General features: G+C 47.7%; 44 protein-coding genes (1 of these 44 running past the window's edge). 19 read left to right on the top strand and 25 right to left on the bottom strand.

From position 1 onward, the window contains the following. Positions 1-178 carry the 5' end (the start) of an alpha-amylase family glycosyl hydrolase gene (locus tag NG792_RS02635; RefSeq protein WP_261234416.1) on the bottom strand. The gene continues 1,484 nt to the left of window position 1, outside the view, so the window shows 178 of its 1,662 coding nt (coding positions 1-178); it begins with the start codon at positions 176-178; its stop codon lies off the left edge, out of view. Positions 179-685: 507 nt separating this feature from the next. Between NG792_RS02635 and NG792_RS02630 the strand changes: the two genes are divergently transcribed. Beyond that, positions 686-1,144 carry a YbhB/YbcL family Raf kinase inhibitor-like protein gene (locus tag NG792_RS02630; protein WP_261234415.1) on the top strand — a complete coding sequence of 153 codons (459 nt, stop codon included), beginning with the start codon at positions 686-688 and terminating at the stop codon, positions 1,142-1,144. 139 nt (positions 1,145-1,283) lie between these two features. Further along, a complete protein-coding gene (locus tag NG792_RS02625) occupies positions 1,284-1,895 on the top strand; it encodes a hypothetical protein (protein WP_261234414.1) in 612 nt (203 codons plus the stop codon). A 114-nt stretch (positions 1,896-2,009) separates the two neighbouring features. Here NG792_RS02625 and NG792_RS02620 read toward each other — a convergent pair whose 3' ends face one another. The 14 genes from NG792_RS02620 to NG792_RS02555 all read right to left on the bottom strand — a co-directional run bounded on the left by NG792_RS02620 (position 2,010) and on the right by NG792_RS02555 (position 23,489). After that, positions 2,010-3,209: an MORN repeat-containing protein gene (locus NG792_RS02620; RefSeq protein WP_261200067.1), complete on the bottom strand. Its 1,200-nt coding sequence runs from the start codon at positions 3,207-3,209 to the stop codon at positions 2,010-2,012. Between the two features lie 95 nt (positions 3,210-3,304). Next, positions 3,305-5,029 (bottom strand): energy transducer TonB, encoded by a 1,725-nt coding sequence (locus NG792_RS02615; protein ID WP_261234413.1) that lies wholly within the window; start codon positions 5,027-5,029, stop codon positions 3,305-3,307. Between the two features lie 498 nt (positions 5,030-5,527). Beyond that, entirely contained in the window at positions 5,528-6,571 is a 1,044-nt protein-coding gene (locus tag NG792_RS02610; RefSeq protein ID WP_261234412.1) for a ferredoxin family protein, read from the bottom strand. A 61-nt stretch (positions 6,572-6,632) separates the two neighbouring features. Continuing rightward, positions 6,633-8,702 carry an iron ABC transporter permease gene (locus NG792_RS02605; protein WP_261234411.1) on the bottom strand — a complete coding sequence of 690 codons (2,070 nt, stop codon included), beginning with the start codon at positions 8,700-8,702 and terminating at the stop codon, positions 6,633-6,635. A gap of 112 nt (positions 8,703-8,814) precedes the next feature. Then, complete coding sequence (locus NG792_RS02600) at positions 8,815-9,780, bottom strand: ABC transporter substrate-binding protein (protein WP_261234410.1); 966 nt, start codon at positions 9,778-9,780, stop codon at positions 8,815-8,817. A 74-nt stretch (positions 9,781-9,854) separates the two neighbouring features. Beyond that, on the bottom strand, positions 9,855-10,664 hold the full coding sequence (locus tag NG792_RS02595; protein ID WP_261234409.1) for an ABC transporter ATP-binding protein: 810 nt from the start codon (positions 10,662-10,664) through the stop codon (positions 9,855-9,857). A gap of 158 nt (positions 10,665-10,822) precedes the next feature. Next, positions 10,823-12,646: an IucA/IucC family protein gene (locus NG792_RS02590; protein WP_261234408.1), complete on the bottom strand. Its 1,824-nt coding sequence runs from the start codon at positions 12,644-12,646 to the stop codon at positions 10,823-10,825. A 22-nt stretch (positions 12,647-12,668) separates the two neighbouring features. Continuing rightward, positions 12,669-13,868 (bottom strand): MFS transporter, encoded by a 1,200-nt coding sequence (locus NG792_RS02585; RefSeq protein ID WP_261234407.1) that lies wholly within the window; start codon positions 13,866-13,868, stop codon positions 12,669-12,671. Then, on the bottom strand, positions 13,868-15,169 hold the full coding sequence (locus NG792_RS02580) for a lysine N(6)-hydroxylase/L-ornithine N(5)-oxygenase family protein (RefSeq protein ID WP_261234406.1): 1,302 nt from the start codon (positions 15,167-15,169) through the stop codon (positions 13,868-13,870). Before NG792_RS02580 ends, NG792_RS02585 begins: the two co-directional genes overlap by 1 nt. Then, positions 15,166-15,789 (bottom strand): GNAT family N-acetyltransferase, encoded by a 624-nt coding sequence (locus tag NG792_RS02575; protein ID WP_261200076.1) that lies wholly within the window; start codon positions 15,787-15,789, stop codon positions 15,166-15,168. The genes NG792_RS02580 and NG792_RS02575 overlap by 4 nt, the downstream gene beginning before the upstream one ends. Positions 15,790-15,863: 74 nt before the next feature. Next, on the bottom strand, positions 15,864-17,693 hold the full coding sequence (locus NG792_RS02570) for an IucA/IucC family protein (protein ID WP_261200077.1): 1,830 nt from the start codon (positions 17,691-17,693) through the stop codon (positions 15,864-15,866). 24 nt (positions 17,694-17,717) lie between these two features. Then, positions 17,718-19,238, bottom strand: coding sequence for a pyridoxal phosphate-dependent decarboxylase family protein (locus NG792_RS02565; RefSeq protein WP_261234405.1), 1,521 nt, complete (start codon positions 19,236-19,238; stop codon positions 17,718-17,720). After that, a complete protein-coding gene (locus tag NG792_RS02560) occupies positions 19,238-20,686 on the bottom strand; it encodes an aspartate aminotransferase family protein (RefSeq protein ID WP_261234404.1) in 1,449 nt (482 codons plus the stop codon). The genes NG792_RS02565 and NG792_RS02560 overlap by 1 nt, the downstream gene beginning before the upstream one ends. A 244-nt stretch (positions 20,687-20,930) precedes the next feature. After that, entirely contained in the window at positions 20,931-23,489 is a 2,559-nt protein-coding gene (locus NG792_RS02555; RefSeq protein ID WP_261234403.1) for a TonB-dependent receptor domain-containing protein, read from the bottom strand. A gap of 804 nt (positions 23,490-24,293) precedes the next feature. Here NG792_RS02555 and NG792_RS02550 point away from each other — a divergent pair. From NG792_RS02550 to NG792_RS02535, 4 genes are all read left to right on the top strand, one after another. Continuing rightward, positions 24,294-26,069, top strand: coding sequence for a DUF3352 domain-containing protein (locus tag NG792_RS02550; protein ID WP_261234402.1), 1,776 nt, complete (start codon positions 24,294-24,296; stop codon positions 26,067-26,069). A 787-nt stretch (positions 26,070-26,856) separates the two neighbouring features. Continuing rightward, positions 26,857-28,491, top strand: a complete 1,635-nt coding sequence (gene guaA, locus NG792_RS02545) for a glutamine-hydrolyzing GMP synthase (RefSeq protein WP_435387555.1) — start codon at positions 26,857-26,859, stop codon at positions 28,489-28,491. A gap of 345 nt (positions 28,492-28,836) precedes the next feature. Continuing rightward, complete coding sequence (locus NG792_RS02540) at positions 28,837-29,064, top strand: DUF2949 domain-containing protein (protein ID WP_015151158.1); 228 nt, start codon at positions 28,837-28,839, stop codon at positions 29,062-29,064. A 342-nt stretch (positions 29,065-29,406) separates the two neighbouring features. Beyond that, positions 29,407-29,958, top strand: a complete 552-nt coding sequence (locus tag NG792_RS02535) for a DUF8738 domain-containing protein (protein WP_261234401.1) — start codon at positions 29,407-29,409, stop codon at positions 29,956-29,958. Between the two features lie 183 nt (positions 29,959-30,141). Here NG792_RS02535 and NG792_RS02530 read toward each other — a convergent pair whose 3' ends face one another. Further along, positions 30,142-30,429 carry a DNA-binding protein gene (locus tag NG792_RS02530; RefSeq protein ID WP_261234400.1) on the bottom strand — a complete coding sequence of 96 codons (288 nt, stop codon included), beginning with the start codon at positions 30,427-30,429 and terminating at the stop codon, positions 30,142-30,144. 70 nt (positions 30,430-30,499) lie between these two features. Here NG792_RS02530 and NG792_RS02525 point away from each other — a divergent pair, with 70 nt between their 5' ends. Together NG792_RS02525 and NG792_RS29070 are read left to right on the top strand one after the other, a co-directional pair. Continuing rightward, positions 30,500-30,730, top strand: a complete 231-nt coding sequence (locus tag NG792_RS02525; protein ID WP_261207022.1) for a RelB antitoxin-like protein — start codon at positions 30,500-30,502, stop codon at positions 30,728-30,730. Between the two features lie 77 nt (positions 30,731-30,807). Then, positions 30,808-30,996 (top strand): type II toxin-antitoxin system RelE family toxin, encoded by a 189-nt coding sequence (locus tag NG792_RS29070; protein ID WP_353961701.1) that lies wholly within the window; start codon positions 30,808-30,810, stop codon positions 30,994-30,996. Between the two features lie 87 nt (positions 30,997-31,083). Here NG792_RS29070 and NG792_RS02520 read toward each other — a convergent pair whose 3' ends face one another. Continuing rightward, the gene (locus NG792_RS02520; RefSeq protein WP_261234399.1) at positions 31,084-31,296 is read right to left on the bottom strand and encodes a hypothetical protein; all 213 of its coding nucleotides are present in this window, start codon (positions 31,294-31,296) and stop codon (positions 31,084-31,086) included. A gap of 216 nt (positions 31,297-31,512) precedes the next feature. On the opposite strand from NG792_RS02520, the gene NG792_RS02515 reads away from it, so the two are divergent. The 3 genes from NG792_RS02515 to NG792_RS02505 are packed head-to-tail and all read left to right on the top strand — an operon-like array spanning position 31,513 to position 36,079. Beyond that, positions 31,513-31,890: a hypothetical protein gene (locus tag NG792_RS02515; RefSeq protein ID WP_261207016.1), complete on the top strand. Its 378-nt coding sequence runs from the start codon at positions 31,513-31,515 to the stop codon at positions 31,888-31,890. 42 nt (positions 31,891-31,932) lie between these two features. Beyond that, positions 31,933-35,736 (top strand): CHAT domain-containing protein, encoded by a 3,804-nt coding sequence (locus NG792_RS02510; RefSeq protein ID WP_261234398.1) that lies wholly within the window; start codon positions 31,933-31,935, stop codon positions 35,734-35,736. 10 nt (positions 35,737-35,746) lie between these two features. Continuing rightward, positions 35,747-36,079, top strand: coding sequence for a hypothetical protein (locus tag NG792_RS02505; RefSeq protein ID WP_261234397.1), 333 nt, complete (start codon positions 35,747-35,749; stop codon positions 36,077-36,079). A gap of 59 nt (positions 36,080-36,138) precedes the next feature. Here the strand turns inward: NG792_RS02505 and NG792_RS02500 are convergent, their stop codons facing one another. Continuing rightward, positions 36,139-36,981, bottom strand: a complete 843-nt coding sequence (locus tag NG792_RS02500; RefSeq protein WP_261234396.1) for a DUF4351 domain-containing protein — start codon at positions 36,979-36,981, stop codon at positions 36,139-36,141. Positions 36,982-37,127: 146 nt separating this feature from the next. Between NG792_RS02500 and NG792_RS02495 the strand changes: the two genes are divergently transcribed. Next, complete coding sequence (locus tag NG792_RS02495; protein WP_261234395.1) at positions 37,128-38,624, top strand: hypothetical protein; 1,497 nt, start codon at positions 37,128-37,130, stop codon at positions 38,622-38,624. 230 nt (positions 38,625-38,854) lie between these two features. Here NG792_RS02495 and NG792_RS02490 read toward each other — a convergent pair whose 3' ends face one another. Both NG792_RS02490 and NG792_RS02485 read right to left on the bottom strand, forming a co-directional pair. After that, a complete protein-coding gene (locus NG792_RS02490; protein WP_261234394.1) occupies positions 38,855-40,360 on the bottom strand; it encodes a coiled-coil domain-containing protein in 1,506 nt (501 codons plus the stop codon). Between the two features lie 115 nt (positions 40,361-40,475). Beyond that, positions 40,476-43,160 (bottom strand): AAA family ATPase, encoded by a 2,685-nt coding sequence (locus NG792_RS02485; protein ID WP_261234393.1) that lies wholly within the window; start codon positions 43,158-43,160, stop codon positions 40,476-40,478. A 339-nt stretch (positions 43,161-43,499) separates the two neighbouring features. Between NG792_RS02485 and NG792_RS02480 the strand changes: the two genes are divergently transcribed. Both NG792_RS02480 and NG792_RS02475 read left to right on the top strand, forming a co-directional pair. After that, positions 43,500-44,462 (top strand): metal ABC transporter solute-binding protein, Zn/Mn family, encoded by a 963-nt coding sequence (locus NG792_RS02480; protein WP_261234392.1) that lies wholly within the window; start codon positions 43,500-43,502, stop codon positions 44,460-44,462. Positions 44,463-44,467: 5 nt separating this feature from the next. Continuing rightward, complete coding sequence (locus NG792_RS02475) at positions 44,468-45,298, top strand: metal ABC transporter ATP-binding protein (RefSeq protein ID WP_261234391.1); 831 nt, start codon at positions 44,468-44,470, stop codon at positions 45,296-45,298. A 181-nt stretch (positions 45,299-45,479) separates the two neighbouring features. Here the strand turns inward: NG792_RS02475 and NG792_RS02470 are convergent, their stop codons facing one another. Then, entirely contained in the window at positions 45,480-45,887 is a 408-nt protein-coding gene (locus NG792_RS02470) for an ArsR/SmtB family transcription factor (RefSeq protein ID WP_261201724.1), read from the bottom strand. 63 nt (positions 45,888-45,950) lie between these two features. On the opposite strand from NG792_RS02470, the gene NG792_RS02465 reads away from it, so the two are divergent. Further along, the gene (locus NG792_RS02465) at positions 45,951-46,853 is read left to right on the top strand and encodes a metal ABC transporter permease (protein ID WP_261201725.1); all 903 of its coding nucleotides are present in this window, start codon (positions 45,951-45,953) and stop codon (positions 46,851-46,853) included. Here the strand turns inward: NG792_RS02465 and aguB are convergent. Together aguB and NG792_RS02455 are read right to left on the bottom strand one after the other, a co-directional pair. Continuing rightward, on the bottom strand, positions 46,831-47,691 hold the full coding sequence (gene aguB, locus NG792_RS02460) for an N-carbamoylputrescine amidase (protein ID WP_261234390.1): 861 nt from the start codon (positions 47,689-47,691) through the stop codon (positions 46,831-46,833). The two genes, NG792_RS02465 and aguB, sit on opposite strands and share 23 nt — an antisense overlap. A gap of 213 nt (positions 47,692-47,904) precedes the next feature. After that, positions 47,905-48,960, bottom strand: coding sequence for an agmatine deiminase family protein (locus NG792_RS02455; protein WP_261234389.1), 1,056 nt, complete (start codon positions 48,958-48,960; stop codon positions 47,905-47,907). A gap of 80 nt (positions 48,961-49,040) precedes the next feature. Here NG792_RS02455 and NG792_RS02450 point away from each other — a divergent pair, with 80 nt between their 5' ends. Beyond that, complete coding sequence (locus tag NG792_RS02450; RefSeq protein ID WP_261234388.1) at positions 49,041-49,202, top strand: hypothetical protein; 162 nt, start codon at positions 49,041-49,043, stop codon at positions 49,200-49,202. 194 nt (positions 49,203-49,396) lie between these two features. On the opposite strand, the gene NG792_RS02445 is transcribed toward NG792_RS02450, so the two are convergent. Continuing rightward, positions 49,397-49,603 carry a hypothetical protein gene (locus tag NG792_RS02445; protein ID WP_254567947.1) on the bottom strand — a complete coding sequence of 69 codons (207 nt, stop codon included), beginning with the start codon at positions 49,601-49,603 and terminating at the stop codon, positions 49,397-49,399. Positions 49,604-49,765: 162 nt separating this feature from the next. Between NG792_RS02445 and NG792_RS02440 the strand changes: the two genes are divergently transcribed. Further along, positions 49,766-51,058, top strand: coding sequence for an aminopeptidase P N-terminal domain-containing protein (locus tag NG792_RS02440; protein WP_261234559.1), 1,293 nt, complete (start codon positions 49,766-49,768; stop codon positions 51,056-51,058). Between the two features lie 661 nt (positions 51,059-51,719). Here the strand turns inward: NG792_RS02440 and NG792_RS02435 are convergent. Next, on the bottom strand, positions 51,720-51,911 hold the full coding sequence (locus tag NG792_RS02435) for a hypothetical protein (RefSeq protein WP_261234387.1): 192 nt from the start codon (positions 51,909-51,911) through the stop codon (positions 51,720-51,722). Between the two features lie 422 nt (positions 51,912-52,333). On the opposite strand from NG792_RS02435, the gene NG792_RS02430 reads away from it, so the two are divergent. Both NG792_RS02430 and NG792_RS02425 read left to right on the top strand, forming a co-directional pair. Next, complete coding sequence (locus NG792_RS02430) at positions 52,334-55,318, top strand: hybrid sensor histidine kinase/response regulator (protein ID WP_261234386.1); 2,985 nt, start codon at positions 52,334-52,336, stop codon at positions 55,316-55,318. A 1,252-nt stretch (positions 55,319-56,570) separates the two neighbouring features. Next, on the top strand, positions 56,571-57,671 hold a 1,101-nt coding region (locus tag NG792_RS02425; RefSeq protein ID WP_261234385.1), incomplete at its 3' end, for a CmpA/NrtA family ABC transporter substrate-binding protein.

The raw sequence follows: 57,671 nt of genomic DNA, 5'->3' as shown, positions 1-57,671 counted from the left end.
TTTTAGTTCGCACTCGGAATTTATATTCATAAACCCCATCTTCGAGGTTGACTGATGTGCGAAAATAACCCTGGTCGTCTTTTTCCATCGGAATGTTTTCCCATTTGGAAAATGAGCCGATTAGTGCGACCTCTTTATTATAGGGTGCAAACAACTTAAATTCAATCGCCTTAGCCATTAAAGTTCTCTCTTGTTGTAAAAAAATAAATGCGCAGCAAAACCAACGGGTTGTCTATTGAGACTCCTGATGAGTTGGCTTAAAGGTGGTATGGGTCCAAAGAAAGGAGGGCTTTATACGAGACTCCTTATTCCATCCAGGGGGAAATTGTCTGCTCGATTTAGCTGACCTTTTCGGGGAGGGGATGAAGGCGCTCTATGGAGTACCTTTTTGGGTCATGATAGGAATGATAACTCAGCTCAATTCTCAGGACTCTCTAACTGAAGAAAGTATCATCTATCTATCGGAAGTTAGATCTTTGGGGAAGGGGGGCAGATGGGGAACAAAAACCCAGGGGTCAAGATTCGGGTCAGACGATCGCCCTGGGGCGGTCCAAGGATGAGTAAAAGGGAAAAGTTTTACCGGGGAGTCGATGCAATGGCAGCCAGATATCTCCTGAGCCGTTAAAATGGAACGATTGATAAAAACCCCAGTCGCAGTGCGCTAACCGTCAACTGTATTAATCTCATGGAATTTAAAAGTCCGGCTTTTTTTATTGGTAATACCCTTCCGTTTGAACATACCTGCGATGGTGAAAACAGTTCTCCACCCCTGAGTTGGGACTCCCCGCCGCCAGGGACAATTAGTTTTGTGTTAATCATGGAGGATCCCGATGTGGCTACGCGTAGCTTAACTCACTGGCTGGCTTATGATATTCCGGCGAATATTCGTCACCTGCCTCACGGAGTGCCAAACGAACCGAGACTGGAACGAGGAGGAGTCCAGGGAAAAAATGATTTTGGCACGTTAGGATATAGTGCGCCTTGTCCCGATTCGGGAACCCACCGCTATTTTTTCAAACTGTATGCTTTAGATACACTGCTGAGTCTGGAACCGGGAGCAACCAAAGCGGAGGTAAAATCGGCAATGGAAGGTCATATTTTAGGGGCTGTAGAACTGATGGGACGGTATGGTAGAACGGGTTAATTGAGACTGGATGGGCGAGGGGTCGAAGCTATAGGGCGATCGCCTCGCCTGATTTACTCCGAATTTGGGTAACCGATCCCACTCCTGGAGTACCTGACCCAGGTTACACTATCGAAAAGTCCAACCCGATGGTGTTCTGATGGCGAAGGTCTACAGTACGCAGGAGTTAATCGAAATTTTAGAACAGGAGCGCCGCGCTTGCCTCAGAGGGGAGCGTTTGAACTTGTCGGCGACTCCGGCGATCGGGCTTTCGGTGGTTGACCAGTTCCTCAAGCCCGAAGGTCTGCAAAAGTTTACGGCCTATCAAGATTTTAAAGCGGCAGTGCATGAATATCAGCGATCGCATCAGGTGTCGGGTCTGATTTGCCATGAAATCACCCTGAAAGGCAAAACCCTCTCCTATCCTCAACTCCACGATCAGCTTATTGCGCTACCCCAGGACCTAGAGACCCTGAAGGCGGCAAAACCTGCTCTGTTGTCGTTTTGGTCGGAAGTTACTGAGGGAATGGACTTGTATCTGCGGATCAATAATGGCTTGAACGATCGCCAGATTTCTAAAGCCGATGTGGAGGCGATCGCCCTCAAAACTGAATGGGCGACCCTGTTTAAATGGGAAAAATCCGATTTTCTGGAAATCCTGCTACAACTGGGATGGGGCAAACCGGAAGAGGCATCCTATCGGCGAGCGTGGCCCGAATCGGGCACCGAAGACATTCATGCGGTGAATCCGGGCAATCAACCCATTTGTTAGCAAAAACCCGGTTTTTAACCCCGCAGAAGAAACCGGGTTTTTAACCTCATTTGTTACTGATTTCCCAAAATTTGTGTAAAAACCCGGTTTCTCATCCCATCAGATATCCCACCTCTAGTTTTTCAGTTCGCCATTTTGCCAACTGCCCTCGATGCGGGTGCCGTCGGCATAAATATAAATGCCGGTTCCGTGTTTTTCACCCTCAGAAAATTCACCCTCGTAGCGATCGCCGTTGGCGTAGGTGCAGCTTCCGGTGCCGTGAAATTTCCCCTCCAAAAATTCGCCTTCACAGCGATCGCCATTGGCAAAACTGTAAGTGCCTTGTCCGCTAAATTGACCATTTTGAAAGGTGCCGGAATAGCTGTTGCCGTTGGCAAAGGTAAACACGCCTTCCCCATTAAATTTTCCCTCTACAAATTCCCCTTCATATCGATTGTTATTCTCAAAGGTTAGAGTTCCGCGTCCTTGGGGTTTACCATTGACAAACGGTCCTTGATAACGGTTGCCATTGGTAAATTCCCGCACTCCTTCCCCGTTAAATTGGCCCTCCCTAAATTCCCCCTCATAGCGACTGCCATCGGCAAAGGCGAAAATTCCCCGGCCCTCGGGTTTACCATTGACAAACGGACCTTCGTAGCGATCGCCATTGCTATATTCCCGCACGCCTTGACCGTTTAATTGCCCTTCGGTAAATTCTCCCTCATAGCGTCCGCCCTCGGAGAAAGTATAAATGCCGCGACCCTGGGGTTGACCATTAACTAATTCCCCTTGATAACGATTGCCATTAGTATATTCACAGGAGCCTTGGCCATTCAGTTTACCCTCGACAATTGGGCCAGTGCAGCGGTTGCCATTGGGAAATACAAAGGTGCCGCTACCGGCGGGAGACCCTTCTACAAATTCTCCCTCGAAGCGGATGCCATTACCGGAGGTATAAGACCCGGTCCCGTGAAACTTGCCATCTTTGAAGGCGCCTTCGTAGCGGTTGCCATTGGCAAATTCGCGCACTCCCGTTCCATTAAATTGACCGTTGCTAAATTCGCCTTCATACCGACTATTATCGGCAAAGGTATAAACGCCTCTGCCGTGAGGTTGGCCCTCTTTAAATGCTCCCTCATAGCGATCGCCATTGGCATAGGTACAGACTGCCGGACCGCTGAGTTTGCCCTCTTGTAGTTCTCCCTCACACCGACCGCCATCGGGTAAGGTGACCACTCCGGCGATCGCAGGCCGGGGAAGACTCAGGACAAGTGCGATTTCTACGGTAAAGGCGATCGATAAAGTAATTCCGAATTGTTGGATAAAACGAAGCATGGATATATTATCTTCAGGGTAAACAACATCTATTTGGGGATATTGATTTCTGGTTGCGGTGAAAGTACAAGGAACTCCCACCGAACCCCATCGATTTAGGAATCCTCTAGGCGAAACGGAATTCGGACGAGTTGATTCTGCCGACCATTGTCCGACTCCTTAAATTTCCAACTCCAAATTTTGTCCATTGCTGATTCATCAAGTGCCGAGTGACCACTGGACTCTTCGAGTCGGACGTCAGTCACGTTACCCGAGGGGTCGATATCCACACTCAGTAATACAACCCCTTCCCATCCTTCCTCTTGGGCAATTTGAGGATATCGAGGTTTACCACAACTATCACATTCTACCGATCCCGACCCGTTGGGGGAACCGTTGGGAGAACCCACAGGGGCTCCGGAATTACGGCCCGGATCCATCGGCCCAATATTCCCGCCAAAGGGTTGAGAAGCGGTATTATAATCACCGTTTCCAGTCCAGGTGGAGGGGGAATTGGAGGTGGAATCCGTCCCGCTAGAATTGGCGTTTCCCGTTGCTTCCAAATCATTCAAAAAGTCAGAACCCGTGTCCCCACCCGCCTCTCCACCGCCCGGGTTAGGGTTGACAAAAGGAGATTCCTGGGTTCGCGGTGGCGTACTATTGGCATTCAGGTTGAGGGGTTCATTCAGACCCGAGTCGTTGCTGTTATTCCAAGTTGAGGGTGCAGTTTCCTGGGTTTCCCCGATGCTAGGTGCGGGATTGTTAGTTTCCAGTTCTGACAAAAAGTCGGAATTGCCTGTATTTTCGGGTCTAGGATTGATGACAGGGTTGGCAGCAATGTCCTCCCTGAGTTGTAGATCTGGATCAACGGGTTCCTCGGGAGTGTCGTTGATGCTGTCATTCTCAGGCGATGGCGTTGTGGGGTTACTGTCTTCTAAGCTGGAGAGGGGGTCGGAACTGGGAAATTCGGCGAGTACCTCTTCCCGAGGGGTTTCGGGTAAACTGCCGGTAACTGGGGGTTCTATAGGCTGTAGTTCATCCAAGGGTTCGTTCAGGGAACGAGTATTCTCTGCAAACGGATTCGATGAGACGACTTCCTGATCTTCCAAGGCGATCGCCTCATTCGTTGCGGGAAATTCGTTCATCCAGTCGGATTCTGCAACCCCCGTTTCTGGTAAGGTACTCACCACAGGCGGATCGGGCAGTCTCTCTGGGGGAGTTAACTGGGGCATGGGTTCTAAGTTTTCGGTCTCCGGTGCCGCAGCGATCGGTGAACTTTCCACCGGATCCAGAGGCGGTGCTTGCGGTGGCGTTAAGGGTGCTGGACTGGGTATCGGTGTAGGCGTGGGTTGTGCCACGAACGGTTCGGGCGCTGGCGCTTCCTGCTGTCCCAGTAGGGGTTCGGGAGTTTCCCCAGTTTCTGGTTCCGGCATCGGTTCCGGTTCCGGCATCGGTTCCGGTTCCGGCATAATGGGTTCCGGTTCCGGCATCGGTTCCGGTTCCGGCATAATGGGTTCCGGTTCTGGCATCGGTTCCGGTTCCGGCATGATGGGTTCCGGTTCTGGGGTAGGTTCCGGTTCTGGGGTGGGTTCCGGTTCTGGGGTGGGTTCCGGTTTCAGTTCGGGCGGTGGCGCTTCCTCCTCCGGTTCGGGTTCATCGAGAACAACAAATTCAATCGGTTCCTCGGTGAATTCCTGGGAGTGGTTCCCCATCCAGTTCAAAGTCACGGGCAACACCACCAGATGCACCACTGCGGAACCCATTAGGCCCCATGCAATCAGCTTTTTGATTTGCTCCTCTTGTTGTTCTCGGTGCGCCGCAGAAACGGTAGAAAAAGTCATGCCTTCAGAATCTCCAGAATCTCCTCAGAACAAAGGTGTGGACAACATGGGCGCGATCGCTCTGTCCTGTTTCTCCAACACCCAAAAAATGCCGGAGTAATACCCTTTAAAGTTTTTAGCACTATTGAAAGTTATTTGCAATAGGTTTAAAAAAATATTAGCGCTATTAAAGCCAATTAAGAGAAAAGTACCCGAACTCAAGGGGGGTGAGGGTCCATAAAATAAGGGGGATAATTTGTCAACTCAAGGGGGTGACCCTCGGTTTTAGGGCTTGAAATTATTTACCTGCAAGGGATTCCAGGCTTTTGCCCTTCCCTGTCCCACAGAGGAACGTCCCCAAATTCCGATAAAATCTTCCCTAGACCCTTGAAAATTAGTTGCAATTGTGTATAGGTTTTTTAAGAAACTTTAGTAACAAGAGAGAGGGGCCTGTTAGCTAACATCGGCACCGTTATCCTTTCCTGACGGAACGCTACGCCGGGTGTGGGTTTTTGCTATTCAGTGAATTTTTGCCCAGGTTTTGAGGAAAAAGGGAGAAACGTGAGAAACTGCGTCACTTTGGCAGGATAAATGGAGTGAGACTGCCCGATTCGGGTCTTTTATCACTTCAAGGCGATCGCAATGGATCATCCCTTCCAGTGATTGATATTCAATTTTAAGGCAATAATAGCTGTTCTCTTCATCTTGTTCTAAAATCTGACAGTTGACGCTATAATTAAACCAATCCCAGCCTAAACGGTGAAGCAATTCTCGTTCCCAAATTTGAGCCGGATGGGGTAAAAGTGACCAACCGCGATACACGGGATCTAATACATCAATATCTCCCTGGCGGGTGAGAATTGCTGTCAAGGATTCGGGGGTGAGTCTCCCATAAAACCGACCCTCGGGAAAGGCGATCGCAGTGGGCGCAAACCGATGCCCTCCAAAGTGGGTACATTGCCAAATTCTGACTTGATTTAAAGATAAATTTTCCACGGTTTCTAAGGCTTGCCGATAAAAAATATTTCCATATCTGGCACAGCATTTATCGTAACTGCCATGAGTACAAATTAAAATATCTTTCGGGTCCGGGACTGCTGGATTAATGTCAACTCCGGGTATCAAAAATGGGTTTTCTATTTGAGCCTGCGTAGGCAGGCTTTGTCCATATAGACCCACCCTTGAGGGTGCGGGTTTTTGCAAACCTCCCAACAAATTGGTTTGTAAAATCGGCAGGGTTGCCTCAAGATTGCTTACATTAAATTCTTGCTTTTGATAGCCCGAAGCGAATCCAAGAGGTTTGCGGAAAATTAGGATTTTAGTAGTGTTACCGGGGCGATTCCCATAAATAAAGCCGAAGCGCACATTTAATTTATTGTCATGAACTGCTTGCCTGAATTGCAGATAATCTCGTTTTAATTCTTCAGAAAGTGCGGGAGAATTCCAGATTTCCATCGTCCAAGGGGGCGGGCATTCCAGAAATACATAAATAGGGGCAGTATCCGCCGTTCCGATTAAGTCCTCTCCCTCGGTTTGTTGCGAGCAAAAAAATTGATTCATCATCCTCTTATTTTCTTAGGTAGACTGATAATTCCCCTCCCATTGCCCGGATTAATGCCTATTTTTAAGCCATTTTCCCCCGGGTTTGCCACAGCAACCAGAGGAAATAAGGAGTGCCGATCGCCGCAACGACTAACCCAGCAGGAATTTCTTTTGGGGCTAATACCACTCGGCCAAGGGTATCAGAAATTGCGACTAAAAGCGCACCTAAAATTGCTGCAAATGGCACTAATTTTCGATGATTTGTGCCAACCAGAATTCGGGCGGCATGGGGGGCAATTAATCCCACAAAACTAATAGTTCCCACGGTGGAAACGGCTGCGGCAGCTAAGGCAACGGCGATCGCCAGTAAAATGCCTCGGGCTTTTTGCAGGGGAATTCCTACCAACCGGGGTACATCATCCCCCAGGGCCATTAAATCCAGCCAACGTGAGAAAATCCAAGCAATGGGCAGCAGAACTAAGGGCCATGCAATTAAGCGCCACAAATCCACCCATTCCCGGGCGTAAGTGCTACCAGACAGCCAGACTAGGGCTTGGGCGACGCGCAATTTAGCCATGACAACTAACAGGTTGATTCCGGAACTACAGAAGGCAGAAACGGCAATTCCCACGAGGGCTAAACTGGCGGGGGAAAGTCCATCGCGCCATGCCAGGAGACAGACGGCAGCAAAGGCAACAAAAGCACCCACAAACGCCGCGATCGCCACCGCTTCTACGGGGGGATTCGGCAGTAAGATAAGGACGCACATCGCCCCTAATCCTGCGCCAGAGGTAATTCCAACGATTTCCGGACCGGCGATCGCATTTCTCACAACCCCTTGCAACAGCAACCCACTCACCGACAGGGACGCCCCGGCAAAGATTGCCACCAGCAGACGGGGTAAGCGGAGGTTGAAGATAACTTTTTGTGAGAGTGCAGTTCCGCCTCCGAGGAAGGTTGCTAGGATTTCAGAGAGGTTCAAGGTAATTCCACCCCAGACTAATCCAGCAATTAAGGCGACTGTCAGGGCGACAATTGCAGTTCCCAGTAACAACGGATAAGAGAAGCGACGGGAAGGACTATGGCTGGAAGTGAGGGCGGTTCTCCCTTTGCCTCCATCCAAATTGGCAGTTTTCCGGACTAATCCAATTAAAAACGGTGCACCCACAAGGGGAATGACAGTGCCTACGGGAATTTCGCTTAGGTTGGTTTTCACACTTTGGGCGAAAATATCCGCAGCAACGAGGACCACCGCGCCCCAAATAGCTGAACCGGGCAGCAAGAGGGCGTGAGGGCGACATCCCATTAATCGCACTAAGTGGGGGGCGACTAATCCGATAAATCCAATGGGTCCGACGACACTCACTGCAACTGCCGCCAGGAAGACAGCGATCGCCGTCCCAGATAAGCGGGTGAGTTGCACCCGTTGTCCCAGCGATCGCGCCATGTCATCGCCGAGGAGTAGCACATCGAGAGAGTGGGACATCAAGAGGGCTAACCCAGCGGCGATCGCCACCCGAGGAAAGGCGTAAGCACTATTACCCCAGTCTGTTTGTAGTAACGAACCGGCCCCCCAAAAGAATAATCCCGTGGTTTGATTTTCATAAAAGACTTGCAAGAGTGCCGTAAATGAAGCCAGGGCAAGGGAAACGGCAACCCCGGAGAGGGTGAGACGAATGGGAGAAACCTCGACTCCGGCAGCAATTGCGTAGGTTAATCCCGCCGCCAGCAATCCCCCGGTGAGTGCCACTAAAACAGGCGATCGTGCGAACAAGTCTGGGGCAAAAATTCCTGTTGCTGCCACCGCAAAATAAGCGCCAGCATTAATCCCCAGAGTAGAGGAAGAAGCGAGGGGATTGCGTGTAACGGTTTGTAGCAATGCTCCAGCAATTCCCCAAGCGGCCCCGGTAATGACTGCGATCGCCGCCCGAGGCAAGCGCATCAATCGCACAATATTATGGGTGGCAAGTTCAGCATTGGGGGCAACAAGAGCGTTGAATGTTGTCCCTATATTAATATCAGTTTGTCCCTGAATTATATGGATAAACAGCAACATCACCAGCAGCAACAATCCCCCCAGCAAAATCATCGCCGCCGAAATCAATTGTCGAGAAGCAATTGGAGATAATTTAGATCCAAAAATCTTAAACACTATTCTATAATTAATCCCAAATCCGATTATCAAAAGTAAGTTTTCTCTACCAGCCCGCGCAGGCGGGCTTCGTCCGTAGAGCCAGACCCTTGAGGGTGCGGGTTCTTGCGCGTTAAAGCATATTTGCCTGCACCACCTTGTCTACAAATACCTCCGCCGAAAGCGGACCGCCAAATATCCAAGTATCGCTACCAATGGAGTACAAGCGACTCTCTTTCACAAATGCCAAATTCTTCCAGATTGGATTTTGTTCTAACTGCTTGAAATAGGGATTATTCTCTTCTTTACTATAGAAAAAATTGGCATTTTCTACAGGAGGCAGAGATTCAATCCAGACGGTGTTAAACCCAAATGGATCTACCGCGCCTTGCCAAGCATTGGTTAAACCCAATTGTTGCAAAATTTGCACCGCCATTGCATTATCATTAAACAAACGAATTTGCGGCGCACCCCCGACAAATTGACCGAGAATAAAGGGATTTTGGGCAAGTTGTTTCCCCTGTAGCTGTTGGGCGGCAGCCTCAAATTTTGCTTGCATTTCTTGCAAGACTGCCTCGCCTTTTGGTTTAGCATTCACCACGTCGGCAATTTTGAGAAAAGTTTGTTCCATTTCATCCAATTGACGAATCCCGCTTTCTGGGGCGGGATAGGGGTCAAATAATAAAGTAGGCGCGATCGCAGAGAGAGTATCCACAATTGCCTCATGGCGCAACTTCACCCCAATAATCAGATCCGGTTCCAATTGGGCGATCGCTTCCAAACTCGGTTCCTGCCGGGTTCCCACATCTACCACCGTATCCGCCAGTTGGGGTTCAATTTGCACAAATTGGTTATAACCAGCAATATCCGCCACCCCCACCGGCTGAATTCCCAAAGCTAACAAATCTTCCACATAAACCCATTCTAATGCCACAATTCGCGTGGGTGTTTCTGCAAATTCTAGGGAAGAATTTACCTCGGTTTGAGAGGGGATACCATTGGTACAGGCAACCACTGCCAAACCCAGAAAAAAATAAACAATAAATCTAAATAATTGCCCCAGATAATCCCCAATCCAACAATGAAAATCAATGTTCATCAAGTAGCCCGCGCAGGCGGGCTTTGTTCCTATAGCCCCACCCTTCAGGGTGCGGTTTTTTTCACTTTTACCCTTCATCCGACCCCCTTAATTTCTTCTAAAATTCCCAATTCCGACGGAAAGCAAGTCGGAGTTCCCGTTACCGGATGGGGAATCACCGTCATTTCTACACCAAATCCGGCGAAAATATTCTCCGGCGTCATCACTTCTGCCGGAGGACCACTGGCAATCAATTCACCGGAACGCACCATCAAAATATGATCGCTATAGGCAGCAGCTTGATTCAAATCATGTAACACCCAACCGACGGTTATTTTCCGTTCCCGGTTGAGGGTTCTAACTAATGCGAGAATATCAATTTGATGGCGAATATCTAAAAATGTTGTCGGTTCATCTAATAGTAAAACCTGGGTTTCTTGGGCTAATGCCATCGCAATCCAAGCCCGTTGACGTTCGCCTCCAGAAAGGGTATCCATCAGGCGATCGCGTAATGAAGTGAGCCCAGTTACCTCTAATGCCCAATCCATCGCCCCCTGATCGTTGTGAGACAGTCCCCTAAACAGCGATCGATGGGGATATCGCCCATAGGCGATCGCCTCCCACACCGTAATTCCAGCCGGGATATCCGGGGACTGCGGCAGCATCGCCAACTGACGGGCAATTACCCGAGTCGGCATTGTAGCAATATCTCGCCCATGCAGATAAATTGCACCCTGCTGCGGCTTTAAAAGTCGCGCCAGGGTGCGTAATACGGTGCTTTTTCCCGATCCATTGGGTCCAATTAAAGCCGTCACCTTTCCTGTTTCCAGGGAGAGGGAAAGATTAGGAACAATCGGGCGATCGCCGTAACTAATGTTCAGGTTGCAGGCATTAATGGCAACCAAAATGAGTCCTCCTTACGTTGTCAACAATTGGGCTAATTGTACTCTAGGTTTGCATCATTTTTTCCCTAATTTCCACTTAAACTCCCGACTTTGGATTTAGCCCGCGCAGACGGGCTTTGTCCGCAAACGCCGCACCCTTGAGGGTGTCGGCGGCTTTTTTAAAAACCTATTTTTACCGGGTCCTCTGCCACTTCATATAAGGCATTAGTGACAGTTCCGAAAGCAGAAGCATGAGGGCGATCGCCATCGTCGGCATATCCATAAGTAATTAACCGATTGCGATTTAAGCACAGTTTGGTAAACTTTGGCGCAAGCAGATTGAACAATTCAAATCGTTCTTGCAATTCCGGGAAGCGATTTTGATAGTTTAAAATGGCTTGACGCACTTGTTTCCAAAAAGCACGTTCCGGATAGTTGTGATACGTTTCCACAATATCGGATAAATAGCGATGGTGGCAAATGAACAATCCGGCAAAAATAAACTGGCAAAGTCCTTCCGGAGGTTCGGTGAGTAACACTGCCCGTAATTCTGGAGAAATAATATTTAATTCCGGCAGAGGATGACGACTGATATTGACATCATCTACAAAATCTTTCATTGCCAAACGATGCGGTATATGATTTTTGAGGACTAAAATTGTGTTTTCCCCATGAGGAGAAAACACCACCCCATAACGATAGAGGTAATGCAACAGTGGGGGTAAGATGATATTAAATAGTTGTTCCAGCCATGCTTCCACTGTCAATCCTGATTTTTCAATTAGTTGGGAAATAAAGGGTTTGCCATTACCATCGATATGAACCAATGCGGCTAAAGTGATTGGTTTTTCCTCCGGTTCGCAATAGGAAAGCACACTTTCCCGCCAGAGACAACCCAGCATTTCTTTATACTGATAAGGTGCGCCTTGAAGTTCAGTATAGTAACAGCGATCGTAGTTGATGCTGGCAACTTCTCCCGGGAGAATCATGCGGCATTCTTCCGATAGAAAAGGGTCGCGATCGCAGATAGATTTGACCAATTCCGTGACTTTGGGGGCGATAGCCGTTCGTTCTCCTGGCAATCCCCGATAGACTAAGGTATTGAAAATACTCAGGGGTAATTTAACGTGACGCTTTTGGGTATTGCTGATATTGACAAAGGTGCGGATTGACTGTTGAGGTAAATAGCTGTCAGGACTTTTTCCTAAAAAGATAATCCCCCCAGTGGCAATTTCTTCTGCATACAGGGATACCACGATATTATTCCACTGCCAATCATGAACCGGCATGAAGAAATAATCATCGGGATTGACGAAATGAGCATTCAGAATGTCCTGAAATTCTGCAATCGTGGCTTGTCCTAATTCTTCCTGAATTAGAGTTTGATAAGTCAGGGTTTCTACGGCATTAAATTGCGCGCGTTCTTTCAATACCGCAATCCAAGTTAGATGAATTGGTTGCTTACTTTCGGGGGCATGGGCAAGATAATCATCATATCCAAACCCAATCCGTCCCTTGTTAAATGTAATCCAAGGATGTCCTTCCATTTCCCCTTCTAACTGGGCATAATCCAACCCCAGTAAGTCGATTTGTTGAGATTCTTTCCGGGCATCCAGATGAGCATCTGCGAGTAAAGTATTGCTGAATTCTTTAATCAAATGTCCGGCAGTTTGTGCCGTCATTCCCACAGCGGTATGAGAATCGAGAACAAACTGGAAGGGATTTGTCGTCACTTCCCAGGCTGTCCCATTCCACCGTTGAATTGATTCAACTTTGACCCGGTAGCTATCAAATAACCGTTGTTTGGCTTCAAACTGATAGGCAATCCCTTCCGGCAAAGATAGCTTATAACGCGCTTCAGACTCGCTGATTTGTTCGATGAGTTCCGGTTGAATAATTTCCTCATACATGAACTCTGACAGCATTTTTGCCAGTAGCTTCGCACTAACTTTTTGCCAGCGTTGGGGTTGTAAGGCTTGGTTGAGAGTGGCTAAATTTTCCATTTTTTTAATTCCTTAAAATCAATCACTTACTCGGTATTTCCACGGGAATCGGGCGAGGGACTCCAGCGAAAATTGTCCATTTTGCAAAGGCTAAATTTGCCAAACAAATTGCTGCTGCAACCCACAGGGGGGCGGCTAAATTATAGGTACTCACTACCCACGATGCCAGCAAGGGTGCAGACAAATGACCCAAGTTAGCAAAAGACATGGCAAGACTGTAATTAAAATGCAGGCGATCGCTGCTACTATTGCCAAATAATCTCAGTTCTAAAGTTGCCTGAGTTACGGCTAAACAAAAGCCATAAACGATGCGGGAAAGCACCACAATTCCTAGAGAGTTGGTCCACCCTTGGAGGAAGAGGGTCACAGCTAATACTCCAATTCCTATTAAATAAATCGAACTCAGACGTTCAGATTTACAAAATTTGCGGATGTAAGGTAAAGCCGCGATCGCCATGACGCTGGGAATCATAAACAGATAGCTACTTGTCACCAAATCTATATTAAAATTGTCGGCTTGGGTGACATAAGCGGTAAAAAAGGGACGCACTAAATTATTGGCAAGTTGAAAGGTTAAAATCACTAAGCCAATGGCAAGCATAAACCCCCATTGATTGCCAATTGCGCCTCTTGCTGTTTCTGATTTTTCCGGCTGGCGGGTGGATACCTTTCGCAGGATGAATAAACAGAGAAAAAATTGGAATAAATCCGCTGCGGTGACCCCATAAAATAGCCGCAAAGGTGCTTCTAAATTCACCATCCAAGCCCCAGCGATCGTTCCCGCAACAATGGCCCCATGAAATACGGCTTGATAGGTTCCTGCGATGGCAGATTGTCGTTCTTTCCCTGCCAGTTGAATGATTAAGGGGTAGACTAACAGGTAAGAACTTTTGAACAGTAGCAAACAAATGGTATAGGCAAGAAACTGATTTGCACTGGTACTGGTTGCCATCAATGCTGTCATCACCACTGCCCCCAATTGACCCGCATAGAGGAGATATTTAACCTCTAAAAAACGCGCTAAAAATCCCCATGCAGGCGCACAGATGACCACGGTTAACCGACAGACAAAGATGTAAAAGCCGGTATAGGCTAAATCCTCCACCCCAAATACTTTGCTGAAAAATTGGGGATAGAATGGCGAGAGTAAAACCTCGGAAAAAATCGCGAGGAATACACATAAAAAGAGGGCGCTAAATCCCAGGGATTTCTCAGGTTTCATCAAGCGACACCGAACTGCTGGAAAACATTGCGGCGATCGACTCGATAAACGCTTTCACCCAACAGGGTATTAATAATCACCGAGTTGCGATAACAGCCTAATCCTAAATCCGGTGCACCTACGCCATGACTGTGCAATTCGCCATTTTGCACAAAAATTTGATTGGGGATATCTTGGGTTAATGCCAGTCGGTAATCGAGGTTGACCCCATAGCGATTCTTGTCATCCCAACGAATCAAATTCCGAATTCCTTCAATACAGTTGGGAATTGCATGATCATAGCCTGTCGCGAGAATAATACAGTCGGTTTCATGGGTAAGGCGAGTTTCTTGTTGGCGATGTCGGTATCCCAAAATAAAGCGATCGCCTACGGATTCCACTTCCTTCACTTCCACCAGGGAGAGTAGCCTAACATCCGGTTGATTGCCACAAACAGAACGTTCATACAGCAAATCGTAAATATCGGCAATCGTTTTTGCACTAATGCCTTTATAAAGCAAGTTTTGCTGAGAGAGAATCACATCCCGTTTTTGCGGGGGTAAGGCGTAGAAATAATGGGTATAATCGGGGGAAAAATGCTCTAACCCCAGCTTGGAATATTCCATTGGGAAGAATCCAGGCGATCGCGTGTGCCATTCCAGGTGATAGCCATAACTAGACTGTTCCTGCAACAGTTCATAAAACACTTCCCCTGCACTTTGTCCTGAACCTATCACAGTAATGGAGTGAGACTCCCGACAGCGATCGCGCTTGTGCAGAAACTCGGCAGAATGAAAGATTTTCTCCGAATGAACCGTTATAAAACAGGAGGGAACTTGGGGAATACTTCCCACACCTAAGACTAAATGCCGGGTATTGTAGGTTAAAACTGCCCCAGTTTCAACCTGCCTGACTTGCACCTGATAATAACTTTCACTTCCCGTATTTTCCCAGGTAATTCCTTCCACTCGTTGTCCAAATTGACAACAGTCTAACTGTTGTGCCACCCACTGACAATAGTGGTTATATTCCTGCCGGGGAATGTGAAAATTTTCATAAAAATAGAAATGATACAGACGCGAATGTGCCTGGAGATAGTTGAGAAAACTATAGGGACTGGTGGGGTCTGCCATCGTCACCAAATCCGCCAAAAATGGCACTTGAATCGTACAGCCTTCGATGAGTAATCCCGAATGCCATTGAAACGCTGGTTTTTGTTCCAGAAACAGAGATTTAACACCTGTGGGGGCTAAAAGGGCCGCTAATCCTAAATTAAACGGTCCAATTCCTACGCCGATAATATCATAAAGGGGTTCAATCATGATTCCCACTTCTCCATAAAGCGATCGCGACTGCAAAACATCAAAGCGGCTTGTTTATCGGGTAATGTAATTTCCCGCTGAAATTCAAACCCACACCGTTCAAAAACATGAATCATTTTTTGATTGCGGATATCCGGTTCTGTGACAATTTTTTGAGTCGCCAAATGCTGCAACTGAAACGCCGTCATCGCCTTTAACAACGGTAAAGCATACCCTTTACCCAAATAATCCGGTTCCCCAATTAATAAATGAATCCCTTGGTCCTCTGGATGGGGTTGATAACACTTAGCAATGATATCGTCCTTCGTCCAATAGGACTCCCAATAACTCATGGGAACCCCATCGAAATACCCAATATAGAGCGTTTGATGAGTATCTGCGATCGCCCGTTCCAAATGCGACTGCATTTTATCCAAATCTAACCCCAAATTCCAAAAGGGAATCACATGAGGTTGATTCATCCACTGATGAATTCGCCTTAAATCTTCCCCTAACTGCACCTTGCGAAAAGCAATGGTTTTATTCAGGGTTGAGTCATGCTTCTGGTAAGCAAACCCCGGGTTTTTTTCTAACTCTATTGATGCCATACTATTTTGGTATTCTTCTATTCCTTGAGTCATTCCCCACGTTTGTAGTAACCCCTTCAGGTGTTGCCTTAAGATGACGCCTGAAGGAGTCACTACGAACGTTTGTTTTATAAACCGGCAACCAATGGATTATCCAACCCCACATACACCGACTGGGTTGCCAAAGAACCGATTAACTCATCCATATCATGAAATCTTGTTAGTAAATTGGCTTTACAGCGTAACTTAGGCTGAGATAAATTCTCCAAAATATTCGACCCATTAGTATTCCTGGTTTTTGCCTGTTCTAACACTTGGCGCAATTCAGCCAGCAAGAGGTTTTCATCTATCAATCCCGCTACGCCAAAGCCATTAATTAATCCAAACAAATTGTTTTGAAAGAAATAATATGCCAATCGTTCATCGGCTACTGCATCATCGCAGACGGTTTGACTTTTCTCCCCAATTCCCGGCAGAATTGCGTTGAGATGTTCATAACAAGACTGACGGAAATAATAGCCTTGGTTGTCCCGATAGTAAAACCGTTCAGGATATCCATCGGCTAACTGCAACACGCTATTTTGCTGATGTGCTTCTACCGCGATTCCATGCGTAAAGTACAACCAGAGAATCGGTTGTAAAGAAATTTGTAAGTAGCGACGGAACCAATCTAAACTTACCTCGGATGAGGTCCGCTTTTCTTGTTTGGCTAAAGTTTTAATTAGATGTGCTAGACGAGAACCATCCCCATAAATTGAATCTTGACAGAGGGAACTAATGCAGGTGGCATCGGTTGCCGGATTGGTTTGAAAGGGATTTTGGCGCAGAATTGTGGCAAAAGCAGGTAGGGGTTCGCCGTTGAATTTCACTGCTAGAAATGCGGGGTCCCGAATGATATCAAATTGAGGATAATTTTGCCGCAATTCTTCCCCGATCGCACCGGCTAAAATCTCATAGACTTCCACACTACGTTCCAACTCTTTATAAAGATTCATTCGTACCGAGTTGGTAATCTTCACATTCAGGGAAAGTTTGAACATGAATGCCGCATCAGAGTGATAAACCGTCCGAATGGAAGAGGTGGGCAAAAATGCCCGTCCTTGGGGTCCCAAATCTTCTATTAAACCTTGATTAAATAAAGTTTGTCCCACAGGTTGACGGCGCAAATATTGTGCTTGCCAGGGATGCAACGGCAGGAGGGAATAGTCATCCGGCTGGCAATACATCTGCTTAAATTCTTCAGACAGTTCCGGATCCGCAATCAGTTCACTTTTAATTAACTGGGTAGCAGTTTCTGGAAGTGCAGACCCTTCTAAAACTATCGAAGGATGCAATCGAAAATAATGTAAGGGAAATTTCCCTTTTAATTCGGGGGAATAAATCGGTAAATCTTCATCAGCAAACCCTTGACGACTTTTGGGAGTGGGATGCAACAAATGTCCAAAAATTAAGGCTTGTTCGGTTTCTCCAAAGGTGCTGTGAAACCCCGTAAGGATTTCCGCATCTCGACGCCGATCGCGCACGAATTGTTCGATATTGCGGCAACTTTGCACCACGCGCAACAGCAGTTCATCTTGGGACCCACTGCTATGATTTGCTAGGGATAATTCTTTGCTGAATAGGGCGACTAATGTCACATAATCCAGTTCTAATAGTTCAGGTTTTCCCGCCATTTGATAATACAGAGGGAATTCAAAACAATGCCGTCCCGTTGGGGAAAAATAGCGGACTCCCACCTTGACTTCTATGCCTTGATGCGGTAGAGAACAACAAATAATTTGTGGGGATTCCAGGCGGGTTTGCAGTTCCGGATACTCTTCTTTACGGGCAATTTTACCGCTGCCAGTTTCTTTAAGATAACAATTCAAAAAGCTTTGAATCGTAGCGCGATCGGCAATCTGTTTATCCGTTAGATTGATGTTTTGGTCTCGATTAATTAAGGCCAGTTGTTGTACCATTTTAATGAAATTAGAGAAGGGTGGCTAGTTCGACAAAGAGAAACTGAATTCAGTCCCGACTTGCTTCACTCTGTCGAGAATTCTCCCGATATCAGCGAGGGTAGTCCGAGGATTGAGTAAGGTAAATTTGAGATAAGTATTCCCGGCAATGCAGGTTTGCGCCAGCACAACTTCCCCCCGTTGCAGCAAAGTTAAGCGAATTTGGGAATTAATCCACTTATCCTGTTCTAGCTTCCCGGAACTGTAGCGAAAAACTACCGCATTCAGGGTTGGAATAGTGGCGAGTTCTAATTGGGAATCGGCGCGAATCATCTCGCCTGCTGCTGCTGCCAGTTCAATAGTTGTTTCTATCATTTCACCAAACTTTTTTCGTCCCAATGCCTGTAAAGAAATGCAGAGTTTTAGGGCATCAAATCGCCGAGTAGTTTGAATGGATTTTGTAACTAGATCGGGAATTCCTTCGGCTTCGTTGGTTTCGGGGTTAAGATAATCGGCGTGGAGTTTTATTAAGTCAAAATTAGACTTATTTCTGAGCAAAAATGCCCCACAGCTAATCGGCTGATAAAATAACTTATGAAAGTCTACAGTAATTGAATCTGCCAAATCGATTCCTGCCAGTTGGGGGCGATACCGATCGCTCATTACCAAAGCCCCCCCATAAGCAGCATCAACGTGCAACCACAACCCGGTTTTTTGAGCAATTTCTGCCAAGGGAAGCAACGGATCAATACTGCCAAAATCCGTAGTTCCAACGGTTGCCACAATCGCGATCGCCGTTAATCCTTGTTCCTGCAATTCTGCTAATTTCACCCGAACTGCATCGGGAGATAATCGGTAATTTTCGTCCGTCTCTACAGGAATCACTGCTTTTTCTCCCAATCCTAATAACGCACAAGATTGGCGAATCGTAAAATGTGCCACATCCGAACATAAAATGCGCCATTGATGCGCTTGCGGGGGTAATCCTTGCTGCTGAATTGACCAATTTAATGCTTGTTTTGCATAGCGATCGCGCGCCAGTAACATCCCCATAAAATTCGACTGGGTTCCGCCACTGGTGAAGATGCCATCTGCTGCCGCATCATAGCCAAATTCACTGCATAACCAGTTTGTTAATTGCTGTTCCAAAACCGTTGCTGCCGGACTTTGGTCCCAGGAATCCATCGATTGATTGGTTGCTGAAATCAACACCTCTGCTGCTAACGCCGGAATCAAGGGAGGACAATGTAAATGTGCGATACAGCAAGGATGGGTGACAACCACGGAATGCGCGATCGCCTTTTCCCCCACATTCTTAAGAATTTCTCCTAATAATTTTGGATTCTCCGGACAAATCTCCGTCCCTGCCAACCCTGCCACCAACTCAATCGGCGTCGCACCACTATAGGGCTGTTTCCGACTGGCAAACTGGTGAATCACCTCCTCTGCCGCATCCGCGATCGCCTGCCGATACGCCTCGATACTCCCCTCAGAATCCGTCAGAAAACAGCTATCCCACCGCCGATCCTCCGATGCGATCGCCCCTTTTTGTTCTACCTCTAACATTAGCTTACCTCTGCTAACTGTTCCGACATTAGCCCTTCTGCTGCCTTCACCGCTGCGGCAAATATCTCACAAACTTGGTCAATTTGCTCGGCGGTGATAATCAAGGGCGGTAAAAACCGCACCACCGAACCATGACGACCCCCCAATTCCAAAATCAACCCCCGACTCAGACATTCCGATTGGATGCGCCGCGCTAGTAAGGTATGGGCTGGATAACTGCCGCGATCGCAGGCTGTAGCGTCGGTATTCACGATTTCCACCCCCACCATTAACCCCCGTCCGCGCACCTCACCGATACAACGGGAATCCCCTTGCAATTGCCGCAAATGACCCATGAGGCGATCGCCCAATTCATGCGCCCGATCCACCAAGCCAAAATCCTGAATGTACCGCAGGGTCGCCAATCCTGCCGCCATCGCCATCTGATTACCTCGGAATGTTCCCGCGTGTGCGCCGGGAGTCCATTTATCCAAATCTTTGTGATACAACACCACCGATAACGGCAAACTCCCCCCGATCGCCTTCGATAACAACACCACATCGGGAACAATCCCCGCGTGTTCAAAGGCATAGAGTTTCCCCGTCCGACCCCACCCTGTCTGAATTTCATCCACAATCAGGGGGATGCCGCGATCTCGCGTAATCCGGCGAATCTCTCTCACCCAGCGATCAGGGGCTGGAATCGCCCCGCCTTCCCCTTGGACCATTTCCAGAATCATCCCGGCAGGGGGTGTAATCCCACTTTCTGGATCTGTGAGAATATGCTCAATATAATGACTGCTGAGGCGATGTCCAAACTCACCCCCGATACCAAACGGACAGCGATAATTATAGGGATAGGGGAGAAAATGAACCTCCGGCATCAAATTCGCAACTTGCTGTTTTGGTGCAAGGTTTCCCGTCAAACTTAACGCCCCATGCGTCATTCCATGATAACCGCCGTGAAACGATAGCATACTCCGCCGACCTGTTGCCGTCTTGACTAGCTTAACTGCCGCTTCCGTGGCGTCGGCCCCTGTCGGTCCACAAAACTGGATGCGGGCATTCCGGGCAAACCCTGCGGGTAAACTGGCAAACAACTCCTCGACAAATTGGTCTTTTACCGGCGTTGTGAGGTCTAAGGTATGCAACGGGAGACTACTATCGAGAACCTCTCGCATGGCGGCGATCGCCACCGGATGATTATGTCCTAATGCCAAGGTTCCTGCCCCTGCTAAACAGTCCAAATACTGATTGCCATCGGTATCGGTAATAAACACTCCTTTCGCTTCCCGAATAGCAATGGGAATCCGCCGGGGATAGCTGCGGGCGTTGGATTCTCGCTGCGCCTGCCGCTTTAAATACTGTTGCGATTGATTCTTAGATACTAAAGGCTGGTAATCAGCTTGTGGGAGTAAGGTAACGTCCGGTTCCTGGTCATGAAAGCTTTTATCGATATGATTTACCACGGTTTGATTCCTCTAATTTGTTGGACAGGATGCTAAATAATAATTGAGAGTAATTTTCAATTGTTATTTAGCATACTACTCTTGAGAAACTTTAGCAATAGCTCCAAAAAAATTCCGAGTCTCTCGGGATTACCCCGAATCCTGATGCTGAAAGGTGTTGAGCAAATTTGGTGAGTGCGATCGCCTCCGAACCTGTTGTGATTCATCCGCGATCGCAATTCCCAGGGTTACCGTTCCTCTCCCCTTACCAACTAAAAGAATACCCTAAGCGAATGCTTCGCCCTCGCGCTGCTGTATAGCCGGTATCCAACCCTTGGAGCTGAGAAACTACTGGAAAATACTCCGTATTTAATAAATTTTCCACCCCCAAAACGAGACGACCCCGCCCAATATTTAAACTACTGATGAAATCCAAAGTAAAGTAACTCTCCACTTCTCCCAAACCAAAACTTTGACCCGTGGGATTGCGAGTTCCGGAATACAACGCTTGGAGACGATTGCGCCATCCAGGAAGCGATTCATTTTCCAGATAAGCCGTAATTTTTATCGGCGAAATCCGAAACCCATTTAAGGGAGATTCATAGTCATCATCCTCATTAAAATCTGCACCGCCTTCACTCCAAGTAAACGAAGTTCCTAATGCCCAGGCATCACTGGGTTGGGCATCCAGGGCAAATTCTACCCCATACACTCGTTCCGGTGCACGGACGATTTCGTAATTTTCTTGGTTAAAGCTGGTGCCCAGATTGGATGTATTATAAAATCCAGCTAGGGAAGCTTGCACCCTGGCGTAATTTCCGCGAATGCCGATTTCGTAGTTATTGACTTTTTGCGCTTCTGGATTGAGTTGCTCTACGGTAAATCCAGCCGGTGCACTTCGCAAGACAAACCCAACATCAGCGATCGAAAATCCTTGAGAAAACCCAGCAAAAAGGCTGATTCTTTCCGTAGGATAAACCACGCCACCCACATTAAAAACTGTAGCATTATAATCGAGTTCGCCGCCTTCAATGCGGTTCCCGGCGAGGGTCGTGTAATCATTTACATCCACTGTAATTCGTTCATGACGCACCCCACCTCGCAGCACCAGGCGATCGCTGACATTCCACTTGAGTTGTCCGAATAATCCTATATTATTCTGTCGCTGTAGCGGTGCCCAGGTGCGATTGCCGGTTTTGTCATAAACCAGTCCATTACTGTTATCAAAGGCCACGGGATCAAAAATAGACACCGGCTGTTCGGTATTTTCCCGAACTAAATCTACCCCCCAAAGTAAGTTCGCGCGTTCTGCATCAACGATGGGCGTATCAATTTGCAACCTTGCGCCGTATTTTTCCGATTCTACGCGGGATTGAAATATTGTATTCCCCAAATTGGCAAAAGTGCGGGCATCAAACGGAAAGAAGCGGGTAAAGTAATCCCGATAGTAAATCTGCCCCTGAACGCTGCTGCCCAAGATGTCATTGTGAGAATAGTCCAGACTCGCATTGAGAGTCTCGGTTTTTTGCGATTCGTCTAGGTCCAGTCCCCGGCGTGTCCGCGATTGTTGTCGTCCGGGAATAGTATTAACAATGGGATCGCTGGTGTAATCGGTATCTTGATTATCGCGAAAGTAATTTAACGTCAGTTGGATACGTTGGGAGTCGGTAAAGTTAAAACCGACTTTGCTCAATAGGTTGAGCGTAGTCGTATCACTGAGTCCCCCTTGACCGTTCGGATCTGGGGGGATGCGATCGCCTTGAGCATCAAACTGGGCATCGGAGTTGCTAAAAGAGCCATTCAGAGCAAAATCAAAATTATCGAAATTGCCGGAAAAGGATTGCTGGATATTTTGCCCAAAGGTCTCACCTACATTGGTAGGAAAAGCATTGAGATCTACCGTGGTTTCCGCTTGCAGACCCTCGCCTCTGCCGCGCTTCGTAATAATATTAATTACGCCGCCGGTTGCCCCATCGCCATAAATTGCAGTCGGTCCTCGTAGCACTTCCACCCGTTCGATCGCCGAGGGGTCAATGGTCCGCAAATCCCGGGCGGCGTTGCGGTTTGTAGACTGCGGTACTCCATCAATAATCACACTAATATTCCGACCCCGCAAGGTTTGGCCGAAGGTACTCGCACTTTGAGTCCCCACGGACAATCCCGGCACTTCCTGAGACAGAATGGTTCCCAAATCTCGCGTTAGTCGGGTTTGTTCTGCGATTTTTTCTTCCCCCACCACGGAAATCGAGGCCGGAACGTCTGTAATTTGTTCGGCGATCCGGGTTGCTGTCACAATCAGTTCAATAATCTCTCCATCGGCAGGTACTGTCTCAGACTCCGTTTCCGGGGATGTTTCGGGACTCTCTCCATCTGTAGGCACTGTCTCCGACTCCGTTTCCGTTTCCGGGGATGTTTCTGTCTCTGTGGGTGGGGGTGGAACGGTTACGGTTTCCGCCGAGGGGGTGACACGCAACCCAATTTGTCCATTTTCCACCACCAAATCGGTGACAGGGACAGCGGTTGCGCCGGTGACGGTGACTCGCACTTGGTTTCCTTCCACCGCTGTCACGGCGATCGCACTAATCCCCTCAATCGGGTTATCTGCCAGAAAATTTTCCCCACCGGGTAAGCGCAATTGGGCGTTAACAATATCAGCAATAAACGTTTCCCCGTCCTGAGAAGTCAACACTTCCGGCGTTCCTCCCGCCAGGGTTTCTAAAACCACCTCCACTCCCGTTGGGGTTGGATTGAGGCGAACCCCGGTAATCAGTGCCACCTGTGCAGACAGGGGACCCGCTGCCACGAGGGCAATTGTGCTTGCCATCCATAGACTATTGAATAAATGCTCTTGTCTCACACTCTCTCCTTAAACCCCACTCTCTAGCATTGCGATCGCTCTTTTATCTCCATCCCACTTTCCCGGTGGGCCCTGAGACCCTATCCCTTGATCCGCTACTCCGCGATTCTGGGGGCCAGACTTCATCAACCGGATCCTTGAAGTGAATCAAGGATCCAGGTAATCTCTGGGTTTTGACCGAACTCATCATACATTTATTGACAGTAATATTCAATAGTTTAAAAAATACTTTTTTGAGTAGTCCCGACTAGGCAACCCCCCTCCTTTCCGTCCAGAAATCCGAAAAACCCTTGTAAATCAATAGGTTAGAGAGTTGGGGGAAGCTTAGCCTCTTCTGGCAAAAATCTCCCTTAGCCTTCCGGATAAAACTCTCATAACCCTTGGTGTACAATGATTTTAAAAATTTATGACTTTTTCTAACTCCCCCTGGCCCATTTGGGGTCTATTGACAAAATTAGTAAGTAATCTTGCCAATCTATGATATTATTTTGCCCTTTCTTGCTAGTTTATTGACAATAGTTGTAAATAGATGAGGGCAATTAGCCTGATGACCCCTCGCCAGATCTAGGAGCCACCGGCACCGGAAGGAGTATCCTGGAAGAGTCCCTCGGGTATTGAGAAAAAACCCACACCCTCAAGGGTGGGGCTATACGGACAAAGCCTGCCTACGCAGGCTAGAAGAGAATATCGACGCTCACCCGGTATCCTACCCACCCCGGAAACCCGATAAACTAATCGGTAAACGCCCGTTACGCTTAACTCTTATTGATAATGATGAATCGAAACTTATTTTTCACGGTGTTAGGGGCAGTGGCCCTGGTCCTCTGCCTCCTCGGTATCGGGGGCTTCTATGAAATCCTGGCTACCGGACCCGTCGCCTTATTGCGCGAACCTGTCGAAACCCGGGTAGAGGCAGCCATGTTTGTTCCCCGCCAAGCGCCCCTGATGACCTCTCTATTAGTGAATGTGGACAAATTAGAGAATGTAGGACGCTTGGCAGTCGCCCCCAAATTGCGGGGTCAGGTCCGGGAGGAATTTGACAAGATTAAAAAGGGTGTCCTCGCCAATACGGATTTAAACTATCACAAGGATATTGAACCTTGGCTGGGGGATGAGATTACCTTTGCCGTCACCAGTTCCGACTTCGATCGCGAACAGGGGAATGGACGGCAAGCGGGATATTTACTCGCGGTGGAAACGAAAAGTCCCCAGCGCAGCCGGGATTTTTTAGAGGTATTGTGGTCCCAGAATGCCAGTAATGGGGTAGAGGTTGCCGTCGAAAATTATCAAGGGGTGAAGCTGATTTATCGCCAAACTCCTAGCAATGCAGACTCCGGCGGAAATTGGGCCTCGGCGGTGGTGGGCGATCGCTTTGTCTTGTTTGCCAATCATCCGAAAGTGCTGCGGGATGCGATTAATAACGTCCAAGCTCAAAACCTTAACCTGAAGGGAAATCCCGCCTATCAAGAGGCAGTCGCCAATATGGCCTCCACGGGAATTGGGCTAAGTTTTATTAATGTCGAGCAATTTACCGCCTGGATTAGCGATCGCCCAGGGGAAACCGGCCTCAAACCCCCCTCTGAGCGCGTCCTCGCCGCCGAAAACTCCCCCAGCTTAGGAATTGCCCTGGGCTTAAACCGGCAGGGACTGCTGGCCCATACCATCTGGAATGGCACCACCTCCACCGAATGGGCGACGAGTTTGCCCAGTTTATTGGGACCTGTCCAGGCATTACAATATTTGCCCTCCCAGACTGCTTTTACCATCGCCGGTGCCGACTTGAATCACTTGTGGTTGGCCCTGGAAGCAGGATTTCCCGAATCGGGGGCGATGGGCCAAATTCTGCGAAAACCCGTTGCTACAGTGCGATCGCGCTGGGGATTGGATTTACCCGAGGCGATTTTTAGCTGGGTGCAAGGGGAATATGCGATCGGCTTGTTACCCCAAACTGCCGTAGAAAACGAAGCCAATCCAGGGTTGGCTTGGATTTTCGTCGCCCAGAAATCTGGGGAAACTGCCCTAAAAGGAATTGAGCAGTTAGATGCGATCGCCCAAGAACAAGGGTTCAGCGTCGGGCCCGTTTCCTGGGGGAATCGCCCGATTTCCACCTGGACCAAATTAACCACCAAACCCGTCCCCACCAAAGCAAAAGGGACCAAACCGTTACAGATTGCCGCTGATGTTCGCGCCGTGCATACCGAAATTGGGGCTTATGAAATTTTTGCCAGTTCCCTAGAAACCTTAACAGCGGCGATCGATGCCCCGACAACGGGTTCGATCGTGAGTAATCCAGGCTTTCAGAGTGCGATCGCTCCCCTTCCCCAATCCAATTACGGCTATTTCTACCTAGATTGGTTGGCCTCTGAAGAGAGCTTAACCCGTCGCTTCCCGGTTCTGCGATTAGTCACCCTCGCAGGAAAACCCCTGTTCCAGCGGTTACAGTCCATTTCCCTGAGTTCACCGGCACCGGCGATCGACCCCGGCATAGACCTACAGCCGGTTAAGGGGTCTCCCTTAGCGGACTTGTTCATCCGCCTGGGTTCCTGAGAATTGCTTTGCAGGGCGATCGGACTTGGCGATCGCCTACCCCAAGACACCGGGAAGGGTTAGGACATACAACACTTCCGGTCCCCTCCCCTTGCTAAGGGGAGGGCTAGGGTGGGGTCCTTCTGAGGTGGCTTTGCCACGTCAGGAAGAAAGAGGGTTCCCCAGCCTCCATACAGGCGCGATCGCTGTTCATACCAAATCCGGTTGGTAAAAATCGGTTTTCTCTTGAGCCCGCGCAGGCGGGCTTTGTCCGTGTAGCCTCCGGGCTTCAGCCTGCGGGGTTTTATAGACCTATCACAACCGGATTCCGTATCATAGTGCGTGACGTGGCGGTAAGCGGAGCTATCCCGTAGGGAATCGCCACGTCAGAAGAACCCCACCCTAACCCTCCCCTTGCAAAGAAGAACCCCACCCTAACCCTCCCCTTGCCAAGGGGAGGGGACCGGAAGTGTATTTAATCTTAGGCAAATTACCCTCAGCGTACAAACCTATCCTTGCCTTTTAAGGGGTGGACCCCACCCTAACCTTCTCCTTGCGAAGGGGAGGGAACCATCAGGTGGGCTTAATCTTAGATGAAATCCTGAAGAATGGGGTATTTAATCCTAAATTTCTCAATAAAAAAAAGCAAATAGAGGAGGTAAAATTAATCTTAACCCTCCAATTCCAGGACTTACCTCCCCAGGATATTTTTAAGGGGATGACCCAATCGTTAGAATTCTGCTTTCTTGTGCGTAAGTCCTGAGTTCATCAATTTTCCGCCTAACACCCAACCCATTAGGATTGACCCGTGACGACTACCCAAACGCCAACTCCACAAAGTCCAATTAGTGAATCTGTCGAAGACCAACGCGATCGCCCCGTGATTGACCGCGAGACCATTCTGATTTTAGACTTTGGTTCCCAGTATTCCGAACTGATTGCCCGTCGGATTCGTGAAACCCAAGTTTATTCTGAAGTTCTGTCCCATCGCACTGACGCCGAAACCTTACGAAAACTCAATCCCAAAGGGATTATCTTATCCGGGGGGCCTAATTCGGTTTACGATGAAGGTGCACCCCTGTGTGACCCAGAAATTTGGCATCTGGGTATCCCAGTCCTCGGGGTCTGCTATGGAATGCAACTGATGGTGCAGCAGCTTGGGGGCCATGTGGCACAGGCAGAACGCGCAGAATATGGCAAAGCATCCCTGTACATTGACGACCCCACGGATTTGCTCACCAATGTGGAGGAAGGTTCCACCATGTGGATGAGTCATGGTGACTCGGTACTGCGGATGCCAGAAGGGTTTGAACGACTGGCGCATACAGAGAATACTGAATGTGCTGCCGTCGCCAACCATGAGAAGCAATTATATGGCGTCCAGTTTCATCCGGAAGTCGTCCATTCCCAAGGGGGAATGCCCCTGATTCGCAATTTTGTCTATCATATTTGCGAATGTCAACCCACCTGGACGACGGCCACCTTCGTCGAAGAATCGATTAAAGATATTCGTGCTCAAGTCGGGGACCGTCGGGTATTATTAGCGTTATCCGGTGGGGTGGATTCTTCCACCTTGGCGTTCCTGTTGCACAAGGCGATCGGGGACCAACTGACCTGTATGTTTATCGATCAAGGGTTCATGCGGAAATATGAACCAGAACGGTTAGTCAAGCTGTTTCAAGAGCAATTTCATATTCCCGTTGCCTACGTCAATGCCCGCGATCGCTTCTTGGCTCAAATTGACGGCATTACCGACCCCGAAGAAAAGCGCAAACGGATTGGACATGAGTTCATCCGGGTGTTTGAAGAAGAATCCAAACGTCTGGGACCCTTCGATTTTCTCGCCCAAGGTACTCTTTACCCCGATGTGATTGAGTCGGCAGATACCAGCATTCCCTCCCAACCAGGTCAACGGGTGGCAGTCAAAATCAAGAGTCATCACAACGTCGGCGGTTTACCAGACGACCTCTGTTTTAAATTGGTGGAACCCCTGCGGAAACTCTTTAAAGATGAAGTCCGCAAAGTCGGGCGATCGATTGGGTTACCCGAGGAAATCGTGCAACGTCACCCCTTCCCCGGTCCTGGGTTAGCGATTCGCATCCTCGGGGAAGTCACCGCAGAACGATTAGATATCCTGCGAGATGCCGATTATGTAGTGCGCCAGGAAATTAATCGCCAGGGACTCTACCATGATTTTTGGCAAGCGTTTGCCGTCTTGTTACCCATCCGCAGTGTGGGAGTCATGGGGGACCAACGGACTTATGCCTATCCCATCGTATTGCGGTTAGTGTCCAGTGAAGATGGCATGACCGCAGATTGGTCGCGGGTTCCTTACGACTTGTTGGAAACGATTTCTAACCGCATCGTCAATGAAGTGCGCGGGGTGAATCGGGTGGTTTATGACATCACCTCCAAACCGCCTGGAACTATCGAGTGGGAATAAACTACTTAAAGCTGAGTCATGCGGTTCGGAGTTTTTAAGAGGGTGAGACCACCCCAGTTGAGTCTTCCTCCTCTGTAGAGAACTCCAAGCAGACAAAAATCAGACTGTCATAAGGCGGCAAATGCCGCCTTATGATTGGAATTCGGTAAATTTTCGGATGCCATTGTCAGCTAGATATGCTGCATTAGTAATAAGTCGTCATAAAATCTGCGGCAATCTGGGCTGATGTTTTTATAGGCGATCGCATCCCAGAATGGACAGATGGCAAAGTAGCTACTCCGCTACCCCATCTCTAACAGATTCCAACCACAATTAGGAGGAATAACAGAGGAGGTGATAGTTCTTATGGCCCCGGCAACCTATTCTCAATTTATCCGATTTCTGCAAGAAGAACTCGCCATTTCCACCGCGTCGATCGCTTTCGCCGAGAGGATTTGCGGGACTTTTGGCCTACATAGTCGCGAACTAGACTACAGCACCTTACCGATGGTGCTCTGGCAGTATGGATTTGTCACCATCGACCAACTAGAGCGCATCTTTGATTGGCAAGAAACCACCCCCACCACTACCTGAACAGGTAGACCTTAATCAATTCATAAGGAGGATGATTTAGGGATGAATGAACCCGATTTTATGTGGTTTTACGTCTCATTGAACAGAAAAATAAATTCCCAAAAAGCCGAGGAAAATCACCCTCGGCTTTTTAATTAGGAAAAACCCCATCCCCTCGAAAAGTGGGGCTTTTTCTGATGTCTAGGGGAGTATAAATTAGCCCAACCTAGGGAAGGTGGCCTATACCTAAAGGCATAAAAAAGCAGAATCCCTCCGAAATTTCACCAGGTTTTTAAAATTCACTTCTAACATGGGGATCAGAGGCTACCGAATACAAAGCTCCCAATTTATCAGAGGTTAACCATGAGCCAAACTCTTATAACATTAACCGATTCCGTAAAAACAGCGGTCAAAGAAGCCGCCTCAGAACAGACAGGAATTTCCCCCTACCAACTCCAAATCGTCCAAGCTGAAAAGCACACTTGGCCGAATGGCTGCCTCGGCATCGCCGAACCCGACGAATTATGCAGCCTAGCCAAAGTAGAAGGGTGGCGAGTTGTCATCGAAAATCAAGAGAACGGACACAAGTGGGTATATCGAACCTCCTTAGAAGCCGAAGAGATTCGGTTAGAGGATCAATATATCTATAGCGGGAACCTACCGCCGGAGGTATTCGAGGCGGTGATGGAAGAAGCCTCCGCGCGATCGCACCTCCCGAAAAACCAACTGGAGATCCAGGAAGAAGAACGCAAAACCTGGCCCAATAATTGCTTAGGACTCCCCGACCCCAACGAGGGTTGTGTGGAAATGCTAGTAGAAGGCTGGCGAGTCGTCATCTCTCACGAAGACCAAACCTGGGTCTATCGCACATCCACCAACGCCGGTGAGATTCGGTTAGAACCTTCTAATTCTTAGAAGATAAGAAACAGGGTTTCTGCGACCCGGTGAGGTACAGATTACGATGGTGAGGATATGGACTTTGGAGTGCGAGCATCTTGCTCGCTACTCTTCTAGCGAGCAAGATGCTCGCATTCCTTTAAAAATGTCTACTCAATGTAGAGGCGATTCGCGAATCGCCTCTACATTGAGTTTAAATCCTCAAAATCTGCGTAAATCCTGCCCAACTTCCGTTAGACTTATAAAATCTGGACTGAGGTTAAGAAAAACAGCGTGGGGAATAGCCAAAACCACCTGGGCGATCGCGCTGTCAACCGCTTCTTGAGCCGATGAAGATTCCCGAATAAAATCAAGGGCAATCTTTCCCCGTTTACCGATTCCAATTAAAGCATCATCACAGCCGACGGTGGCTAAACTCTCCAAGTAATCCTCGGGATTGCTCTGAGCATCTGGCAGATTAAATGTTAAAATAAACTCATATTCTGGCATCCTCTATTCCTTCTCTAGGTCAATATAACTTAAACTAGCACTATTGAGAACCCAAGGAGACATAAAAGGCATGAATCCCCAAGAAGTTGGATATATCACCGATTCAGAGGGCAAGCTAACGGCTGTCGTTGTTCCAATTGATTTGTGGAGGCAAATTCTCCCTCAAGACAACCCCTCCCTCGAAACCATGACAGAAAATATCGAAGACTATTGCCTAAATAAAGCAATGGATGAAGCAAAAGAAACCCCGCTTCTCAGCCGCCAGCAAGCCCTTGAATTTTTAGGAGACGATGAAGATTGAATATTGAGTATAGGACCCTGTTTTTGAAAGATTTAAAAAAGCTCAATAAACAGGAAATTTATTCATAAATTTATGAATTGGTTTTCACCACCTTACCAGAAACAGCATCTCTTCAAGAGTTACCGAATGTTAAAGCTTTAGCGGGAGCATCCAACCGATATCGTATCCGAGTTGGCAATTATCGGATTGGTTTTGAGGTCAATGGAGACCAGATAGAACTGATGCGAGTTCTGCACCGTAGGGACTTTTATCGGTATTTCCCTTAAAGAGACTCGGAGAAACTGTGTTGCACTAGAGAGTTCAATGAGACTCAGATGGTCACCCTCCAAAATATACATCAGATTTGAATCACTTTATTGGGCAGTTTTGCGCCATTCTTGGCCGAGTTGAATCACCGCTTCAAATGTAGAATCATTGGCGTGACTCCCCGCAATGCGTTCCCACCAGGGTTTTTGTGGGGGGGTGACAGTGGCTAAGATTTGTTTAATTTGAGTGAGTTCGAGTTCCAGACTTGTGACTCGTGCTTCGATTTCCTGGGGTTGATTTTGGGTGGATTGCGGGGTCATGGGAAAGGTTGAGTTTTAAGGTGATTTGAGTCTAAGAATCATTATAAATCATCTTGATCAGGGAAGATATTCGGTTTCTGGCAGTTCGGTGTGGGAAAAGAAACCGGGTTTCTGGCAGTATCTCTATTCCTTCACAAAGATTTAAGAAACAAACCCGGTTTCTGAGTGGCAGGAATGGGGTAAAATCGGGGTCTATCCCCTACCCGATGCGCCACTATGAACGAACAACGAATGCAGGCTTATCTGTCCCTGATTCAACAACTCCTCAACTGTCCGGATGGGGAGGAAAACCAAATCCTCAACCGTCATGGGGAGTGGGTGGATGAGGGGTTTGTGCAGGTGTGTGAACAGGTGGCGGCACAGTTGCAGGGGGCCTGGCGAGAGAATGATGCAGGGTTTTTGCAGAATGTGGCACAACAGGTGGGGGCGTTTTTGGCGAGGCAGGGGACTGGAGAAAATCAGGAAGGGGCATTACTACAATTTTGCCAAAAACTACTACAAGCCGAAAAGGAAAATGGTGGCGATGCGGTAGCAGTACATCAGGTGATGCGGAAAAATATGGAGTTGGTAGTAAAGCAATATTTTCTGGCCTAACTCATACAATCACTATCCCTGAAAACAATGGTTGAGAAAACAATGATTGAACGTTTCAACGATAAAGCCATCAAAGTCATGCTCCTAGCACAAGAAGAAGCCCGACGCCTAGGTCATAACTTTGTGGGAACAGAACAAATTCTTTTAGGATTAATTGGCGAAGGCACAGGAGTTGCTGCTCAGATTTTTGCAGAACAAGATATTAAGCTGAAAGCTGCTCGTCAAGAAGTTGAAAGAATAATTGGTCGTGGTTCTGGGGCAGTGACAGTACAGATTTCTTTTACGTCTGACGTTAAACAATTAGTAGAATTTGCAGCCCAAGAAGCTCAAAGATTGGGTAGTGATAAAATCAGGACAGAACATCTACTATTGGGTTTATTACAAGGCAAAGATCCTCTCGCAATTCGGGTTTTAGAAAACCTAAATATTCAACCTTCCAAGCTGCAAACTGCTCTCCTAAGAAGAGATGAACAACGAGTCCAGGCTTATCTCTCTCTGATTCAACAACTCCTCACCTGTCCGAGTGGGGAGGAAAACAATATCCTCAACCAATCCATAGAATTGGTGGATGCGGAGTTTGTGCAGGTCTGTGAACAGGAGGCGGCGCAGTTGCAGGAGGCGGGACAAGACAATCAGGCGCAGTTTTTGCGGAATGTGGCGCAGGAGATGACGGCGTTTTTAGGCCGGGGGAAAACCCTGGGTAACGCCACCCCGGAAGAGTATTTACAGTTTTTGATGGAAGTGCTGCAAGCCACATCCGATAGCAACGGTAATTCAACAGCGGTTTTCCCCCTCTTCAGGCAGAACTTAGATAAATTAGACTTGAACTTAGCCCAGATATTAACAGATTGGGCAAGGGATAAATTTTCTAAAATTGAAATCGAAGAAGCCGCAGGCATTGCCGCAGATATTGTCAATTTTACCAATTTAATTCAACAATTTCCCCGAGGTCGTCGGGCAGATAACTTAGAAATCGCCATCGCAGCCTGTCAAATCACCTTAGAAGTTTATACCCGTGAGGCTTTTCCCTATGCCTGGGCAACGACGCAAAATAATCTGGGTAATGCCTACTTATACCGCATCAAAGGGGAACGGGCTGATAACCTGGAAAAGGCGATCGCTGCCTATCAACTCGCTTTAAAAGTTCATACTCATGACGCTTTTCCCGAAGAATGGGCAAGGACTCAAAATAATGTGGGTGAAGCCTACCGTAACCGCATCAAAGGGGAACGGGCTAATAACCTAGAACAGGCGATCGCTGCCTATCAACTCGCCTTAGGCGTTAGAACCCGTGAGGCTTTTCCCGAACAATGGGCAGCGACTCAAAATAATCTGGCTGCTGCCTACTATAACCGCATCAAAGGGGAACAGGCTGATAACCTGGAAAAGGCGATCGCTGCCTATCAAGTCGCCTTAGAAGTTTATACCCGTGACGCTTTTCCCGAACAATGGGCAACTATTCACAATAATCTGGGTAGTGCCTACCGTAACCGAATCAAAGGGGAACGGGCTGATAATTTGGAAAAGGCGATCTCTACCTATCAACTAGCCTTATGCGTTAGAACCCGTGAGGCTTTTCCCGAACAATGGGCAGCGACTCAAAATAATCTGGCTACTGCCTACCGTAACCGCATCAAAGGGGAACGGGCTGATAACCTGGAAAAGGCGATCGCGGCATTAGAACTTGCCTTAGAACTTTATACCCATGACGCTTTTCCCGAAAAATGGGCTCTGACTCAAAATAATCTGGGTAATGCCTACCGTAACTGCATCAAAGGGAAACGGGCTGATAACCTGGAAAAAGCGCTCGCTGCCTATCAACTCGCATTAGCGGTTTATACCCGTGAGGCTTTTCCCGAAAAATGGGCAAGGACTCAAAATAATCTAGCGAGTGCCTACCGTAACCGCATCAAAGGGGAACGGGCTGATAACCTGGAAAAGGCGATCGCGGCATTAGAACTTGCCTTAGAAGTTTATACCCATGACGCTTTTCCCTACGAATGGGCGCTGACTCAAAATAATCTGGCTATTGTTTATAGTGACCGCATCCAAGGGGAACGGGATGATAACCTGGAAAAGGCGATCGCTGCCTATCAACTCGCATTAGAAGTTAGAACCCGTAAGGCTTTTCCCGAAGACCATGTTGAAACCTTATGTAACCTCGGTGTTACCTACCAACAGCAATCTCAACATTACACCAACGACCCCAAAAAGAAACACAAGACTCTCGAAAATGCTTACAATACCTTTGACCAGGCACTAGATGCGGTGGAATACCTGCGCGGGGAGATTATCTCTGGAGATGAAGCTAAACGGAAACTGAATGAAAAATGGACTGGACCTTATATTGGTATGGTAGAAGTTTGCCTAGAATTGAGCAGATACCAGGATGCCATTGAATATGCCGATCGCAGCAAAGCCCGCAACCTAACAGAACTCATCGCCACCCGTGACGCATACCCAGGCGGAGAAATTCCCGTCGAAGTCCGCCAACGTTTGCAAGAACTGCGTCAAGCTATTTCTGAAGAAGACCGCCGCCTCAAACAAGACCCCAACCCAGACTATACCCATATCAGTCAACTGCGGGACGAATTCCAAGCCAAATATCCCTATAAACCGTTGAATTTCTCGGAGATTCAATCTCTCCTTGACAATGAAACCGTCATCCTACAATGGTTTGTCTTGCAGGACAAATTCCTCACCTTCACCCTCACCAAACAAACCCTTAACCTCTGGACATCTTCCCAGGAAGACCGACAAAACCTCACCGACTGGACAGTTTCCTATATTGACGACTATATCGATAACAACAGCCAATGGAGAGAAGACCTCACCCAACGCCTAGAAACCCTGGTTCAAATCCTGCATCTGGATGAAATCCTGCAAAACCTGTGGGAAAAATTCCCCAACTGCAAAAAACTCATCCTCATCCCTCACCTCTTCCTGCACCTGTTCCCCCTCCATGCTTTACCTGTTGCCGCAGGAGAGAATCAGCGTCAAACCCTACAGGAACTCTTCCCCAAGGGAGTGAATTATGCGCCCAACTGCCAAGTGTTGAAACAAGCCAAAAAACGCATCAACCAACGTCCCGACTTTAACCAACTCTTTGCCATCCAAAACCCCACCCAAGACCTCGACTTTACCGATATCGAAGTCGCCGCCATTCAATCTCTATTTAACCCCCACCAAGTCCTCAAACATGACCAAGCGGAAAAAGCCGCGATTCTCGATGGGGATAAGTTGAAAAATGCCCACTGCACTCACTTCTCCTGTCACGGCTATTTCAACTTTGAAGATGCCCTCAAATCCGCCCTAATTCTGGCTAAGAGCGAATTTACCCCACCGCCACCCCATGAGGACCAAAGCCGTTATATTCCCCTCCAAAATGGCAATCTCCTCGACTTGGGGAAATGCCTGACTATCGAAGATATCTTACGCCTCGACCTCACCCATTGCCGTCTCGTCACCCTCTCCGCTTGCGAAACCGGCATCACTGACTTCACCTCCACCAGTGATGAATATATCGGGTTACCCAGTGGGTTTATTTTGGCCGGTTCCCCCAATGTCGTCTGTTCCCTGTGGACGGTGAATGATTTATCCACCGCCTTGCTGATGATTCGCTTTTACCAAAATGTCAAACAGGGTGAAACCGTTACCCTGGCGCTGAAACAGGCCCAAATCTGGTTGCGGGATGCGACGGCGGAAATGTTGCAGCAGTGGTCGAGTCAGCTCAACTTACGCTCTACCTATCGGCAACAGCTTCGCCGTTTTAGTATAATGGAGGCAACGGCTAAACCCTTTGCCTCGCCTTATTACTGGGCGGGATTTTGTGCTATTGGTGCTTAGGAGCAAAATCATGTCACTGGAAGACCAAATTATGCAAAACTTTCTAACTTTGGTAGAAACCCAACCGCCTTTATTTGCGGACTGCCAAGGGGAATTGGAACAATTGTGCAAGAGTTTGCCGGAGGATAAGGAAGAAATGTCCGATGCGATCGCTGATTGGTGTGAATCTCGCACAACGATCCGCGATGCAATGGATGCCATGTCTGGGAATATTATTTCTGATTACTCCAAAGCCCCCGGAATCCACGGCAATGCACCCCCGCCACCGGACCCCAAAGCCTACCGAGACATCCTGGAAAATGCCATCCGTCGCATCCAGTCACCGCCTAAGCAAACCCCATAAGCGAACAAAATATTCCCTGATGGGGTTGGGGCAATTTTTTCAATTGCCCCAATTGGACTTTAATGAGAATCCAGCCACTGCTGTAAATCCGCCAAGTTGGTAAAGTCTAATAACGCTTCACTCAACTCCTGTAATTGCGGCTTACTTAAAGACTGAATTCGCGACTCAATCTCCGGATTAAGCGGCCCACAAAAGCGATGAAGCAGGCGCAAAATTACCGCCAATTCCCCTTGTTTTTCGCCCTGCTCTAATCCTTGGGCGATTCCCTTTTGCAGAATGTCTTGATAGACTACAGATTCTTGCATAACTTCCTCCCTGAACATGGTGGATATTAACTGTTTGTCAAACCGCAACCCCGCTAAAATTTGAGTGCAGGCTGCAATTTCCTGTCGCAGGTCTGTATCCTGTATTTTACCCACTTCTTGAGCCACTTGACTCAAGAGTTCCGTGGGGTTCTGGGTGGCGCATAAAACGGCCAGTGGCAGTAAGGCATTATTCTCCAGTAAAGGTTCGGGGGATTCTTCCCATAACCGAATGACCTGATATCGGTGGTGGGTGAATTCGGTCCGAAATTCGGTCTCGAATACCGCCTGATTACTGGTGGGAACTAGCCAAATCAAGACTTGTCTGACGGGCAGTTCATATTCCCACTGTAACCGAATGGAATAGCTGCACATCCGGATCGGCATCGGCCTATTTTGCGGAACTCTCGTTTGAAATTCTAAATGCTGAATTTCGGGACCGCTTTTTAGGAAAATAACTGAATCCGCCCGAATCGGTTCGACGGAGAGTTCAGTTTTTAAGATTTCAACCGGGGTCGTAATGGGTTGTCTGAAGGCCCAGGATGCCATTTGTGGGGCATATTTTTCTGCCCAATATTTTAGCAGGTTGTCATAACACATGGTTGGTATAAATGTATGGTCTGGGTATCCTCTTTCTGAGGACCAGAAAACTCTCGGGGGGTGACTCTCCCTCCTGATTTCAAATTTTACTAGAAAACCTGAGAAAATGCTATCATTTGTATCTATTGGCTGCCCCAGGAAACCGTATGATCGAACAATTGTCGGGAGAATTGCTCCACTACCCCAAACTTAGCTTATATGCCTTCCACCTCTGTCATGATATGGCATTGGCGGAAGGGGAACGGGTGGAAGATGCTGATGTGATCTGGCAGCGATTCGAGGAATTCGGAGAGTCGCTGGATATCCTAGCCCTCAAGACCTGTCGTCAATGGTTAAATATTCCGGAACAGCAGGCAACGATCGCGTTTCGAGAACTCCTCTCGGAGGAACTCGATCGCTGTTTGAGCTTCCCCTTTCCCGAGGTAGAGGGTAAATCGGATACTCCTCGGCGCAATGGGGAACTCTACGCGGTCCAACTTCATGATACTTATGTGGCTGACCTCACGTTTCGCTATCCGGGAACGGTCTCCGTGGCGGAACTCACTCACCTCAACCCCGAGGGAATGCTGCTGCCCGATCGCATTTCTGCTTCCATCGGCCAAACGTTGGTCCTGTTTGCCAAAGCTGTCATCGCCGAAGAATCCCCCTCCCTTGCCACCCTCCGGGACTTAGCCGATCGCTGTTTACAAGCCTTACTCACAAACGCTCCCCTCCCTGTTCTACCCTCCTATCGTGCCCAAGGCAAACTGTTAGGCAGTCCCATTTTTGAATATGACAATGATGCAGAAAATCCGGCACAATCCTGTCACATTCTGATTTGGTTAGACTGTCATCCCGATACCGCCACACTCGAAGCCTCTGGAGACTACTATCACCCCCTAATGGATTTGCTTTGTTATCGCAGCAAAATCCGCTTCAGCTATCACCAAGCCCGGACTCGCTATCGAGACTGTCGCCAACTTTATCACCAGTTAGAAACCCTGATGAAGGGGTTACAAACTTTGCCGGAAGATACGGCTGAAAAATTAACGGTTTTGCAGGACTCTCTCCTCAAAATAAACCCCCAAGCCTTTACCTATGCCAGTCATATCCGGGATATGGAGGACCAGCGCACCACGATGATTACAAATTTAAAGAATTATACCACAAAGCTGGAAGCTTTAACAACGAATATTGACGGAGAACAAGAGTTCAGGTTTTTCCAAGCCTTTAGCCATGAATGCCGGTCGAAATTCTTAAGACAAATTAACACGGACCTGAATTATTTAAGGCCAGGAAATGCCCTATTCGGCCACTGTATTGCCACTATGCGCGGCATTGTCGAGGTGGAACAAGCCAAGATGAATAACAAGCAGCAGCAAACCAATCAAGACTTGCAAAACGAGATTCAAGCGGTGGGTGTGGGAATTGCTGCTGGGGCGATCGTCGCTTCAAATTCGGCGTTAATATTTCAACCTTGGAAGCGGGAAAGGGAGATTTTTGAGTTTTCTTTTTCCTGGCCTTTTGTGGGGTTTATTATTGCTTTAGTTATCAGTGTGTTCTGTTCCGTGGGGGCCTGGTATTGGGCAAAAGAGGGGATTAAACAGGGGCGATTTCCCTTCCGGGACGCTAGGGAAAGGCCATCAAAAAAACTGAAACGGTGAAGGGGGTGGATATAAAACCTCTTGCAATATAGTGGATTGATTTCCCTAACCCCCCTTAAAAACGTCAATCGGCTTTTTAGAATGTTGCAAACAGTCTTTATAAATGAAGATATTTGATATCAAATCCGGGTATCAAAGCTTAAAATTTTCCTGCAGTGAAGTGGGGAAGGACCGGAAATTACCTTGTCCCTCCCGTGAAAAAAAAGCGGCAATTTTTGTTGTAAACTCCTTTAAAAAGAGGGATTTTTCGGTTTAGTTTGACGGTGTTTTACTTGTTCAATATCCCGATATTCCGCTTGAGGTTGTTCATAGCATTGGGTTTGGCCTTGCAATTCTAATCCGGATTCTTCATGAAGGGCATTAAAAATTCCCTCGGCTCGTTGCCGGAGTTGTTCTTCATCTAATAGCCGATCGCTGAAGGCATTGATGGAAATATTATTCGCTCCTAATTCTTTTTCCGGCGTAATCACGGTGACCACTTCTTCCCCAGCAATATTTTTGACTTTGACGACATAAGCATTCCGATAGTCTGCGCCTTCGTAGCTGGCATCGGTATTAGGATCGGCGAGTTGATAGCCGTAAGATTCCAACATTTCTACGACATTATCGGCAATTTCTGCCCGCATTTGGGAGAGAATAACTTGCATTTTGGCTTGGTGAGCAATGTCGGCTAGTTCCGGACGGAGGGCTTCGATTTGTTGGGCTAATTCCTGAATTTGTTGGGTGGTTAGGGTGGATTGACCTTCGGTGAGTTCTTGGTGAAATTTATCGAGCTTTTGATGATAAGCACTTAACCGTCCATCTGTCCAATAATCCACTTCTTCCTGAAAGGTTTCGACTGCACCCCCAGCTTCTCCTAGTTCAATTTCGATTTGACGATGGGCTTGCACTTCGCTGATTAAGCTGCGTAAATCCTCTAAAGTTGTGGTATAATAAAGTAACCATTCTTGTTCTTTTTGTTCGAGCTGAAGGCGCAAATCTGCGAGTTTGAGATAGGTGTCTTGAGAGGTGGCGATCGCCGCTTCAAAAACCCCAGCAGCTAAGTTTTGTTTTGCTAACTCTAAATTGCGCCGTAAGTCAGCCAGTTGATTCGGAGCAAAGCGCTGGTGTTGGTAATCGCGGTCGATTTGCTGCCAGATTTGTTCCACATCGGTGAGCAGTTCTTGTGCCAATTTGGCTTTAGATAGTCGTTCCTGTTCGAGACTGTCAAATACCCGGTCAATTTGCTGTTGTAGCATCTGTTGTCCCGTTTCCCTCGCTTGCCGTTCTTCCTCCAGGAGTTCGGAGAATTTCTGATTGAGTTGTTGATTAAGGGTGAGATATTCTTGCCGTTGGTCAGCAGTAATGCGAAGATATTCAGTACGCTGTTTTTCAAAACCGGCTCTCATGGCAGAAGTGAGCCGATCGCCTTCTTGAAGGAGTGCCTGTTGTTGTCGCACCTCGGATTCGCGCACCGCTTGCTGAAAGTCTTCGCGCTGTATTCGCAATCGCTGTTGGGTCTCACGTTCCAGGGTCCCCAGGTTACTCCGCAGGCGTTGTGCCTCTTGTTCCTGCTGTTTCGCACGCTGTTCTAAGGGAAGGAGGCGTTGCTGCATTTCTCGATTCGCCTCTGCGCGCATCCGATTCAGGCGATCGGGTAGGTCTTGTTGCACCGATCGCAGTCGGCTATCCTGTTCCTGTAATCGCCGTAAGTCGGCTTCACTAATACTCACATAGCGTTCTTTTCTACCACTCATCTTGCTCTCCGGTTATTTAGCATTATTTTAACGAGAAGAATCCCCTAGGAAATCTTCTTTTTAGGTCTATAAAGCATTTTATAGCAAGTCTAAATTTTTGGATAATTAATTTAAATTAATCCAAGTTAAATGGCGGTAAATCGTGTTTAGCAAAGGTAATCATTGCTTCCCCTTCGAGGTTGTCGCGGATGAGGCGGACCTGCTGTAATTGGACCATTGCCTCAAACAGATTGCGGACATCTCGTCCATTGCCAAAGTTGCGATCGCGCATCTTGTACATTTGATTGAGTCGTTCTAATACTGCTTGTTGGACCTCCGGAGGACAACGGTAAGGGGGTTTAGAAGTCCGGCAATAAGATAGGAAAATTTCTAGCATTTCCTCCCCAGTATAGTCTGGAAATTCGATGATTTTGGCGATGCGGGACTGCAATCCTGGATTGGTGGCTAAAAAGGCTTGCATGGGTTGGGTATAACCGGCAAAAATTACCACCAGGCGATCGCGATAATTTTCCAGCATGGGGACGAGGGTATCTACCGCTTCTTGACCATAATCCTGTCCCCCTCCCCGAGGTGATGCGAGTGCATAAGCTTCATCAATAAACAAAATTCCATCTAGGGCTTCTTCTACTTTAGCCCGGGTTTTTGGGGCAGTTTGTCCCACATATTCAGCTACCAATGAATCCCGGGGTTTATCAACTTTAATCAGTTGGCCTCTTTTGAGAATTCCCAAGGCTTTAAAAATTGCTCCCACCAGTTCCGCTACAGTAGTTTTTCCAGTTCCGGGATTGCCTAAAAATACCAGATGGCGCGTGATGCGATCGTCGGTTTCATATCCCGCTTGTCGCAATCGTTGCTTTGCCTGTTCACTGGCGACTAATTCCTGCATGGCAGCTTTAACTGAACTTAACCCAATCATGGCATCCAGTTGCTTGAGTAACCCTTCTAATGTTGCCTGATCTCGTCGTCCAGAACCGGCAGCAAGGGCAGCAAAATCTAAAGGAGGTTGTTCCCAATTACCCGGAACAAGCTGCATTTTTTCCCCTTCTACCCTCAAATATGCTTGGTTAATATTCTGGCTTTGTAACTCAAGCAAATCATCGGTAAATAAGTCAGAAATGGCTTCATTAACTCCTCGTCCTCCATAGTTTTGTGCCGGTTCATAAGTGGCGTGGACTAAAGCGGTTAATGCAGGAGCATCGACAACAACTTCAATGTGATATCGGTCCTGAGCAAACCGTTTCATTAACCGGAAAATCATTTCAGTCTGTTCCGCAATTCCCAAGCGAATGAGGGGAATCACTTTATCAATTCGCCCGATAAATTCTGGGGGCAGATAGCCGGTTTTTTGTAAGATTTCCTTAGCCAGATTCGGCGCTTCAGTAATCGCTTCACTGGCTAAATTTGTGGTCAATAAACAAATTGTATCTTTGGGTGAAATCACCGTTCCATTCACATCACTGACGCGCCCTTCATCAAAAAATGCTAACAGTTGTCGCCAGATAGACTCATGCGCTTTTTCAATTTCATCAAATAACAAAATGCACCGTTGCTGATTCCGTCGCAAGGTATTGGATAACCATCCTCCCTGTTCTGAACCAACATATCCTAGGGGACTGCCAAACAGATTGGAAACTTTATGTTCTTCTCCATATTCTCCCATGTCGCACCGTTCCAACGGAGTTCCGAGGGCTGAGGCGAGGGCTTTACTCAGTTCGGTTTTGCCTGTTCCTGTGGGTCCGGGTAACAAAATAACTAAGGGTTTAGGGCTTTTTTGGGCGGCGATTTTGCCCCGGACTAATTTAACCAGAGTGGCGATCGCCTCGGAATGTCCTATCACTTTTTGCCCCAGTTTTTCGGTCAATTCTGCCGCTGTCGGTAGGGGCATTGTCTGCGTCCATTTTTCTCGCTCTGCCTGTTTTAAGGAAAATTTTGAAGCAGATAGAAACCGATCATACCAATATTTTAAAGATTTAGATTCTTGGGCTAAAGCTCTGTTTAATTGTTCAAAATCGTTCCAGGCAATTTTTACTTGATTTTGTAACCGAAAGCGGTGGATTAAGTTACCGATTTCCGAAGGAGTAGGAGTCCCTACATTGCAAATATTAACTTGATTTTGAGAACGTTCACGATTCAGCAATAAATTGCTTAAAAATGTCAGACCAATCTGCTGGCAAAATGATTGGAGTTCGGAATAAGTATCTTGATGGAAAATAAACACACATAAATTTGGATTGGTCGGCAATAACCGCGACCATTCCACAATTGCACCATCCAGTTGCCGCAATAGCTCAAATCGCCGCAAATCTTCGGGATTCGCAAAAACAATGGCGGAGGATTGGCTCGTATCTTCCATAAAATTTTGCAACAAAGGCAGCACATCGCGGTCCTGCATTCGTTGGGGACAATTTTTGGGGGTCGAGGGGTGAGAAGGGGGGAGGGATGGAAGGGGAGTTTCCTGGGTTTGCTGGGAGTCTTTTTTGCCTAAAAATCGCTTTTTTCGTCCCAAAGGACCGGGGGTAACTTTGATTTCAGTTTGACCCTGAACCGGGGAGGGATGGGGAGGGCGTAACAAGGCGCGATCGCGAGAGTCTGTATCCAGAAAATACAGTTTACGATTGCCGGAATAAAAGGCAATTCGCTGATATCCTTGAGCTTTGAGATAGCGATACAATACCTGTTCGATGTCTTGGAGAATCAAATCCTCACTACAAAATGAATCACTCGTATTTGCTCCATACAAAAGCAGAAAGCGATCTCCGGTTGCCTCCCGTATTCCCTGGGTAATCCGCTCAATTGTCACGCTGGTTGTCCTCTCTTGATATTCCCTACTATCTCTATACTGGAAAATGTCTCTGCTCAATCCATCATTTTGATGGAACTCCCCTAATAACACAGATTTTTGCTATTTTTGTGTACCCTTTGCATCTTGCTCCCTAGGCGAATACGCAGCCAGATATAAGTGCGATCGCGAGTGCGATCAAGCGGGGTAACTCATGAGTCCGGAAACCTCTATATTTTCAGTCTGCAATTTGAGAGAGGGCACTGGCCCCTACCTGGCTCGGGAACTGGTTGGTCAGAATGAGACTTATTCTCGTATAATAGGTAAAATCAGACTCGTTATTGAAAGTCCCTTGAACTGATGGTGATTCCTAGACTGTTGAGCCGATCGCTCATCCCACTGCTGCTGTTGCCGATGGCGATCGCCTGTCGTGAACCCGTTGCACAGACGGAGACTGACAGGCAACTTGCTGTATCCGATACCCCCTCCCTGAATGTTGTCGCCACGTTTTTGCCGATGTATTGGTTTACTCGCGCAGTGACGGGGGATACCGCACAGGTGCAAGTGTTGATTCCTCCGGGAAGCGATGTCCATGAGTATCAAGCTAGACCCGCCGATGTCCAAGCGATCGCCACTGCCAATATTTTAGTCAAAAATGGTCTCGGTTTAGAGGAATTTCTCGAAAATACCATTACTAATGCTAATAATCCCAACTTGCAAGAAATTAATGCCAGTGCAGGGATTCAACCTTTAAAGGATAATACCCCCGTTGTGAAAGCGGTGGATAACAATCATGAAGATGAGCATGAGCATGGTGATGGAAATCCTCATGTTTGGCTTGATCCCCTATTAGCTCAACAACAAGTTACCACGATTCGAGATGGTTTAATCGCCGCAGATCCAGCGAATAAATCTATTTATGAAGCCAATGCCGCCGCTTATCTTCAACAATTACAACAACTGGATGAAGAGTTTCGGCAGACCTTATCTCAATATCCCAATTGTACCTTTATTACCTTTCATGATGCCTATCCTTATATAGCCAATCGATACAATTTACAGCAAGTTGCCGTTGTTTCTGTCCCCGATGCTAGTCTGTCTCCCCAAGACCTCCAAAAAACAGTGCAAGCGGTTCAGGAGTATCAAGCGAAGGCACTCTTTTCAGAACCGGACGTGGAAAATCGAGTATTGAAAACCCTGGCAACGGATCTCAATCTACCTTTGTATGAAATTGACTCTTTAGAATCGGGACCCCTCGACCCCCAACATTATTTGACCGCGATGCGCGAAAATTTAGAAACGATTGCAAATGCTTGTCGGTAACTACTATGAGAATGGGTGAAGCGTGGGATGGTAATCGCCGGGAATTAGATGCAGCTTTTAACCGAGATTACTCCATTGTTAAGATAAAAAATCTAAGCGTTTATAGAGGTAATTATACGGCATTGCGAGATGTTTCCTTTGAATTAAAAGCGGGAACTAATGTAGCCGTGGTTGGGCCAAATGGGGCGGGGAAAAGCACCTTGGTGCAAGCGATTTTAGGGTTAATTCCCCGCAGTTCGGGCCAGGTGGAAATCATGGGAAAGCCTTTAGAAAAGCTGGGACGGTTGCGATCGCATCTCGGTTATATTCCCCAGAATTTTCTATTCGATCGCACCTTTCCCATTTCCGTTCGCGAAGTTGTGGGTTTGGGATGGCAACAACGGGAACCCTTTTCCCTCTCGCGAATCAAGCGCTTTCCTTGGCAGTCTAACCCGGAAAAAGAAACGGCAGTCCTGTCAGCATTGCGGCGAGTGGATGCCTTGCATTTGCGCGATCGCGCAGTCGGTGCTCTGAGTGGGGGACAATTAAAGCGGGTATTACTCGCCTATTGTTTAGTCTTGTCTCGCCAATTACTAATTTTAGATGAGGCATTAGCGGGAGTTGATGTTCAGGGAGAGGCTGATTTTTACAACTTGTTAAATGAGTTAAAAACTGAACAAAATTGGACGGTGTTGCAGGTATCCCATGACCTCAATATGGTCAGTCGCCATTGCGATCGCGTAATTTGTTTAAATCAAACCCTAGTCTGTAGCGGTGCACCGGATATTGCCTTAGCGCCTCAAAATTTGTTAGCGACTTATGGACCCGCTTTTGCTCACTATCATCATGATCATTGAGGGGATGGGGAGGATGGGGGAGATGGGGAGGATGGGGGAGATGGGGAGGATGGGGGAGATGGGGAGGATGGGGACGATGGGGGAGATGGGGAGGAAGTTCGTAGTAACGACTTCAGTCGTTATCTTTTCTTAAGTTCGTAGTAACGACTTCAGTCGTTCCCCCTCCGTTCTTATTCATCCCTCATTCTTCGTCCAAATGTTCCGTCACTGCCTCATAAAGACTAACCACATGATTATCTTGAAGTCGATAATAGACCCGGCGTCCTTCTTTGCGATAACTAACCAGGCGAATTGCTTTTAAATTCCGCAATTGATGGGAAACAGCGGATTCAGTCATTTGGACCATTTCCGCTAATTCGTGAACGCACAGTTCTTTTAATGCCAATGCGGATATAATTCGCAAGCGATTGGCATCTCCCAGAAAGCTAAAAAACTCCGCCATCCGTTGCGCTTTGTTTTCATTCAATAGCTGATTTTGGAGAGTGGTGATATTCTCCAGGTCGATCGCGTGTTCGGAGGTGCATTCGAGTTCATCGGATTCCGGTGGGTTGTCCAGGGCCATTTTATCGGTAGAATAGTTAACTGCCATCGTTTTGGTTTAGGGAAAATATCACTAAAAAACTTGAATCCTTGATTATTCTTTCAGATATTAATGATGATAGCGAATTTATTGGAAATCTTCAACCCGGTTCAGGGATATTTACTTCTGGGGAATACCCCCATCGCCAACTTACTGGAATTGCTAAATTTCCCTTTCATGCAGCGGGCGATCGCCGGTGGGGTCTTAATGGGAATTCTCGGCGGGTTCCTCGGCACTTTTGTGATTTTGCGTCAACTCTCGTTTTTCAGTCATGCCGTAGGACATTCGGCGTTAGTTGGGGTCGTCTTAGGAGTGTTGTTGCAAGTCAACCCGAACTGGACGCTGTTACCCTTTACCCTGGTATTTGGACTCTCCTCGCTGTACTTAATCGAACGCACCAAATTGCCTAGCGATAGTGTGTTTAGTATTGCCGTTTCTGGGGCCTTGGCAATTGGGGTAATTTTGACCAGTTTTATCCCCGGATATCGGGGGAATTTAATGGCGGTATTGTTTGGGGATATCCTGGCGATCGGGCAAACTGATATCTTCTTAATTGTAGGATTGCTGGTTGTCAGTTGTGTATTTTTATTTTCAACTTGGCGGCAGCAAATTTTACTCACCCTGAATCCGGAACTGGCCCAAGTTCAAGGCGTAGCGGTGCAGATTCATCGCTATTTATTTGTTGCCTTACTGTCTTTGACTGTAGCTATTTCTATCAAAGCAGTGGGAATTTTACTGATTAATGCTTTTCTGGTGATTCCCGCAGCAACGGCCAAATTACTGACTCATCATTTTACCCTGTTTATTACCCTTTCTGTGATAGTGGGGGCAACCAGTTCTCTGGTAGGAATGCTAGGGTCAGGACTGTTTAATGTTGCCTCGGGCCCTAGCATTGTGGTGGTGCAATTTTTAGTATTTTTGGCCGTTTTGGGCGGGAGTCAAATCCTCCACCTTATAGGGTTCCGTCGGCAGTAGAGAGAACGCCATACAGTTCCGGACGGCGATCGCGGAAAAAGCCAAAAGAGGCGCGAGTCCGGGCGATCGCATCCAAATCAAAGCTGGCACAAATTACCCCCGGGCGATCGCGGTCTAATTCTACCACCTTATCCCCCCGTTGATTCGCAATAAACGAATGACCATAAAAGGTTTGTCCCTCCTCCGTCCCGATGCGATTTGCCGCCACAACGGGGACAATATTCGCCACCGCATGACCAATCATCACCCGTTGCCAAGGGTCTTTAGTATCTAAATCTGGGTCCAAAGGTTCACTGCCGATCGCCGTGGGATAAAACAACAAATCCGCCCCCATTAAAACCATCGATCGGGCGCATTCAGGAAACCATTGATCCCAACAAATTCCCACGCCAATTGTCCCATAAGTGGTTTTCCAAACTTTAAATCCCGTATTTCCCGGACGAAAATAGAATTTCTCCTCATAACCGGGACCATCGGGAATATGACTTTTGCGATAAATCCCTAAAACGGTCCCATCCGCATCGACAATGGCGACACTATTATAATAAGCGGGTCCAGCTTTTTCAAAAAATGAAACCGGAATCACCACCTTTAATTCTGCCGCTATCTTTTGAAACTGAGCAATCGTCGGATGTTCCTCCACAGGATGCGCCCAAGCAAAAAATTTATCCCGTTCTTCGCGGCAGAAATAATAGCCTTCAAATAATTCTGAAGGTAGGATAATTTGAGCGCCTTTTGATGCAGCTTCTCGGACTAATTCAGTGACGCGAAAAACGTTGGTTTCTTTGTCTTCACAAAAGGAAGTTTGTAGCGCTGCAACTGTAACCATTTGAGTCATGTTGGTTAAGTGATGGATAAGGGGTTAAGAGTTGGGCGGGGGTTTAAATCCCCGTGAGCGAATCGCCTCTACCGCTGGGGGTTCAAACGTTGGCGGGCTAATAGCTTGCATTCGGATTTATCCGACTAAAAATACCACTGGATAAAACTTTCTTTCAGTCGTCTTTAGACGACTTTAGCTATTAGGGGGGATTTAAACCCCCGCCGGTGGTTGCTACCTCCTTGCCGGTTGTTGTTGCGTGATGCAGTGAAAAGCACCACCGCCTAATAAAATTGCTTTTGCCGATCGCCCGATGGTCCGGCGAGTGGGGAACAGTTTGGCGATCGCCTCTACTGCTTCTGGATCATACTTTGAGCCGTAGGTGGGAACAACAACGGTACTATTTCCGATATAAAAATTGGCATAACTCGCTGGGACAATTTCGCCACTATCATCGACAATTTTACCCGGCGAAGGAATGCGAACTACTTGTAAAGGACGCCCTTTAGCATCGGTCATTTCTGACAAATTCTGGGCAATTTCCGTGAGGACTGCAGCATTTGGATCATCCGGATCTCGCGGTTCCATGCACAAGACCACCCCAGGCGCAATAAACCGGGCGATCGTGTCAATATGTCCATCGGTATGATCGTTGAGTAAGCCTTGATTTAACCACAAGACTTTAGACACACCAAAAGCAGCCAGCAGAATCTCTTCTAATTCCCCTTGAGTGAGTTGGGGATTGCGATTGGCATTTAACAAACATTGCCGAGTGGTTAAACAAGTGCCTTCCCCATCCACTTCGATCGCCCCACCTTCTAGGGTAATGGGGAAATGGTAACTGGGTAAATTGAGGCGATCGCTAATGCTTTTTGCAACTTCAGCATCACCGGGTAGGAGGTATTTTTCACCCCATCCATTAAAATCAAACCAGACTGTAGCCAGGGTGTTCTCAGTTTCAAAGCGAAAAATTGGGCCAATATCCCTCAGCCAAATATCTCCAAAGGGGATAATATGAAATCGCGCCGCAATCCCTTTTAAGGCAGCTTCAGCGATACCTTGTCCCGCTGCATTGAGGACCAGAATTTCTAACATTTCACCACGACATTCGCCGGAGACAGGATCCGGGTCAGCGATCGCCCAACAGAGGTCCACAAATTCACGACGCGCCGCCTCTAAACTCTCCATCCAGAGGTCCTCATGACTCGGAAAAGCCAACCAACAAGCCTGATGGGGTTCCCATTCAGCAGGCATTCGATACGTCACCACAGGGGGAGTTAGGGTAGTCAAGCGCGTTCCTCCAAAGTTTTTCTCCTCTATTGAATATTTTAGAGGATGGGGGGATGGGGAGGATGGGGAGGATGGGGAGGATGGGGGAGATGGGGGGATGGGGGAGATGGGGAGGATGGGGAGATTGGGAGGATGGGGGAGATGGGGAGGATGGGGGAGATGGGGGAGATGGGGAGGATGGGGGAGATGGGGAGGATGGGGGAGATGGGGAGGATGGGGGGTTATGCCAAATCTGGTTATAACAAGTCGGTTTTCTGTATTAGCCTGCGTAGGCAGGCTTTGTCTGCAAGTGTCCCACCCTTGAGGGTGTGGATTTTTATCGAGATATCAGCACCAGATGGAGTATTAGCCATAAAAATAAGGCCGGTTAGAAACCTGCCTGGATGCTTGTAGTGGATGTTAAATTAGTTAAAATTGATGGAACCGCCCTAGAGCGTTAGCGCCTTTCTAGTAGAGGCATGGCCAATTTGGAACCTGCTTCGCGACGAATACAGCCGGTATTGAGAGCATCCCAGAGTTTTTGCAGCGAGTCTAGATCCGCTGACTTACAACCTTTGGTGGCGAGGACTTGGCGGATTAATGCTTCGGACTCAACGCTGAGGCATCCGGTTTTAAATGCAGATTCTACCAGAAAGTCAATCATAAAAGCTACTGCATCCTCTTAAAAAAATTGTAGATTCCCTAATGTTACTTTGCGCTATTTTGCAGGAAACCAGGCCGATCGCGATCGGGAAAATCTGTGATAATAAACACTTGTATCCTGTGACAGCAATCACTGAAAACCTCGTTTGATTAGAAAATGACCATGATCGAAGCAGCAGAATATCAGCAACGACGGCAGGCACTGATGGAAAAAATCGGCAGTGGGACCGCGATTTTTCGGAGTGCGCCGATGGCAGTTATGCACAATGATGTGGAATATACATTTCGGCAAGATAGTGATTTTTACTATTTAACCGGGTTCAATGAACCCAATGCGGTGGCGGTGTTGGCACCCCATCATGAAGAACATAAATTTGTGCTGTTCGTACAACCCAAGGACCCCGAAAAAGAGGTGTGGACGGGATACCGGATGGGGGTGGAAGGTGCAAAAGAACGCTATGGTGCAGATGAAGCCTATCCGATTAGTGAACTGGAAGAAAAGTTACCGCAATATTTAATTAAAGCCAGTTGCATATACTATCACCTTGGGCGCGATCGCCGGTTTAATGAAACAGTTCTAACCCACTGGCAGCGGTTGATGAGAACCTATCCCAAGCGGGGAACTGGACCCGTCGCAATTCAAGATTCAGGGACGATTTTACACCCGTTGCGCTTGGTAAAAAGTCCGGCAGAATTAGAACTGATGCGAAAAGCGGCAGAAATTTCAGTCAAAGCGCACATTCATGCTCAAGAGTTCGCACAACCCGGGCGATATGAGTATGAAATTCAAGCAGAAATGGAGCATTTATTTCGCTTGCAGGGAGGCAATGGGTTTGCTTATCCCTCGATTGTTGCTTCCGGTGGGAATAGCTGCATTCTGCACTATATCGAAAACGATCGCCAACTGCAAGAGAACGATCTATTGCTGATTGATGCCGGTTGTGCCTATGGGTATTACAATGCCGATATTACCCGAACTTTTCCCGTGAGTGGTACGTTTACCCCGGAACAACAGACGATTTACGATATTGTTTTGGAGGCGCAAAAACAGGCAACGGCCCAAGTGCAACCCGGGAACCCCTACAGCAAAATTCACGACACAGCGGTCCGGGTTTTGGTGGAAGGATTAATGGAAATTGGACTCCTCACTGGAGACATTGAGGAAATTATTAAAGAGGAAAAATATAAACCCTTTTATATGCACAGAACGGGGCATTGGTTGGGTTTAGATGTCCATGATGTGGGAGTGTATCAAAATGGAGAAGAACCCCAGAATTTGCAGCCGGGAAATGTGCTAACTGTAGAACCGGGAATTTATATCGGCTTGGAAACAAAACCTGTGGAAGGACAACCGGAAATCCCGGACTGCTGGCGGGGAATTGGGGTGCGGATTGAGGATGATGTATTGGTGACCCCAGATGGACAGGAAGTCTTAACTGAAGGCGTGCCTAAATAAGTTTGAGAAGCCCAGTTTGGGAAGGGTGGGGAGTGGGGGGATGTGGGCCTATTATGACCACACTCAGGGGGTTTGACCCCCTAGCACCCACCCTTGGCCCAAGAGAAAGGGCGATCGCTCAAAGGTCAAATTTCAGACCTTGTATTCAAACTGTACCTTCCCAGTTCCCCATCATTGGTCCCTGAATTAAGGCCGAAATTGGGTTAGTTAAACCCGTAGAACTTTCAGGGGAGTTCCTGTTCCCTCTGGGTTGAGACTGACTCCCAATGGGTTCCCATCACACCGGCGATTTTTTATCCCTATCTTCAGGTTTCCACTGTACCCGGTCCTCCCCCGGTATTCACCTAAAATATGGGGTTTTCCATCGGGTTATACATTTTTGGTTTAAGTTGATGCAGATATTAAACGAACAATGTGGTATGTAAAGGCGCATTTTCCCCCCTTGAATGGAACGGTTAGTCTGATTTAGACTGATAAGGATCTAAATCAGTCCAAGAACTTGGCGAGGGGCTTTTCCACCCATTTCTTCCTCTGGGGGGTAGAGAAATAATCGAGACTGACGCTCTTTTTTCAATCAGACCCTTGGAAAAATTAGCGACTCCGATGAATTCGGCCAAAAACAGTTGACAAAAAAGTTAAAATCTTGTATGGTTAACAGATCTCAAATAAGCCCCCTGGTAAGTAAGATTACTGCTTGTGCGCCGCCTTGTTCTGCTGTGGTTCCATCTGTAGCAGCGATGTCCATTGTGACGAACCCGAGGTGGATCGGGGTGTAACTGAAGGGGTCTCCAAAGTCTAGTGCTGTGATAACGTTGAAATGGGGGGGATAGCGATCGCCCAGAGTGGTTAGCAAGACTAGCCATCCTAAACTGATCGAACCGAACGGAAAGCATGAGAACGGAAGGAAAGCATTAGAAGAGATGGCTCAGAAATGGATGGAACGGCTTAAACACTCAGGGTGGGGAATAGTCCGCATCACTACGGAACACCACCTCTTAGACGGACTCGATAGTCTGGGCCCAGAGGCAGGGCTATCCCGTTGTAGAATGAACCGACAAACCGATTGTTGATGTATTACCCTTAGAAAATAGGTCCGATTTAGCCGAAGGAATTCCCAGGAGTAGCGATCGCCCAGAGTAAATCTGCCCATCCAAACCCCTGCGGTAAAAGGACCTACAATTTCCCCTTCTGATTAACCCCACTCTCCTAAAACAGAACTCAAGCCAAATCCTCTATCTCCCTATCAGCCTTCAAGAGATCAGCGATCGCAAAACTATGGAAGAAGAACTCCACCGTCAAGAGCAACAGTTCAAATCCCTGGCAGACCATGCCGCCGATGGAATCGCCCGTTTTGATCGCCACCTTCGCCACGTTTACATTAACCGGGCTGTAGAAAAAGCAATAGGGATACCTGCTGAAGCCATTCTCGGCAAAACCCATCAAGAATTAGGGATTCCAGAACCCCTTGCCCGCCTATATCAACAGCACTTGCACCACACCTTTGCCACCGGCTGCGAATGCTTATTTGAATACCACTTCCAAGGAGGCGAGGGAATGCGGTTTTTTCAAGCAAAGATCTTTCCAGAAGTTGTAGCAGAGGGTACGGTAGAGTTTGTCCTGAGTATTTCTCGGGATATAACGGCGTATAAACGAGTCGAGCAAGCCTTTCAGAAAACTGAATCGCGGTTTCGTCGAATTTTTGAGTCCAATATGATTGGCATGGGCTTTTGGGATATCACCGGCCAGATTACCGAGGCCAATGATGCCATGATTGAGATGTTAGGCTATACCCGAGAAGAATTTGAAACCCAAGGACTCTCCTGGGAAAGCATCACCCCACCGGAGTATCATCAGGCAGATGGGGAGGCCAGAGCAGAAGCCTTAATTCAAGGATATTGCACCCCTTACGAAAAGGAATTTATTCGCAAAGATGGCACGCGGATGTCTTGCATTAGTGGGGGAGCCGTGTTTGAGGATACCGCCGAAGAAGGGGTATTTTTTGCCCTCGACCAGAGCGATCGCAAGCGCACGGAAAACGCCCAACAGTATCTCTCCGAGGCGAGTACCATCCTCTCCAGTTCCCTCGATTATCAGACCACCTTAGCTACCGTAGCCAACCTGACGGTACCTCACCTGGCCGACTGGTGTACCGTCTCTGTAGTTGCAGAAAATGGCAAACTCCAACTCCCGATCACCGCCCATAGCAATCCTGAAAAAGTGGCCTGGGCCAAAGAACTTAACCAGAAATATCCCGTGGATCTCGACGAACCACGGGGTTTGCCCGAAGTCTTACGGACCGGAATGTCTGAGCTATATCCCTATATTCCTGAACAGTTGCTGATAGAAGCGGCCAAGGATGAAGAACATTTGCAAATTCTCAGAGAAGTCGGGTTTAGTTCCGTGATGATCGTCCCTATGATTGCCCGGGGACGGTCCGTGGGAGCGATTTCCTTTATCGCTGCTGAATCGGGCCGTCGCTACGATCGCTCCGACCTGAACATGGCCGAAGAACTGGCCCGACGCGCCGCCCTCGCCGTGGATAATGCCCGACTCTACGAACAAGCGCAACAAGCAAGGCAGATGGCAGAACAGGCTGCAGCGCGAACTGCGCGCTTACAAGCAGTCACCGCTGCCCTGTCCGAGGCACTCACCCCCAGTGAAGTGGCCGAAGTGGTCGTTAATCAAGGGATTACATCCCTTGATGCGAAAGCCGGTACCCTGGTCATCCTTGTCGATAACAACCAGATTTTAAAGATGGTCGGCGCGATCGGTTATCCCCAAGAGATGCTAGAGCAATGGCAGAATATCCCCATTAATGCACCCGTCCCTTTAGCGGAATGCGTGCGGATAGGGGAACCGATTTTTCAAGAAAATTTAAGCGATTTAAGCGTTCGATATCCCACCCTGGCCCAACTTCCAAGGAAAGTACAACATCAAGCCTTAGCATCACTCCCGTTAATTTTACAGGGACACCCCATCGGGGCGATGGGGCTAAGTTTTGCCCAGGCCCGAGAGTTTTCCCCAGAAGATCGAGCCTTTATGGTGGCATTAGGGCAACAATGCGCCCAAGCGATCGCCCGCGCTCAATTATATGAAGCCGAACAAAGTGCCAGATCCCAAGCGGAAACGGCCAATCGGGTCCGGGATGAGTTTATCGCCGTCTTGTCCCACGAGTTGCGATCGCCCCTCAATCCGATTTTAGGCTGGACCAAACTGCTGCAAATTCGGAAATTCGATCAAGCCAAAACCTTACAAGCCTTAGAAATTATCGAACGCAATGCCAAGTTGCAATCGCGACTGATCGACGACTTGCTGGATATTTCCCGGATTTTGCGCGGCAAACTGACCCTCGAAATGCTTCCGGTCCATTTAGGAAAAATTATTGAATCCGCCCTAGAAACGGTCCGCTTAGCGGCAGAAGCCAAGGGAATCCGAATCACCACATTCCTGCCGATGGAGGAGCTAGAAGTGTTAGGAGACCCGAACCGCTTGCAGCAGGTGGTGTGGAATTTGCTCTCAAATGCGGTTAAGTTTACTCCCGAAGGGGGACAGGTCACCCTTCGTCTGCGATCCATCGGCCATCTTGCCCAGATTGAAGTGTACGATACAGGTCGAGGAATTGCGCCGGAGTTTCTTCCCTATGTTTTTGAGTATTTCCGGCAGGCGGATAGTAAAACCACCCGGTCCTTTGGAGGGTTGGGTCTGGGTTTGGCGATCGTTCATAACCTGGTCCAATTGCATGGGGGTTCAGTACAGGCCCTCAGTGATGGAGAGGGGCATGGGGCAACCTTTACCGTGACCCTCCCCTTGATCTCCTTGGGTTCTACAGTTCCCGAAGAGTCGCTTTTACCCGAGAGTGAGCTAAGTTTAGCGGGGATTGCCCTGGTGGTGGTGGATGATGACCGCGATACTCTAGAGTTTTTGGAATTTGTACTCCAGGAGTATGGTGCTAACGTCCGGGCAGTGAGTTCTGCACAACAGGCGATCGCCGCCATTGAAAAGTGCATTCCCGATTTACTGTTGAGCGATATCGGAATGCCCCAAATGGATGGGTATATGCTGATTCGGGAACTCCGACAATGGGAAGCACAACGGGGGGGTTCAATCCCGGCGATCGCCCTGACTGCCTATGCCGGAGAGACGAACCGTCAGCAAATCCTAGAAGCGGGATTTCAGCAACATCTGGCCAAACCCATTCAACCCACCGAGTTAGTCCAGGCGATCGCCTTTTGGGTGTCTCAACATCAGCATTCCCACTGATTTACAAGAATAAAGAAACCCTCACACTTCATGGAGATATAACACCCGTTATATCAAGTCCCGTGGATTAACCTCAAAAACCATTTCTTCCTCTTCTCCCCCCTCCTTTGCCCGGATCGGGGGAAAGGGGGTTAGGTCCCTGTGGGTAAACGAGCGAATATAAGATTATTCATGAGAAGTTATCCTCCAGAGAATTACTCCCCCAACAGCATTTAGGTGATAGTGCCTAGGTTAATTCTCCCCCTTTACTCGCCCTGTTCCAAAATAATTTTAGGTTACCTTAGAAACTTTGACCCATTCTCTAGGGCTCGGCGCAATGCAAGCTCAACCCACTGCTCATTAGCCGATTCATTAGATTGTACCCAAATTTGGGGAGAAAATGAACAATATTTTTGCTTTTTCCCACGGGTAAAAGTGGCCTGATTCCCTCTCTTTGGCCTGGGTTTATTGGGTAAAAGTGCATCCTTCTGCTAATAACAACTCTATTAAACCCGGATATTTAAACCCGGAGGAATTTAAGGCCACCGTTGCCGAAGGGTATCAAGTGACCGTCACTGGGGATCCGGGGAAATTATACTTACTCTGCTTTCCTCAAGTCGGTTTTCTCTTTTAGCTGGCATCCTCCGGCTAATTCCGTGGAGCCAAACCCTTGAAGCGGTGGGTTTTTATAGACCTTTTAATACCCGATGAGTATTACAACAGCCCAGAACTAAACAATGGTGTCTCTAGGAATATTAAATTCAGCATCTACTCAGGTGGCAGAGGCGATCGCAATACTTTCTCCTCTTGCTTGACCTAACGCCGTGAGCCTGCATGGATGAAATAAGAGACTTCTTACAAAATGATAAAAAGCCCATAGGCATTTTTAAGGGGGGGCGGGGGATCACTCTTTTTTTTGGCAAACGGTCTAATCCACTATATGTAGAAAAAGCAATACTTTCTCCCCCTGCATATAGTAGTTAATTCAGATATTGGGGTCAGTTCTATCCCCGAAGATTTATAAGTTATACCTATAGATTTGCTGTTTCCTATGATTTAAAATCATCTCTTTACTTATAAAACATTTAAGCTTATCATAAATGCCAACAACGTAAAGGAAACTTTACGGAACACTTAATCCCGAGGATTTTCAGCGGTTACTTTGTACTGTTGATTATTTTATTTTCTCTGAAAACTGTCTTTAATCCCCGGCTTGCAGTAAGCCAAATTAGCTGACTGATTCAATCGCTTTTATCCATCGAAGGGAACTACTATGAGTCAATTTTCACGACGTAGATTTTTATTTACTCTAAGCGCTAGTGCCGCCGGTTCATTGTTCCTCAAAGGTTGTTTAGGTAATCCCCCAGAAGCGAGCAATACGACAAATAGTAGTTCTTCTACCCCAGCCGTTGCTCCCGTTAGTTTGAGTCCAGAAACCACCCCAGAAACCAACGGTATTAAGCTCGGTTATCTGCCAATTGTGGAAGCAGCCGCCTTGATTATTGCCAAAGAAAAAGGCTTTTTTGCTAAATATGGCATGACGAATGTGGAGGTTTCAAAACAAGCCAACTGGGGTTCAGCCCGAGATAATGTAGAAATCGCTTCGGCTGGGGGAGGAATTGATGGGGGGCAGTGGCAAATGCCCATGCCTTACTTAATTTCCGAAGGATTAATTACTAAAAACAATGTCAAAGTGCCGATGTATGTCCTGGCGCAACTGAATACTCAGGGCAATGGAATTGCGATCGCGAATATTCACAAAGGCAAAAATATTGGTTTAGATTTAAAACCGGCCCGAGACTATATTATTGGTTTAGCCAGCACCGGAGTTCCATTTAAATTGGCCTATACCTTCCCCCGAGCGAACCAAGATTTTTGGGTGAGATATTGGTTAGCAGCCGGAGGAATCGATCCCGATAATGATGTGAGCTTAATTACAGTTCCGGCGGCTCAAACCGTTGCCAACATGAAAACCGGGACAATGGATGGGTTCAGTACCGGGGATCCGTGGCCCGATCGCATTGCCAAAGATGGGATTGGGTTTCTGGCCACCTTAACTGCGGATATTTGGGCTTGTCATCCCGAAGAATATTTGGCAATTCGGTCAGATTGGGTCGATCAAAATCCCAAGGCGACCAAAGCCTTATTAAAAGGATTAATGGAAGCTCAACAATGGTGCGATCGGCCAGAAAATCATGGGGAACTGGCCTCAATTTTAGCAACCGCAAATTACTTCAATGTTCCGGCATCAGTTATAGAAGGTGCTTTCGCTGGAAACTATCAATTAGGAGATAACTTAGCACCCCTGAGCGATCGGACAAAAGCCGTCTTATATTGGAAGGATGAAAAAGGCAGCGTTTCCTATCCTTACAAG

The sequence above is a fragment of the Laspinema olomoucense D3b genome, from assembly GCF_025370785.1.
Taxonomy (GTDB): domain Bacteria; phylum Cyanobacteriota; class Cyanobacteriia; order Cyanobacteriales; family Laspinemataceae; genus Laspinema; species Laspinema olomoucense.
This window is presented reverse-complemented; position numbering and strand designations above follow the sequence as displayed.

Excerpts from the sequence above, each read along its gene's own strand:
- NG792_RS02570 (WP_261200077.1), bottom strand. The coding sequence starts at position 17,693 with ATGGTACAACAACTGGCCTTAATTAATCGAGACCAAAACATCAATCTA.
- NG792_RS02610 (WP_261234412.1), bottom strand. The coding sequence starts at position 6,571 with ATGATGAATCAATTTTTTTGCTCGCAACAAACCGAGGGAGAGGACTTA.
- NG792_RS02530 (WP_261234400.1), bottom strand. The coding sequence starts at position 30,429 with ATGCCAGAATATGAGTTTATTTTAACATTTAATCTGCCAGATGCTCAG.
- NG792_RS02515 (WP_261207016.1), top strand. The coding sequence starts at position 31,513 with ATGAACGAACAACGAATGCAGGCTTATCTGTCCCTGATTCAACAACTC.
- NG792_RS02470 (WP_261201724.1), bottom strand. The coding sequence starts at position 45,887 with ATGGCAGTTAACTATTCTACCGATAAAATGGCCCTGGACAACCCACCG.
- NG792_RS02555 (WP_261234403.1), bottom strand. The coding sequence starts at position 23,489 with ATGGCAAGCACAATTGCCCTCGTGGCAGCGGGTCCCCTGTCTGCACAG.
- NG792_RS02490 (WP_261234394.1), bottom strand. The coding sequence starts at position 40,360 with ATGAGTGGTAGAAAAGAACGCTATGTGAGTATTAGTGAAGCCGACTTA.
- aguB (WP_261234390.1), bottom strand. The coding sequence starts at position 47,691 with ATGACTCAAATGGTTACAGTTGCAGCGCTACAAACTTCCTTTTGTGAA.
- NG792_RS02445 (WP_254567947.1), bottom strand. The coding sequence starts at position 49,603 with ATGATTGACTTTCTGGTAGAATCTGCATTTAAAACCGGATGCCTCAGC.
- NG792_RS02590 (WP_261234408.1), bottom strand. The coding sequence starts at position 12,646 with ATGGAAAATTTAGCCACTCTCAACCAAGCCTTACAACCCCAACGCTGG.
- NG792_RS02585 (WP_261234407.1), bottom strand. The coding sequence starts at position 13,868 with ATGAAACCTGAGAAATCCCTGGGATTTAGCGCCCTCTTTTTATGTGTA.
- NG792_RS02500 (WP_261234396.1), bottom strand. The coding sequence starts at position 36,981 with ATGTGTTATGACAACCTGCTAAAATATTGGGCAGAAAAATATGCCCCA.
- NG792_RS02575 (WP_261200076.1), bottom strand. The coding sequence starts at position 15,789 with ATGACTCAAGGAATAGAAGAATACCAAAATAGTATGGCATCAATAGAG.
- NG792_RS02550 (WP_261234402.1), top strand. The coding sequence starts at position 24,294 with ATGATGAATCGAAACTTATTTTTCACGGTGTTAGGGGCAGTGGCCCTG.
- NG792_RS02620 (WP_261200067.1), bottom strand. The coding sequence starts at position 3,209 with ATGCTTCGTTTTATCCAACAATTCGGAATTACTTTATCGATCGCCTTT.
- NG792_RS02480 (WP_261234392.1), top strand. The coding sequence starts at position 43,500 with ATGGTGATTCCTAGACTGTTGAGCCGATCGCTCATCCCACTGCTGCTG.
- NG792_RS02505 (WP_261234397.1), top strand. The coding sequence starts at position 35,747 with ATGTCACTGGAAGACCAAATTATGCAAAACTTTCTAACTTTGGTAGAA.
- NG792_RS02440 (WP_261234559.1), top strand. The coding sequence starts at position 49,766 with ATGATCGAAGCAGCAGAATATCAGCAACGACGGCAGGCACTGATGGAA.
- NG792_RS02615 (WP_261234413.1), bottom strand. The coding sequence starts at position 5,029 with ATGACTTTTTCTACCGTTTCTGCGGCGCACCGAGAACAACAAGAGGAG.
- NG792_RS02465 (WP_261201725.1), top strand. The coding sequence starts at position 45,951 with ATGATGATAGCGAATTTATTGGAAATCTTCAACCCGGTTCAGGGATAT.
- NG792_RS02625 (WP_261234414.1), top strand. The coding sequence starts at position 1,284 with ATGGCGAAGGTCTACAGTACGCAGGAGTTAATCGAAATTTTAGAACAG.
- NG792_RS02565 (WP_261234405.1), bottom strand. The coding sequence starts at position 19,238 with ATGTTAGAGGTAGAACAAAAAGGGGCGATCGCATCGGAGGATCGGCGG.
- NG792_RS02580 (WP_261234406.1), bottom strand. The coding sequence starts at position 15,169 with ATGATTGAACCCCTTTATGATATTATCGGCGTAGGAATTGGACCGTTT.
- NG792_RS02495 (WP_261234395.1), top strand. The coding sequence starts at position 37,128 with ATGATCGAACAATTGTCGGGAGAATTGCTCCACTACCCCAAACTTAGC.
- NG792_RS02430 (WP_261234386.1), top strand. The coding sequence starts at position 52,334 with ATGGAAGAAGAACTCCACCGTCAAGAGCAACAGTTCAAATCCCTGGCA.
- NG792_RS02520 (WP_261234399.1), bottom strand. The coding sequence starts at position 31,296 with ATGACCCCGCAATCCACCCAAAATCAACCCCAGGAAATCGAAGCACGA.
- NG792_RS02510 (WP_261234398.1), top strand. The coding sequence starts at position 31,933 with ATGATTGAACGTTTCAACGATAAAGCCATCAAAGTCATGCTCCTAGCA.
- NG792_RS02450 (WP_261234388.1), top strand. The coding sequence starts at position 49,041 with ATGGGGGAGATGGGGGGATGGGGGAGATGGGGAGGATGGGGAGATTGG.
- NG792_RS02535 (WP_261234401.1), top strand. The coding sequence starts at position 29,407 with ATGAGCCAAACTCTTATAACATTAACCGATTCCGTAAAAACAGCGGTC.
- NG792_RS02540 (WP_015151158.1), top strand. The coding sequence starts at position 28,837 with ATGGCCCCGGCAACCTATTCTCAATTTATCCGATTTCTGCAAGAAGAA.
- NG792_RS02525 (WP_261207022.1), top strand. The coding sequence starts at position 30,500 with ATGAATCCCCAAGAAGTTGGATATATCACCGATTCAGAGGGCAAGCTA.
- NG792_RS02475 (WP_261234391.1), top strand. The coding sequence starts at position 44,468 with ATGAGAATGGGTGAAGCGTGGGATGGTAATCGCCGGGAATTAGATGCA.
- NG792_RS02600 (WP_261234410.1), bottom strand. The coding sequence starts at position 9,780 with ATGAACATTGATTTTCATTGTTGGATTGGGGATTATCTGGGGCAATTA.
- NG792_RS02630 (WP_261234415.1), top strand. The coding sequence starts at position 686 with ATGGAATTTAAAAGTCCGGCTTTTTTTATTGGTAATACCCTTCCGTTT.